Raw genomic sequence first — 56,675 nt, forward strand, 5'->3', positions numbered from 1 at the left:
TGCTGCGCCGCAGCCAGGTGCCACTGATGATGTTCAGCACCGCCGAAACCGCCGCGACGCAGTTGCGTAACGAACTCGGTCGCCAGGGGAGTGCCAGGCGATGAGCGTGCCGCCGAGCCTTGACCAGTTGCAGGAAATGGCCCTGCCCGCACCGGTCAGCTATTGGCCGCAGACCTGGGGCTGGGCCGTGCTGCTCGGGTTGCTGCTGGTCGGCCTGCTGGCCTGGGGCGTGCGCCGCTACTGGCGCTGGCGACAGAACCGCTACCGACGCGAAGCCCTGGCGCGGCTCGAACACTTGTCGCTCCACCTCGAACAACCGGCGGCGTTACGCGAACTGCCCGAACTGCTCAAGCGCGTCGCCCTGTCGATGCCCGGCGTGCCCGCGTCGACGGTCACCCAGCTCAGTGGCGAGCCCTGGCAGGACTTTCTCGCCAGACATGGCGGCCATCCGTTGCCCGCCGATTTCAGCCGGCAACTGGCGGAACTGGCCTATGCCCCGGACAGCCGCCTGCTGGCCCTGGCACCGGAGCAACGGCAACAGTTGCTCGAACAGTGCCGGCACTGGGTGGAGCATCATCATGTGGCAGCTTGATTACCCCTGGTTGTTGCTGCTGGTGTTGCTGCCGGGGGTCGGCTATCGCTACCTGCCCGCCTACCGTGAAGCCCGCAGCGCCGTGCGGGTGCCGTTTTTCGCCGCCATGAGCCAGGCTGTCGGCCAGGTCCCCGACGTTGCCGGCGGCACCCGCAACCGTGGGCAATTGCTGCTCAACGCCGTGATCTGGGTGCTGCTGGTGCTGGCCCTCGCCCGGCCGGTGTGGATCGAGCCGCCCATCGAGCACCAGCAACCGGTGCGCGATCTGATGCTGGCCATCGATATTTCCCAGTCCATGGAAACCCGCGACTTCACCGATGCCGAGGGCCGCCAGGTCGATCGCCTGAGCGCCGTCAAACAGGTGGTGCAAGGCTTTATCCAGCGGCGCCACGACGACCGCCTGGGACTCATCGTGTTCGGCAGCGGCGCCTATCCCCAGGCGCCCCTGACCCTGGACCACGCCAGCCTGGCAATCCTGCTGGCGGACACCGGCATCGGCATGGCCGGGCCCGACACCGCCATCGGCGATGCCATCGGCCTGAGCCTCAAGCTGCTGGAGCAGGCCCATGAACCCGAAAAAGTGCTGATCCTGCTCACCGACGGCAACGACACCAGCAGCGCCATTCCCCCCGAGCGCGCGGCGGCCATGGCCGCCGCCAAGGGCGTGATCATCCACACCATCGGCATCGGCGACCCGGATGCCGACGGCGAAGCCAAGGTCAATCTCGCCAGCCTGCGGCAGATCGCCCGGGTCACCGGCGGGCGCTTCTTCCGCGCCGAAGACCGCACGGCCCTGGACCAGGTCTACAGCACCCTGGACCAGTTGACCCCGCACCAGGTCAAGACCCTCAGCCACCAGCCCAAGCGCGAATTGTTCTGGCTGCCGGTGGCCGCCGCCATCAGCCTGCTGGCGCTCTATCACCTGGCCGCCTGGCTGCGACCACGGTTGCAATCGGCTCGTCGACGGCAGGAGGCCTGATGGATATCGACCTCTCGGCCCTGCATTTCCTTCGTCCCGGCTGGTTGCCGCTGGCGCTGCTCGGCCTGCTGCTGCCGCTGCTCTGGCGGCGCAGCCAGGGCCTGGAGCGGCGCCTGCGCGGGACCATCGCCCCACACCTGCTGCCCCACCTGCTACTGACCCCGAACGACCCGCACCGCCTGCGCCCGGTGCACCTGGCCAGCGCCCTGCTGGTGCTGGGGGCCATCGCCGCCGCAGGGCCGACCTGGGAACAGGACCGGCCGGACTTCCTGGAAAACCGCGCGCCGTTGCTGATCGCCGTCGACCTTTCGCCGTCGATGGACGCTGGCGATATCCCCCCCAGCCGCCTGGAAGCGGTCAAGCACAAGCTGCATGAACTGATCCAGCGCCGCAACGGTGCGAAGACCGCGTTGCTGGCCTATGCCGGCAGCGCCCATCTGGTACTGCCGCCAACGGACGATCCGGCGTTGCTCGACAGCTTTGTCCAGGCCCTGGGCACTGACCTGATCAGCCGTCCGGGGAAAAACGTCGCCGCCGTAATCGATGAGGCCAGGCGCCTGCTGGCCGCCGAGCAGGTGCCGGGCAGCCTGCTGCTGATCACCGATGGCGCCGATACCGCGCAATTGCCGGGGCTGGCCCGGCAACTCAACGGTAGTCTGCTGCAGGTGCTGGTCCTGGCGGTCGGCAGCGAGGACGGCGGCATCCTGCGCGATGCCTCCGGACAACCACGCACCGACAGCAGCGGGCGTCCGCAACTGGGGCGCTTCGACCGCGCCGGATTGCAGCAACTGGCCAAGGCCCTCGACGCCCCCCTGGGCAGCCTGACCCTCGACGACAAAGACCTGGAATGGGTCGAGTTGCACGCCCGGCAGCACTTCCAGGCCGCCAGCGCCGAACAGCAGCAACTGCGCTGGAAGGACGCCGGCTACTGGTTGAGTTGGCCGCTGGTAGTGCTGGCGTTTTTCACCCTGCGCAAGGGTTGGAGCCTGAACTGGAGCGCCGCCGTGCTGCTATGCCTGGCGGCCGGCCTGGCACCGACGCCGGTTCGCGCCGGAGTGCTGGCCGATGCCTTCCTCACCCCCGACCAACAGGGCCGCCTGGCCTTCGAACAGCAGCACTACCCGGCCGCCGCCGCGCATTTCAGCGACCCATACTGGAAAGGCATCGCCGCCTACCAGGCCGCCGACTACGACCTGGCCCTGGCCAGCTTTGCCCGCCTGGACAGCGCCGCCGCATATTTCTACCTGGGCAATATCTACACCCGGCGCTTCAAGTTCGACCAGGCCATCGCCGCCTACACCCAGGCGCTGAAGTTGCAAGCACAGTTCCCCGAAGCCAGCGCCAACCTGGCCCTGGCCATTGCCCTGCAAAAGGATACCGACAGCGCCGCGCAGAACGCCCCCGAGGTCAAGCCCGACCAGGTGCAGTTCGACAAACCCGCCGGCAAGGGTAAGACCCAACAGGTACAGACCCCGCAGGCGGCCAGCGACGAACTCTGGCTGCAGAACCTCAGCACCTCGCCGGCGCGTTTCCTGCGCCAGAAATTCAGCCTGCAGGACCAGCGGGAGGCAAGCCGATGAACCCCCGCTTGCCGGCGATCACCGCCCTGCTCTGCGCCCTGGCCTGGCCCGTCCTGGCCGAGGAACCGCAATTGCGGGTACAGGCCCGACTGCAACCCGACACCACGGCGGTAGTCGGTGAAACCCTGAGCCTGCAGGTCGATGTACTCACCGACACCTGGTTTACCCGTGCCGCGAATCTACCCGCGTTGACACTCGCAGGCGCCCAGGTCGAGCCGCCGGGCAGCGAAGCCGAGCACCTGAACCTGACGCTGGAAGGCAAGCCCTTCTTCGGCCTGCGCTACAGCTACCGGATCACCCCGCAGCAAGCCGGCGAGTTCGTCATTCCGGCGCTGACGGTGCAGGCCACCCCCGGCCAGGCCAGCCACGAACTCAGCGCGCAGATCCCGGCACAGCACTTCAGCGCCCGCCCACCGCCGGGTTTCGGTCCGGGCGAAACGGTACTGGTGGCCCGCGGGCTGCGACTTTCGCAAAAGATCACCTATTCATCCAACCCGCCCACGGTCGGTGACAGCGTCACCCGCGAACTGACCCTGCAAGCCGACGGCACACCGGGCATGGCCTTGCCCGCACCGGTGCTGCAGCAGGTGCCGGGCCTGAGCCGCTACCTGAAGACACCCGCGATCAGCAACCTCGACGATGGCCGCGGCAACCTCGACGGCGGGCAGCGCGTCGACCAGGCCAGCTACCGCATCGAGCATCCGGGCCACTTCCAGCTGCCGGCGGTGCAACTCAAATGGTGGGATAGCACCACCCGGCAGGCACGCACCCTCGAAGTACCGGCGGTGAGTTTCGACGCCATCGCCAATACGCACTATCGCCCGGTGTTTTCGGTCGCCGAAGACGTCCAGGCCCTGGCCCGCCAGGGCCGTATCCATCTGTCACGACACTGGCTGACCTGGGGCCTGGCCGTGCTGGCGCTGGGGTTGCTGGTGCGCCTGGGTCCGCCCCTGGCCCGTCGCGGCGGCCGCGCCTGGCAACGCTGGTGGCACGCCCATCGCTCAACGGGCCTGCGCCCGCTCAATCCTCGTCTGGAGAAGGAGTTCCCATGACCCGTCCATCGCCGCTCTATCGTCGTGGCTGGCTGCTGTCGCTGCTGTTCACGTTGTCGCTCCTGACGTTACAGGTCCTCACGATACAGGCCCAGGCCGCCGCCGATCCGTTGCCGTCATGGCAGGAAGGCCCGGCCAAGGCTGCCATCATCGAGTTTGTCCGGGCCGTCACCGAGCAAGGCTCGAAGGACTTCGTCAAACCCGCCGAACGCATCGCCGTGTTCGACAACGACGGCACCCTCTGGAGCGAACAGCCGGCCTATTTCCAGGTGCTGTTCGCCTTCGATGAAGTACGGCGCCTGGCCCCGCAGCATCCGGAATGGAAGAGCCAGCAACCGTTCAAGGCGGTGCTGGAAAACGATCAGAAGGCCCTGGCCGCCAGCGGCATGGACGGCCTGTTGAAGATCATCGGCGCCACCCACACCGGGATCACCACCGAAGCCTTTATCGACCGTGCCCGGACCTGGCTGGCCCAAGCCCGGCACCCGAAGACCGGCAAGCCCTACACTGAGATGATCTACCAGCCGATGCTGGAAATGCTCGACTACCTGCGCCGGGAAGACTTCAAGACCTACATCGTGTCCGGCGGCGATACCGCGTTCATGCGTGCCTTCGCCGAGACCGTGTACGGCATTCCACCAGAGCAGGTCATCGGCTCCGGCTTCGTCACCCGCTTCCAGCTGGACAACGGCACGCCGTCGATCCTGCGCACCGCCAAGCTGGCCCACAACGACGACGGCCCGGGCAAGCCGGAAAGCATCGACGCGATCATCGGCCGCCGCCCGCTGCTGGCTTTCGGCAACTCCGACGGCGACTTGCAGATGCTGCAATGGACCGCCGCCGGCGGCGGCAAGCGCTTCATGGGCCTGGTGCATCACACCGATGCCAGGCGCGAGTGGGCCTATGACCGGCAATCGAACATAGGGCGCCTGGACAAGGCCCTGGATGAGGCCAACCAACGGGGCTGGACCGTCGTCGACATGGCGAGCGCCTGGCGCAAGGTCTACCCCTTCGAGGCCGCCCCCACCGAGCAAGTGCAGTAAGCGGAAAACGTAACTCAGGAAGGTAGAAACGTTGGTCGTCGCAGGACGGCTCAAGCTAGCGCAAAAGGAGCAAGTCATATGACTGGCATACGCAAGTGGCTTCCCCAGCTCGCCCTGGTGGCGGCTTCAGTGATGGGGCTCTCGGCAGGCGCCGGGGCCGCCGAAAAACCCAACATCCTGGTGATCTTCGGCGACGACATCGGGCAGACCAATATCAGCGCCTACTCCATGGGCGTGGTCGGCTACAAGACGCCGAACATCGACCGGATCGCCAAGGAAGGCATGCTGTTCACCGACTACTACGCGGAGAACAGTTGCACCGCCGGGCGCTCATCCTTCATCACCGGGCAGACACCGCTGCGCACGGGGCTGTCCAAGGTCGGTATCCCCGGCGCGCCGGTGGGTTTGCAGAAGCGCGATATCACCATTGCCCAGGCCCTCAAGTCGCAGGGCTACGCCACCGGCCAGTTCGGCAAGAATCACCTGGGCGACCGCGATGAGTACCTGCCGACCAACCATGGTTTCGACGAGTTCTTCGGCAACCTCTATCACCTCAACGCCGAAGAGGAACCGGAACGCCCCTACTGGCCCAAGGACGACGCGGAGTTCGTCAAGGCCAACTCTCCGCGCGGGGTGATCCACAGTTTCGCCGACGGCAAGATCGAAGACACCGGCGCCCTGAACACCAAGCGCATGGAAACCATCGACGACGAAACCACCGCCGCCGCCCAGGCGTTCATCGAGAAACAGGCCAAGGCGGACAAGCCGTTCTTCGTCTGGATGAACACCACCCGCATGCACGTGTTCACCCACGTGCGCGACTCGATGAAGGGCCAGAGCGGCATGCCCGGCAACGAGTACGCCGACGGCATGCTCGAGCATGATGGCGATGTCGGCAAACTGCTCAAGACCCTCGACGACCTGAAGATCGCCGACAACACCATCGTGGTCTACACCACCGACAACGGGCCGAACCAGTTCTCCTGGCCGGACGCGGCGACCACGCCGTTCCGCAACGAGAAGAACTCCAACTGGGAAGGCGCTTACCGGGTGCCGGCGATCATCCGCTGGCCGGGCAAGATCAAGGCCGGCGAAGTCTCCAACGAAATGTTCTCCGGCATGGACTGGTTCCCCACCTTGCTGGCGGCTGCCGGCGATGCCGGGGTCAAGGACAAGCTGCTCAAGGGCTGGGCACCGGTGACCGGCGGCACCAGCTTCAAGGTGCACCTGGATGGCTACAACCAGCTGCCCTACCTGACCGGCCAGCAACCCAAGGGTGAACGCAAGGAGTTCTACTACTTCAACGACGACGGGGTGCTGGTGTCGATGCGCTTCGACAACTGGAAGGTGGTGTTCTGCGAACAGCGCGAGCCGGGCGGTTTCCGGGTCTGGAGCGAACCGTTCGTGTGCCTGCGGGTGCCGAAGATCCTCAACCTGCGGATGGACCCGTATGAGCGGGCAGACGTGGTGTCCGACCAGTTCTACGACTGGAACACCAAGAACGTCTACCTGGCTGGCGTCGCGGTGACCAAGTCGGCGAAGTTCCTCGAAACCTTTATCGAGTACCCACCCAGCCAGAAACCGGCGAGCTTCAGCATCGACCAGATCCGCGCGGCGGTGGATGCAAAGATCGCCGAGAAGATGAAAGCGCAACCCAAAGAGTAATGGCAGGACCGCCGCCCGCCACCATGGCGGGCGGCCCTATCGAGTACCCCAGCACAAGGCAACCGCACCATGTCCGAGCCTCGCAGCGCCACCCTGTCATCGGCCCAGTCCGCCCCCGTCGCGACGACCTGGCGCCTGCCTGCCCTGCTGCTGTTCGTTTCCGGTGCGGCGGCCCTGGTCTACCAGGTGCTGTGGATCAAGCAACTGTCGCTGGTGGTCGGCGTCGAGGTGTATGCGATCACCACGGGCATCAGCGGCTTTTTCGCCGGGCTGGCACTGGGTGGCCTGTTGTTCGGCCGCTGGGCCGACCGCATGGCGCAGCCGCTGCTGCTGTACGCCGCCCTGGAGTTGTTGGTCGCCGTGCTCGGCATCGCCGCCACTGTCAGCCTCGGCCAGGCCGCCGCGCCGTTCGCCTGGCTTGAGCAGCAACTGGGCCTGGCCGCCTGGCTGTTGCCCTTCAGCCTGGTGGGGATTCCGGCCTTCCTCATGGGCGGCACGCTGCCGGTGCTGATGCGTGCCCTGGCCGCCGATCCGCAACAATTGGGCCGGGCCGGCGCGCGCCTGTATGCCGCCAATACCGCCGGGGCAATTGCCGGCACCCTGCTGGCCGCCTTTGTGTTGATCGCCAGCCTCGGCGTACGCGGCAGCGCCATGGCCGCCGCCCTGCTCAACCTGCTGGCGGCCGCCGGCGCGCTGTGGCTGCTGCGTCGCGAGCGCCCGCTGCCGCCAGCAGTGCCGGAACGGGCCCGGGCCGAACAACCGCCGGCGCGCCTGGCCATGTGGCTGTACGCCGTCGCCGGTGGCGTGGCCCTGGGTTATGAAGTGGTGTGGTCGCAGTCCATCGTACAGTTCATGAGCACCCGCACCTATGCCTTTGCCGTGGTGCTGGCGACCTACCTCGCCGGGCTGGTGCTGGGCAGCAGCCTGATGGCCCGGCGGGTCGACCGCCTGCGCGATCCCTGGGGCGTGTTCGGCTGGCTGATCAGCGCCGCCGGATTGATTGCCCTGCTGGAGATCGCCCTGCTCGGGCGCTGGCTGGTGCTCCTGCAGACCCAGGCCGAAGCCATGGTGCTGGCCCTTGGCGGCACGCCCCTGGCCGGCATGAGCGGCCGCTTTGCCGTGGCCGCGCTGAGCATCGTGTTTGTCCCGACCCTGCTGCTGGGCGCCGCCTTTCCCCTGGCCCTGCGCCTGGGCGTGCAACAACGCCAGGTCGGCCGCGATGTCGGCAAGGTGGTGGCGCTCAATACCCTCGGTGGCATTGCCGGAGTCATGCTCTGCGGGTTCGTGCTGATTCCCTGGCTGGGGCTGGTGCGTACCCTCGGCGTGCTGGCGCTGATCGCCGCCGCGGTCGGCTACCTGGCAGTCAGCCGGGGCCGTGCGTTGCGCAAGGGCAATCGTCAGGGCGTGGTGGTCCTCGGCCTGTTGTCACTGACCGTGGCCTGGCTGACACCCGTGGATCGCCTGGCCGAACTACTGCCCGGAGCCCGCAACGGCCAGTTGGCGTTCTACCAGGAAGGCCGTGGCGGGACCGTCGCCGTGGTCACCCAGGGCAGTGGCCAGCGGCAGTTCCAGCGCCTGTATATCCAGGGCGTGTCGAACACCGGCGACGCCATGCCGTCGCTGCGTTACATGCGCATCCAGGCCCTGCTGCCGCTGCTGATACATCGCGGCGAACCGGACTCGGCCCTGGTGATCGGCTTCGGCACCGGGATCACCGCTGGCGCGCTGTTGCAGTACCCGTCGCTGCACCAGCGCGTCGTCGCCGAACTGCTGCCGACGGTGGTCGCCGCCGCGCCGTTGTTCAAGGGTAACTTCCAGGCCGCGGCCGACCCGAACCTGCAGATCCGCCTGCGCGACGGGCGCCAGGAATTGCTGCGCAACCCGCAACGCTACGACCTGATCACCCTCGAACCCCCACCGCCTTCCGCCGTCGGCGTGGTCAACCTCTACTCCCGGGACTTCTACCAGCTGGCCGCCAGCCGCCTGGAAAAAGACGGCCTGCTGGCCCAGTGGTTGCCGCTGCCGACGCAGAACATCGAGGACTCACAGGCGCTGGTGCGCAGTTTCCTCGACGTGTTTCCCCATGCCACGCTGTGGACCAGCGAGTTCCACGAAATGCTCCTGGTGGGCTCCCTGCAACCGATCGAACTGGACGCGACACGGATCGCCGAACGCTTCGACCGGCCCTCGGTGCGCAGTGCCCTGCAGGACGTGGGCATCAGTTCGGCCAGCGCGCTGCTGGCGACCTGGGTCACCGACCGTAGTGGCCTGGAACGCTTTGCCGGCGAAGTAGCCGCCGTGACCGATGACCGGCCCTCGATCGAATACGCGCCCTGGGTCCGTGCCGGGGAAATCAGCCGGGTGCTTCCAGCCCTGCTCGACCTGCGCCAGCCTATCCCCCTGCAGCATGCGGACAAGCTGTTCACCGATTACCTGCAGGGCTACCAGCAGAACCTGATGCGTTTCTACCGCGCCAGCCTGCACGCCTATGCAGGGGATCGCCAGGCCTGGGCCCGGGAGATGAGCGAGGTGATGCGCGACGAACCGGGCAATCCGTACTACCGCTGGTTCGGCGGACAGGCCCGATAGTCATCCGCGGCCCAGACGGACGCCATCGCCGGCAAGCCGGCTCCCACAGGTTTTCTCGTCTTACACAAACATCAGGTACAACTCGAACAGGGTGGGAGCTGGCTTGCCAGCGATGAGGCCGGGAAGTCTTGCATCGACCTCTCGGACACCATCGCCGGCAAGCCGGCTGTTACCGGCTCTTGAGTTTGAGATACGACTGGTGCATGTCCGAAGCCCAGCCGTCGATCACGTTTTTCACGTCGGAGGGTTGCATCACCTGGCTGTCGTTTTCCAGCGGCTTGCCGGTGCCCTGGCGGACCACTTCGGCGAGCACTGCCTGGTTCTGCCCATCGAGGAACACGGCTTCGGTGCCCAGGGTGGTTTCCTGGTCACGAATCCCCGATGCGGTGCTGACCGCCGCTGCCACCAGCGCCACCGGGATCAGCTCATAGGGCTTGAGGCTCTCGGTCTTGCTGCTCACCGCCGTGATTGCCGCGCGTACCACCACCACGCCGGGGCCCGGACCATTGGCCAGGGGCAGGGATTTGCTCAGCTCACGCTTGAGTGCCTGGTCATAGTAGTGAGTGATGCCCTGCAAGGTCGCCTGGGGAATCTTCACGGTGGGTTGTGGTGCGGGATAGAACTGGGTGGGTTCGATATAGGCACTGGTGTATTTGCCCACGTCGAGCTTGGGATCGATCCAGCGCATCACCTCGACACCCGACGGGCTCTTCTCTTCCTTGAGGCGACTGTAGTCCTTGAGAAACCCCGAGTAGTGATCGGGTTGGGCGGACTGGCTCGAACAGCCGACCACGGCAAGGGAGGCGATACACAGCGCACTGATCATGAATCCTGACTTCATGCCGAAACTCCTTCTGGCTAGCCGGTACCGCTGCCGGCACGGGAAAGGTAGGTATAGCCAAGGAACGCCGCGCCGGCCCGAAAATGTCGATTATTGCGCGCGCAATGTGGGCCATTTCTCAAAGCTCATTTGACAGGAGCCGCCGCGCCGTCAAAGCTGGACCCAGCGTCGATGCTCGCCTGGCGGGTCAATGCAGTTGGACAACGGATGTCTCAATGCCCAAGCAAAAAAAACACACCGCACCCTCCGCTTCCCCTTCGCGCCTGTCCCGCTACCTGCTCCCCGTCACCGCCGCGCTCCTGCTGCTGGTGACCGTGGGCATCTGGTGGTCCCTGCAAGACAGCACGCCCGTACGGGCACTCCCCTCCGCGCGCCCTGCCGGCCCGTCAGCGGTGGCCCGGGCCCCTGCGGCTCCCGTCGCGCAAATGGTCGACGAACAACAATGCCAGGGCTGCCACGCGCCCCAGGCCAAGGACTGGCAAGGTTCCCACCACCAGTTGGCGATGCAGGCGGCAACAGCGGAAACGGTACTGGGCGACTTCGCCGATGTCAGCGTGAACCTGGAACAGCAGCAGACCCGCTTCTTTCGTCGCGACCAGGACTTCTGGGTCAACACCCAGGGCGCCGACGGTGTTGCCGCCGACTTCAAGGTCGCCTATACCTTTGGCATCGCGCCGCTGCAGCAGTACCTGCTGGAAGCCCCCGGCGGCCGCCTGCAAGCCCTCGGCGTCGCCTGGGATACCGAGAAGCACCGCTGGTTCCACCTCTACCCCGGCCAGGGCGTGGACTTCAAGAACCCGCTGCACTGGAGCAAGCCGAGCCAGAACGCCAACTTCATGTGCGTCGAGTGCCATACCACCGGTTACCAGCGCAACTTCGACGCCGCCGGCAACCGCTTCGCCAGCCACTGGAACAGCCTAGGCGTCGGCTGCCAGGCCTGCCATGGCCCGGCGTCGAATCACCTGCAATGGACAGCCGCAAAGAGCGACCTGATCCACAAGGGGTTCGCCGTCGACCTCGCCAGCAAGGACGCCACCGTCGAGATCGAGACCTGCGCCCGCTGCCATGCCCGTCGCGCCCCGCTGGGTGACGGCTATACCGTGGGCAAGCGCTTGATGGACGACTACCTGCCCAGCGTGCTGACCCGCGAACTCTATGCCCTGGATGGCAAGATCAAGGACGAGGTGTTCGAGCACGGCTCGTTCCTGCAGAGCAAGATGTTCGACAAGGGCGTGCGTTGCAGCGACTGCCACAACCCCCACAGCGGCGAACTCAAGGCCACGGGAAATGGCGTGTGCCTGCAATGTCACAACCCCTCGGGCAAGAGTGCCGTCGCCGGTGTCGACGGTCGTGGCCTGCAAGCGAAAGACTACGACTCGCCCGAGCACCATCGGCATCAACCCGGCCAGCCGGGAGCGCAATGCATCGACTGCCATATGCCGGGCAAATTCTATATGGGCAACGACTTTCGTCATGACCACAGCTTCAGTATTCCCAACCCGGAACGGGCCAGGGTCCTCGGCACGCCGGATGCCTGCCTGGGTTGTCACCAGGGCGCGGCGGGCGACAAGGTCACCGCGCAGTTCAAGCTCTGGCACGACAGCTCGCCCCCCGCCGCACCCCGTTACGACGAGAGCCTGCTGTTGATCCGTGACGGTCGCCCCGGCGCGGCCGAAGCCCTCGACCAGCAGTTGCAACGCAGCAACCTGCCGGCGATCCAGCGCGCCACCCTGCTGGCCGAATTGCCGTCCTACCCCAGTGAGCAGGCCTTGAAACTTGCCAGCAAGGATCTGGCCCATGGTGAACCGCAGGTGCGTGAAAGCGCCCTGCGCGCCGTCAGCGCCTTTGTCCCGCCGGCCGAGCGCACGGCCCTGCTGGCACCGCTGCTCGAAGACCCGGTCAAGGCCGTGCGCATCAGCGCCGCGCGCGAACTGCTGGGTGCTTCGGCCACCGGCCTGGGCGCCGCCCAGCCGGCCTGGAACAAGGCCATCAGTGAGTACGAACAGGTGCAGTCGAGCCTCAGGGAACGCGCCGAGGCCAACCTCAACCTGGCGATGCTGTATCAGGCCACCGGCCGCGGCCCCCAGGTCGAGGCACTGCTGCGGACCGCGTTGCTGCGCGATCCGGACTTCCTGCCGGCGCTGGTGACCCTGGTGCAATGGCTGGAAGCCAACGGACACGGCAGCGAGGCCGGGCAACGGCTGGACCAGGCCCTGAAGGAACACCCCGATGCCGCGTTACTGCAACACGCCCGGGGCCTGGCGCTGATCCGCGCCGGCAACACCGCGCAGGCCCTGCCTGCCCTGCGCAAGGCCGCACGCCTGGAACCGCGGAATCCCCAGTACGGTTATGTGCTGGCGGTGGCGCTGCACGACAGCGGCCAGGTCGAGGCCGCCTGCGCCGAACTGGAAACGCTGCTCAAGCACCAGCCGACCCAGCGCAATGCCCGGCTCTCATTGATCCAGTACTACCTGGAAAACGGCCACGAACCCAAGGCCCAGGTCTTGCTCCAGGCCTGGAAACAGCTCAATCCGGGAGATCCTGCGTTGAAATAGCGACGTGAAAGACAGCCTCAGGACGAACTTCCCAAGGCCTTCAACAGCAGCGGATCGCGTGCATAGATATCCGGCGCATAGAGCAAGGCGCCGTCACCGTCGACCTGGACCGTCCAGTAGCCGAGCAGGATCGGCACCGGTGCCGCCAGGCGGAACTCGTGGGTGGTGCCGCTGGCCAGCAGTTCGTCGGTCCTGGCCCGCTCCGCCGGGGTCAACAGCAAGTCGCGCAGGTGCAACGGTTGCTCGACCCGCACGCAGCCCGAGCTGAAGGCCCGGGGCCCCTTGGCGAACAGGGGTTGGCTGGGCGTGTCGTGCAGGTACACCGAGAACGGATTGGGAAAACGCAGGACGATCTTGCCCAGCGGGTTGCGCGGACCGGCTTCCTGGCGCAGGAGGATATTGCCCGGCCGCTCCCAGTCGATGCTGTCCGCCGCCAGCGGATGGCCTTCGCTGTCCAGCACTTGCAGGTTCTGCTGGCTCAGGTACGCCGCCGGGTCCAGGCGGATGGCCGGCAGCTTGTCTTCGCGCAGGATGGTCGGCGGCACAGTCCAGGTCGGGTTCAGGGTCAGGCGGGTGACCCGCGATTTCAACAGCGGCGTCTGCCGCTCGGCCCGGCCGACCTGCAGGCGGGTCTGCCAGATCGGCGCGCCTTCGTGGTAGACGCTCAACTGCGCCGCCGCGACATTCACCAGCACGCCTTCGGGCTCCAGGTCCGGCGCCAGCCAGCGAAAGCGTTCGAGGTTGATGCGCAACTGCTCGCGGCGCAGCGCCGGGCTGATATTCAGCTCGGTCAGGGTGCCCGGTCCGATCACGCCATCGGATTGCAGCGAATGCCGCAGCTGGAATTGCCTGACCGCATCGGCCAGTTCTTCGCCGTAGGTCTTTTCCGGACCGCCGGGCAGGCTTTGCAGGTAGCCTTCGGCCAACAGCCGCTCGGCCAATACCGGCACCCGCGGGTCCTCCATGCCCGGACGCAGCAAGGGGCCGCCGGCCACCATTGGCCAATGCAGCAGTGGCTGCAGGCGCTGTTGCGCGTAGATGCGCCGCAGGCTGAGGTACAGCTCGGCATTCGGCCGCGCCTGAGCGAACCCCCGGGCCATATCCTGCAACCCGGTCGCGGCCAGCGTCAGCAACCGGGCGTCCGCGTCCTGCGCCGCCGGCTGGGAGTGCCAGACCGGCTCGAAACGGGCCTGGGACAGGCGACCGAAATGCAGGTCCTGCAGGACTTGCAGGTACTGCCGGCTGATCTCGATATCGGTGCACAGCGCATTGCCCGCGTCGGTGTCACGGGGCAACGGATAGCGTGCCGGATCGAGGCCGTCATCGGCCAGCAACGGCAGTTGTGCCTGCAACGCCGACAAGCGGTCATTGCCGGACCAGAGCGGCACATTGTCGTGCTGCAGATAGAACGCCTGCAGGCGCAGACGTGCCGGCGCATCCAGTTGCACCGCCAGCGCGGGGCAGTCGGTCGACAACTGTGCCAGCGCCGATTGCAACGGCGTCGACGGCTCGACAGGCAGATCCTCCGCCGTCGCGACCAGCGGTGCAACGAGCAGGCAAATGCTCAAGTAACATGCGTGTTTTTTGAACAAAGGCTTGGCTCCAATCCACGGTCATTCCATGGGCGGTCTATAGTTACGACAGAGGCGACAAGCCCTCAAGGCAGCCCGTGATCGTGCTGTTCCGGGACCGATGGGATGCGCAGGCCTGCACCAACGGCGGAGACGCTCCCTATATGCTGACATCTTGCTACCGACTCTGCCTGAGCATTCTGAGCCTGTTCATTATGACCCTGGCCGCGCCCGGCAGTTCTGCCCTGGCCGCCAGCGCTCCGAAACCGACGCTGTATGGCAGCCTCGCGCACGCCGCGCCGGAACTCAACCCCCTGGTGCTGAAAAGCGCCCTGAACGCCATGCAATGCGCGATCAATCAAGGCCATGGGCAATCCGAACGCCTGGCCGTGATCGACTACTCGCAACCCTCGACGGCGCGGCGCCTGTGGATCTTCGACCTGCGCAAGAGAACCCTGGTGCTGCGTGACCTCGTCGCCCATGGGCAGAAATCCGGGGAAAACTTCGCCACCCGGTTCTCCAACCGGATGGGCAGCTACCAGTCGAGCCTGGGCCTGTTCCGGACCCAGGAAAGCTATGAGGGCACCCACGGTTACTCGTTGCGCATGGACGGCCTGGAGCCGGGCTTCAATGACCTCGCCCGCGACCGTGACATCGTGATTCATGCCGCCGACTACGTCAGCCCGCTGTGGAGCAGGCGCGAAGGTCGCATCGGTCGTAGCCAGGGCTGTCCCGCCGTGCGCCCGCAGGTGGCGCGACAGGTGGTCGACAAGCTCAAGGACGGCCAGTTCATGTTCTCCTGGTATCCCGACCGACGCTGGCTGAAGTCCTCGCCCTACCTCAACTGCAAGCCCCAGCAGATGGCCAGTGCCAGCGGCCCCCAGGGCGGTTGAAGCCGCGAGAGGCCGCAGGCCCTCGGCCCGCCGTTGACACTGCGGCGAACCGCTCCAGGTCGATAATGCCCGGCCCGCCTGAGTCGCCACGACGCTCCCGAGTCACCCCTGCCGGCGGCTTGCCTCACTGGCATCGTGCTGGCGTGCATAAGCGGCGCCGATCAGGTAGAAACAGCCGCCGGCGATGATAAAGCCCGCCAGCATGTAGAACATGAAATGCGGCGCCCACCAGGCCAGGGCAAAACCGCAGAGCACCGGGCCCAGCGCACCGCCCAGGGTGGACAGGTTCTGCGCGCCGTAATACATGCCGCGCAGGTGCTGGGGAGCGATACGGTCGATAAACATGTACTCGGCGGGAAACACGATGATTTCCCCCAGGGTGAACACCGCCATGGCCAGCGACCAGTGCAGCACCGTGCTCGACAGGGCAAACCCGGTCACCCCGAGCAGGAACAGGCTGAAGCCCGCCGTCAGCCACAGGTTCAGGTGCTGTTGGCTGATGCGTTTGCCCACCACGAACTGCAGGCAGATGACCACCACCGCATTCACCGCCACCACCGAACTGATGATGCTGTAGGCGAACTCCGGGGTGCCGGTGGTCACCAGGAACTGTGACAGATAGGCGGTGAACTGGCCGAACACCACGGCGCTGAGCAGGCCGCCCAGGGTGAAGCAGACCAGGCGCTTGTCACGCAGCAGGATCCGGCCCACACCGATAAAGGACACCGGCGCCCGGGCCCGATCGACCGGGCTGAGCTGCCGGTCACCGAAGTTGTAGTAGGTCAGCAATGACACCACGCCCAACAGGGCGGAGACCACAAAGGGCAAGCGCATATCGAGGTGCGCCAGGCCTGCGCCGATAAACGGCCCGACCGCATAGCCGATATTGATCAGCGTGTAGCGCACCGAGAACACGCTGGCCTGTTCCGCTTCCGGCAGCACACGGCCCAGGGTCGCCTTGACCACCACGTCGATCACCGAGTAGGCGAAGTTGAACAGCACCAGGAATATGAAGAACAGCCAGAGCCGGTGGGTCATGCACATGCCGATAAAACCGAGCACGAACAGCGCCGTGAAGCCCAGGATCAGGTGGAAGCTGGAACCCTTGTCCGTCAGGTAGCCGCCATACACGCTGAGCAGCGACCCCGCCACCAGCGCAATGCCGACCACCAGGCCGATCTCGCTGATCCCCAGGGAAAACTGCGAGGACAGGAAGATCACCAGGTAGGGCAGCGTGATGGCCCGTCCCAGGGTCAGGATCAACGAAGAAGCCAACAGCAGATTGACCGAAGTCGGGTAACGCCTGAGTACCGCCAACATCCTGATCCGGCTCCTTGCGGCCCGCGCACTCCGGCACGGACCTGATTTCGATATCGCCCTGGGGCGAAAGCCTCCCAGTATCGCTCAAGGCGCGAAACCCGTCATGCTCCCGGTTCAGTTTGTCGAGACCAGTTTGAGCCCGATAACCCCCGCCAGGATCACGCCGATGCAGAGGATGCGCAGCGGCGCCATCGAGTCGCCCAGCAACGCCATGCCCAGTATCGCGGTGCCTGCCGCGCCGATCCCGGTCCACACCGCATAGGCCGTCCCCACCGGCAACGTGCGCAGCGCCAGCGAGAGCAGGACGACGCTCGACAGGCCGCAGACAACCGTCAGCAGCCCGGGGACCAGGCGGGTAAAACCTTCGGAGCCCTTCATGAAGAAGGCGAAGGCGATTTCGAGAATGCCGGCAATGCCCAACAGTGCCCATGCCATAAATGCCAATTCCTTCGAAGTGGTGGGCGCCAGGCCAGGGACCGGGCGCCACGGGGTGGGTATCAGGCCTTGCCGGCGGCCACGGGAGTCGAACGGAAGGTCACGCCAAAGCGGTTGAAGGCGTTCATCAACCCGATGGCATAGGTCAGGTCGGCGAGTTCCTTGTCGCTGAACTCGGCCGCCGCCGCGGCATAGTCGGCATCCGGCACGCCGCTTTCGGCGACCCGGGTCACGGTTTCCGCCCACGCCAGGGCCACCTGCTCGCGATTGCTGAACAGCGCCCCGGCATCGCGCCATACCGGCACCAGCACCAGTTTCTCGACGGCCACGCCGAGCTTGAGCAGGTCACGGGTGTGCATGTCGATGCAGTAGGCACAACCATTGAGCTGAGACACCCGCAGATAGACCAGATCGATCAGTTCGGCGGAAAAACCACACTTCTGCAGGTACACATAGACGCCTCCAAAAGCCTTGTAGCCTTCGGGCGAAGCGGTAGCGTAGTCGAGACGTTGAGTCATGATGAATCCTTGTATTGGCTGTTTGAAGGGTTCTATCCTGCGACGACTTGGCCCATTGAAAAAGATCCATGATTAGCCTTTAGTTATAGGCCATGAGCCATTCTCTTCCAGAACCATAGCGACCATGACCCGACCGACTCCGCGTTTCTCCCCCCTCGATCCCGATTCGAAGGAGCCCGTCTACCGTCAGCTCTACTGGCGCTTTCGCGGGGCGATCAGTGACGGCCTGCTCAGCCCCGGCGAACGGATTCCCGCCGCGCGGGCGCTGGCCAAGGAGCTGGGCCTGGCCCGTGGCACCATCGACACCGCGTATTCCCTGCTCAGTGCCGAGGGCTACATCCAGTCCCGAGGCCAGGCCGGCACGGTGGTATCACCGGACATCAGGAGCCCGGTACTCAAGCGCCATCCGAACCAGGGACCCAACCCGGTCGAAGGCCTGTCGATCCGGCACAAGGCACCGGTCCTGCCGTTTCAGATGGCCCTGCCGGCCCTGGACGCCTTTCCCCGGAAAATCTGGGCGCAGTTGGGCGCACGCTGCGTGCGTGCCACGCAGATCGCCGACATGGCCAACCCCTCGGTGCTCGGCCTGGAGTCCCTGCGCACGGCCATCGCCAGCTACCTGCAGGTGGCACGGGGCATCGCCTGCCTGCCCTCCCAGGTATTCGTCACCTCGGGCTATCGCAATACCCTGGCGCTGATCGCCCATGCCCTGCTCGAACCGGGAGACCGCGTGCTGGTCGAGGACCCGGGCTATGCGCCGACCCGACAACTGCTGGAGTACCTGCGCATGGAAACGGTCGCGGTCGCGGTCGACCAGGATGGCATGCGGGTCGGCGACGGCATCGAACGCTCGCCCGCTGCCCGCGCGGCGGTGGTCACACCGGCCCACCAGAGCCCGCTGTCCGTATCGCTGTCCCTGCCCCGGCGCCTGGAACTGCTGGAGTGGGCCGGCCGTCAGCAGGCCTGGATTGTCGAAGATGACTACGACGGCGAATACCGCTACGTCAGCCGGCCATTGCCCGCGCTCAAGAGCCTGGATCGCGAGGGTCGGGTGCTGTATGCCGGGACCTTCAGCAAGGTGCTGTTCCCTGGCATCCGGATCGCCTACCTGGTGGTGCCCCCGGCACAAGTGGAACGTTTCGAACAGGTTGGCCAGATGTTTCTCGGCAACTGCCCGGAGCTCACCCAGGCCATCGTCGCCACGTTCATGAGCGAAGGCCACTTCGCCCGGCATATCCAGCGCATGCGCAAACTCTACGCCGAACGCCGGGAAGCGACCGTCAGGGGTTTGAACAAGGCCTTGGGCCAGGAGGTGCGGATCGATGCCCAGCCGGGCGGCATGCACCTGATCCTGCGACTGGCGCCGCAGCAGTGCGACCGGGCGCTGGTGGCCCGCCTGCGACAGGCCGGCATCTACGCCGAAGCCCTGAGCGAATGGAACATCGAGGGGCAAACCGGCCCGGCCCTGCTGCTCGGGTTCGCCAACATCGACTCGCAGGCGCACGCGGAACAGCTGGGCAAACGCATCCTGGAACTGCTGTAGCGCCCACCCGCCAGCGTGCTCATGGCCTATTCGAACAGACGGTTCTTGGATCTTCTTCAGGGGGCCGGGAGCCCCCATCATGGCCATTCTGACAGCCAGCCAGCAAAGGATTCATCCATGAGAGTACTGCACGTGACCTGCAGCCCCAGGGGCCGCGCCTCGGAAAGCCAGCGGCTTTCGCAAACCCTGATCAACGAGCTGATCGAGCATCATCGCGGTCATGACGTCGTGATCACCGAACGGGGTGTCGGCGCACTGGCGCATATCGATGGCGCACATGCACAGGCTTCGAGCAAACGCAGGGAACCTGTCGATACCCTGGGTGCGAGCGGCACCCTGCTGCAATCCGAACAGTTGATCCGCGAGCTGGAAAGTGCCGACTACGTGGTGATCGCCACGCCCATGCATAACCTGACGGTGCCCTCGACGCTGAAGGCCTGGCTCGACCATGTGGTCCAGGTGGACCGGACCTTTCGCATCACCCCCGCCGGCAAGGTCGGCACTCTGCGCGACCGTCCCGTGCTGGTGGCCATCGCCTCCGGCGGCCTCTTCTCCAGCGAAAACGCCCAGCAGCCGGACTTCCTGCGGCCCTACCTGAAAGCCGTACTGGCGACCATCGGCCTGCTCGATGTGACATTCTTCAGTGTCGAGGGCACGGCACAGCACCCGGACGCCCTGGACCTGCGGCGGGAAAAAGCGCAACAGGCCGTGGTGCACCACGTAGTGAATCATCTCGCCAAGCCGCCGGCTCCAGGCCCCTTCGCACAGAAACACGCAACCAGCCATCCGGAAACATAAAGTTTCAATTTTCCCGACCGATACCTCTGCTGTGACCTAATCAATCGAGGGCCAGGCGCCCTCCTATCAGCGGTTCGTACCGGCGGAGATTGTTCAATGCTTGCCCCCATTAACAGGATGCTGGAGAACATAAGCGTCAGAGCCAAGCTCGCCCTGGGCTTTGGGATCGTCATGGTGCTGACCCTGTTGATCGCGACAACCGGCTGGCTGGGTATCAAGTCGCTGAGTGAACGCAGCGACCGGATCCTCGATATCGCCAAGCTCAACGACCTCGCCCGGGACATGCGCAACGGTCACCTCTACTACAGCCTCAACCCGGATGCCGAACGCGCCGCGGCGGTGGTCAAACTGCTGGACAGCCTCGACAGCCACCTGGCCCACAGCCGTTCGGTATTTGTTTCGCCGGTCAGCATTCCCTACCTCGAAACGGCGATCACCACGGTCAAGAGCTACCGCGCCCACTTCAACGATTTCACCCAGGCGGTCCAGGCCCGCGATGCAACTCGCTCGGTGTTTGGCGGTCACGCCGACGACGCCGTGGCCGAACTGAAAAAGCTCATGGAGATCGCCACTTCGCCCATCGGCGACCAGGCCCAGATCGATGACCTGGTGAAAGCGCAGACCGTGGTCCAGCAGGCGCGCTTCCAGTTGCGCGGCTACAGCTACAGCCTCAAGGCCGAGCTGCAACAACCGGCCAAGGACGCGATCGACCAGGCCATCGCCTATATCAAGACCCTCGGCACCCTGCTGCCCGCCGCCGAAGCTGACGGTGTGCAGCGCCTGCAACAGGCCATGGTCGACTATCGCGCGACCGTCGGCCTGTTCAGCGATGCCCAGACCAAGGCCGATAGCGCCCAGGTGCAGCTCAATGGCGATATCAAGAACCTGCTCGCGACGACCCAGGAGTTGTCGCAGGACCAGATCGACCAGCGCCTCGACGATGTCCTGAATGCCCGCAATCTGCTCGGTGGAGCCGTCCTCGCCGCATTGCTGCTGGGGATCATCGCCGCCTGGGTGATCACCCGCCTGATCGTCAGCCCGCTGATGGAAACCCTGCGCCGCGCCGAACGCGTGGCCGGCGGCAACCTGACCGACGATGCCGTGGTCTCGCGCCGCGACGAACTGGGCATGCTGCAACTGAGCATGCAACGCATGACCCTGAACCTGCGCGAACTGATCGGCGGCCTGCGCGATGGCGTGGTGCAGATCGCCAGTGCCGCCGAAGAACTGTCGGCGGTCACCGAGCAGACCCGTGCCGGGGTCAACAGCCAGAAACTGGAAACCGACCAGGTCGCCACCGCCATGAACGAAATGGCCGCGACCGTCCAGGAAGTCGCACGCAACGCCGAACAGGCTTCCAGTGCCGCGGTCAACGCCACCCATGAAGCCCGCGAAGGTGACCAGGTGCTGGCCCAGGCCATGGCGCAGATCGAAAAGCTCGCCGGCGAGGTGAACAACTCCACGGCGGCGATGAACGACCTCAAGCAGGAAAGCGACAAGATCGGCAGCGTCCTCGACGTCATCAAGTCCGTGGCGCAACAGACCAACCTGCTGGCGCTCAACGCCGCCATCGAGGCGGCGCGGGCCGGCGAAGCGGGTCGCGGCTTTGCCGTGGTGGCCGATGAAGTCCGCAGCCTGGCGCAACGCACCCAGACCTCGACCGAGGAAATCGAGCAACTGATCACAGGCCTGCAAGGCGGCACCGACAAGGTCGCCATCAGCCTGGAAAGCAGCCGCACGCTGACCGACAGCAGCGTCGAACTGACCCGCCGTGCCGGCAACTCGCTGAACGGCATCACCCAGTCGGTACTGGCGATCGAATCGATGAACCACCAGATCGCCACGGCTGCCGAACAGCAGAGCGCGGTGGCCGAGGAAATCAATCGCAGCGTGATCAACGTCCGCGACATCTCCGAACAGACCTCGGCGGCCAGTGAAGAAACCGCCTCGTCGAGCATCGAGCTCGCGCGTCTGGGCAACCACCTGCAGATGCTGGTGGGCAAGTTCACCCTGTGACGTCATGACCCCAGGGGTGGCGTGGAATCCCGGCGACGGCCGGGTGATCCACTCACCCTTGTCCTCCAGCCCCCCTGGCCGATCACAACAACGGCAACGAACAGCCTGTGAGCCATTGATGACTCTTCGGCATGAGACTTATGCGCCGCCGACGCTGGTCGCGAACCGTACCACTCCCCGACAATAGGCCTTCGAACACCTGCAGCAGGTGTCAGCCAAGGCTGTCGAGAACAGTGAATGAACAACGAGCAGACGACGGTTTTTCCGGCACCCGCCGCCCCTGACGCCACGGCAGCGCCTCGCTCGCTGGACCCACGCATCTGGCTCCTGGCATTGGGCACCTTTGCCATTGGCACGGATGTGTTCGTGGTCTCCGGCATCCTTTCGCTCATGGCCCGGGACCTTGCCGTTGGCCTGGAAGCAGCGGGCCTCACGGTCACCGCCTACGCCATCACCTATGCCCTTGCCGCCCCCTTGATCGTGCCGCTGGTGGCGACGCTCGACCAGCGCCGGGTAGTCATAACGACACTGGCTCTGTTTGCCCTGGGCAATGCCCTCTGTGCCCTGGCGCCCTCTTACGAACTGCTGATGATGGCGCGGATTGCCTCCGGCCTGGCGGCGGCGTTGTACACCTCGACCGCCTATGCCCTGGCGACCTCACTGGCCCCGGCCAACCGTCGGGGTGCGGCGTTGTCCGCCGTGGCCGTGGGGCTGACCGCCGCCGCCGTGCTGGGCGTGCCGATCGGTGCGGCCATCGGCCAGGCAATTGGCTGGAGAGCGACCTTCTGGCTGGTCGCCGTCATTTCGGCAGGCGCCGTCGCCGCGCTCTCGCTGCGCCCCCGCAACCCTCCAACTCCGCCAGCGCCCGTGCAGCGGCAAGCTTATCGGGCTCGCTTCGCCCCGCTGGTCCAGCCCAGGGTCCTGCTGGCCCTGCTCCCCAGTCTGCTGTGGAACACCGCGAACCTGACCAGCTACACCTATCTGGGGACGACACTTGCCGAGCATCATTCGCCGCAGATCGTCATCGCCCTGTTCTTCACCTACGGCATCGGCGGACTGATCGGCAGCCAGCTCGGCGGCCGCCTGCTCGACCGCTTCGGCGCCACCTTCCCGCTGGCCGCCTGCCTGGCAATTGCCACCCTCAACCAGGCCCTGATGGAAGTGAGCGCCCTGTCCACGCTGACCACCGCCCTGGCACTGATTCTGTGGTCCATCACCGGCTGGGCGACCTTTGCCCCCCAGCAGGCACGACTCATGGCTCTGTCGCCACAGAACGGCGCCCTGCTGATCGCGCTCAACCACTCGGTCATCTACATCGGCTTTGCCGTGGGAGCAGCCCTGGGCGGGGCCGCCATCGCCCAGGGCATCGCCGTGGCTAAGTTGCACTGGATCACCTCGGGGCTGCTGGCGCTGGCCTTGCTCAGCTTTGCCGGCGCAGTCCGGCGGGAAAAAACCTGCTAGCCGATCTGCCCACTACAAGCGCAAGGCCAGGCCGGCGACCAAAGGCCAGCCGCAAGGCATGGGTGACAAGGGAGCATGCAAAGGATTGGAGCCGCAACGGCCCCAACCCCTCGAGGACAGCTACCTGGCACCGGCCAGTGCCGGGGTACGCGGCGGGATCAGGCGCTTGCTGCCGGTGGCCTCGTACGCCGCGGCCAGGCGCAGCAGCGTCGAATCGTCATAGGCACGGCCGGCGAAGGTCAGGCCGACCGGCATGCCGATATCCGCCATGACGCCCATCGGCACGGTGACGGTCGGAACACCCAGGTGCCGGATCGCCAGGTTGCCGTTGGCGACCCAGATGCCGTTGCTCCAGGCGATGTCCGCCGACACCGGATCGACATCGGCATTGGCCGGACCGACATCGGCCACCGTCGGGAACAGCACCGCGTCGAGACCGAGGCGCTCCATCCACTCTTCCAGGTCGATGCGCCGCGTCTCCTCCAGACCGCGCAGGCCATCCGGCACGGTGCTGATCTCGTTCCATGGCGTGATGCCGCGCTCGGCCATCCGCACATACTCGTCCATGCCGGCGGCCAGGTCCCCCTCGCGATTGGGCAGGGTGCCAGGGTCGTGGGGGAAAATCAGCGGACCGTCGACATCCACCAGGCGGTTCAGCTTGGGGTCGCCGTTGGCCTGGAGGAAATCGTCGAAGGCCCAGGCGGTCAGGTCCCACAATTCATGATGCAGGAACTCCTTGGACACCAGGCCGCGGGTAAACACAGTCGGCGCGCCGGGACGATCCCCCTCGCAATTGGACACCAGCGGGAAGTCGACCTCGACCACCTCGGCACCGGCAGCTTCGAGTGCCTGGCGCGCCGCCTGCCAGAGATCGATCACCGAGGCGCGGGTGTTGATCCGCTGCCCGGTCGGGCCACCGATACCGGGAGCTTCGCTGGTGCCCGCCTCGGGGTCGGCGTTGATAAACATGCGCGGCACGCCCAGGCGCTTGCCGGCCAGGGCTTCGGCACCGACGGCGAGCGAGCCATAGGATTCGGGCCGTACCGAGGCCACGCTCGGGATCGGCACCCAGGGCTGCAGGCGCCACAGGTCGCCACGGGTGTCGCTGTCTTCTGCCACCACCACATCGAGAACTTCGAGCAGGTCGGCCATGGTCCGGGCATAGGGCACGACCACATCCATGGTTGGCGTCAGCGGCCAGTTGCCACGTACCGAGATCACCCCGCGCGATGGGGTGTAGGCGCACAGGCCGTTGTTCGAGGCCGGCCCGCGACCGCTTGACCAGGTCTCTTCAGCCAGGCCGAAGGCGGCAAAGCTGGCGGCGGTTGCCGTCCCGGCACCGTTCGACGAACCGGAGGCAAAGGGTGCGGTGAGGTAGTCGGCGTTGTACGGGCTTTCCGCCCGGCCATAGACCCCGCGCTGCATGCCGCCATTGGCCATGGGCGGCATATTGGTCTTGCCCAGGCAGATCGCCCCGGCGGCGCGCAACCGCTCGATGGTGAAGGCATCGCGATAGGCGACCAGATTGGCGAAGGCCGGGCTGCCGGACGCGGCGGTCAGGCCCTTGACCAGGTAACTGTCCTTGGCGGTATAGGGAATGCCGTCGAGCGGCCCCAGGGTCTCGCCCCTGGCCCGACGGGCATCGGACGCCCGGGCCTCTTCGAGCGCGGCGGGATTGCGCACCACCACGGCGTTGAGGGCGGTGGGCGTATCGGCGCCGTCATAGGCATCGATCCGGGCGAGATAGGCCTGGACCAGCTCGACCGCCGTTGTCTGGCCGGACTCGAGCGCCGCGCGCAATTGCGCAATGGAAACCTCGGTTACTTCGATCATGCTGTTACCGTCGATTGCTGATGGGGACGCGGTGATTGGAATGGTCGATATCTTACCCCAGCCTTGGTCGACAGGCGCCACGACCTCAGGCGCTCGTCCCTGGAAGCTCACGAACCACCCCGGCGAGAATCCGTACGCCCTCGTGAATGTCCTGGGTCGTCAGGCCGGCATAGCCCAGGATAAGCCCGGCGGGCCGTCCCTGTGCGGCTGACGCGGGAACGGCGAACAGCGGCGAAAGCGGATAGACACCCACCCCGCGCTCCAGCGCAGTGGCCCGCAATGCGGACTCATCCGCGGCGCGCAGTGCCGGTAACAGCAGCACGCCATGCAGCCCGGCGGCCATGCCGACCAGTTGCCCGCACCCCGCCAGATGCTCTTCAACCGCCTCCAGCAAGGCGCGGCGCCGTCGTTCGTTCTCCCGGCGCAAACGGCGGACATGACGTTCATAAGTGCCACTTTCGATCAGCGCGGCGAGCACGTTCTGTTCCCAGCGTGCCGAGTGTCGATCGGTCAGTCGCTTGGCTTCCCGGAACACCCGGACCAGCTCACGCGGCAGCACCAGATACCCCAACCGCAACTGCGGCGAGAGCGCCTTGGAGAAGGTGCCGACGTAGATGACGCGGGCCTCCGTGTCCATCGATTGCAGCGCGTCGATGGGACGCTGGCCATAACGGAACTCGCCACCGTAATCGTCCTCGATGATCCACGCCCGATGCCGACTCGCCCACGCCAGCAGTTCCAGGCGGCGTGCGATGGGAAGCACCGCGCCCATGGGAAACTGGTGCGACGGCGTCACATAGGCCAGGCGCACGCGGTCGTCTTCCGGCAACGCGCCGGTATCCAGCCCGTTGGCATCGACTGGCGTCGGCAGCACCGTCGCGCCCGTGGCCTCGAAGCAGTAGCGGGCCATGCGATAACCCGGCTCCTCGAAAGCGAAGGTGTCGCCGGGGTTGAGCAGAAGCCGGGCGCATAGATCGAGCCCCTGCTGCGAGCCGTGCACCACCAGAATCTGCTCGGCCTCGCAGGTCAGGCCCCGGGCCCGTCGCAGATAACCTTGCAACGCCCGACGCAGGCGCTCCTCCCCTTCCGGCTGGCCGTAATAGAGAGTCGGCTGGCGCTTGACCAGTTCGGCGCGGTACGCACGCTGCCAGCCCAGGGCCGGAAAATCGCCCGAGGCGACCGAGCCGTACCTGAAATCGATGCGCGCGCCCGGCGAGGCCACGGTGTAGGGCGTCAGCGCGGCAACCCGCTGGCCGTACAGGGAAAGCGCCGGCGGCAATTCTTTGCGCGGCGTGCGGTCTGAACGGACGCCCTCGGACGAGGCAGCGACCACCTGCGCGACCCGTGCCGCCTTCCCCGCCGTGGTCACGACAAAACCCTCGGCGGCCAGTTGCTCGTAGGCAGCCGTCACCGTGGTTCGCGACACCCCGAGTTCGGCCGCCAGGGCCCGTGTCGAGACCAGTTTCGCACCGGCGGCAAGGGTGCCGTCCTCGATCTGCTGGCGCAGCCTGGCGTAGATACGCCGCTCGCTACCGCGGGAGGATGCATTCGGAGAAGAAAACTGGCCCATGGAAAAACCTCGAAACTGGCACTTTTCATTGTGCAGGTCATGGCCGAGATTATGGCCTCCCAGCCAGCCAAAATGAATTCCCCATGTACATTCCCGAACACTTTGCAGAGCGGCGCCCCGAGCACCTGCACAGGATCATCCGCGACAATCCGCTGGGCATCCTCGTGAGCCAGGGCGAAAGCGCCATGGATGCCGACCACCTGCCCTTTGAACTGGACACCGCCCACGGCGCCCACGGCCTGCTGAGCGCCCATGTGGCCCGCGCCAATCCGCTGTGGCAGCGCTGTGACGGCAGGCAGGTCCTGGTGATCTTCCGTGGCGCGCAGGGCTACATCTCGCCCAACGGCTATGTATCCAAGCATGAAACCCATCGCCAGGTCCCGACCTGGAACTACGAGGTGGTGCATGTGCAGGGTGTCCTGCGGGTGATGCCGGAAGAAAAGCTGCTACGTCGCACCCTGGCCCTGCTGACCCGACAGCACGAGGCCGGTGAGAGCAAGCCCTGGAGAATGGGCGACGCACCTCGGGACTATCTGGACGAGATGGTCGCGAAAATCGTCGGCATCGAGATCGAGCCGCTGCGCCTCGAGTGCAAGCGCAAGCTCAACCAGAACAAGGACCACCGCGATCGGCTATCCGTGATCTCGCACCTGCGCGAGCGCGGCCACGAAGCCCTGGTATCGGCCATGCAACAGGAATAGGAAAACAGCACCTTGGAACTCGAACTGACCACCACCACGGTCCTTGTCACCTTCGCCGGCGTCTTCCTGATCTGCTTCATGAAAGGCGCGTTCGGCGGCGGCTTTGCCATCGTCGGCATCCCGCTGCTGTCACTGGTGATGGACCCGATCACCGCCGGCGGCCTGCTCGCCCCGCTGTTCATCGCCATGGACCTGTTCGGCCTGCGCTACTGGAAGCCGTCGACCTGGTCCAAGCCGGACCTGAACCTGCTGGTGCCGGGCCTTGTCGTCGGCATAGGCGTGGGCTACCTGCTCTTTCGCGTGATGGACCACCGCGCGGTCGCCATCGTCATGGCCACGATCACCCTGGTGTTTGTCGGCCTCTGGTTCAAGGCCGGCGCGCAAGTCCGGGTACGCCCGCGCTCCTCGCCCAAGGCAGTGGCGGCCGGCGTCACCTCGGGCATCACCACCATGGTCGCGCACTCCGGCGGACCACCGCTGGCGATGTACCTGCTGCCGCTGGGCCTGAGCAAGCAGGTCTATGCCGGCACCACCAGCATGTTCTTCACCGTCGGCAACCTGCTCAAGGCCGTGCCCTGGCTGCTGCTGGCCAGGCCGACCGGCAATGTGCTGAACCTGGCGCTGATCTGCCTGCTCGCCGTGCCCTGCGGCGTCTGGCTAGGCTGGCGGTTGCACGCCAGGCTGGACCAGCGCCAGATGTACCGCGCGTGCTATGGCCTGCTTGTGGTCACGGCCATGAAACTGCTGTGGGACGGTGTGTCCGGGTACATCGCCTGAGCCTCACGGCTGCGGCTCGCCACCCGGACGACCCCAGGGGTGGAACACCAGGCGCTGCGACAGACCGGCCCGGCCGGCCTTGTCGCCCCAGGCAATCTGCCGGGTCATTTTGCGGCGATGCACTCGACCTCTACCCGTGCGTCGGCGGCCAGGCCGCGCACGGCTACGGCGCTACGGGCAGGGTAAGGTTTGCTGAAGTAAGTGGCGTAGACCTCATTGAACGCTGCCCACTCGGACATATCGGCCAGGAACACCGTGCATTTGATGATGTTGTTCATCTGGTAGCCACTGGCTTTGGTGTCTGCCTTGATGTTTTCCATGACCTGCCTGGTTTCTGCGCGAATACCGCCCGGAACAAGCTCGTGCTGGCCGGGAACGATACCAAGCGCACCGGAAAGAAACAGCAGGTTGCCCACGCGGGAGGCATCCGAGAAGGGGTAACTGCCATTGTTGCCAAAATCGAGGATTTCGACATTTTGTTGCGATTGGGCAACGGCTTCGAAGGCCATCAGCGAGGCGAAAAGAGGCAACAACCACAGTGGCTTTTTCATATTGAACTCCATGGATAAAAAGAAGACTATTGCGACTTACTTGTTTATTGCCTTGAGCAATTGCGGGTAAAACCGTTGAGGGGCTTGCAAGTGCGGTGAATGCCCAAGGTCATCAAACTCCACCAGTGTCGACCGGGGAATACGTTTTGCCACGGACTTGCCCAGTTCGGGATAGTTGGCCAATCGAGCAATGGTCGCCGGCGATGCACCATGGGTAATAGCGGTCCTGTCAGTCAGGCCGATAAACAGTGTTGCAGGAACTTTCAAGTTCTCGAATTCGTAGAATACTGGCTGATTGAAAATCATGTCATAGGTCAGCGCCGCGTGATGCGCAATCAGAGGCAGGCCAGGTCCGCTGAACATCCCCGCTTGCATCTCGACCCAGCGATCAAACTCTGGCCGCCATTCTCCGTTGTAATGTACCCGTTGCTGATAGGCCTTGAGCTCCTGGGCGGAGGTTTCGAGTTCCCCCGCGTAGTAACCATCGACGCCCAGGTAAGGCACGCCAAGGGCTTTCCAGTCTTCAAGGCCCAGTGGATTGACCAGCGCCAGGTGTTCTGTCGCGTCGGGGTACATCAGCGCGTAGCGAGTAGCCAGCATCCCGCCCATGGAGTGGCCGATTACCGTGCTGCGGGTGACGCCCAGGCTTTGTAGTAACGCGTGGGTGTTACTGGCCAACTGTTGAAAGCTGTATTGATAACCTTGGGGCTTGGTTGATTTGCAGAAGCCGATCTGGTCTGGGGCGATGACACGAAAACCCTCTCGGCTCAGGGTCTTGATGGTATCGCTCCAGGTATCGGCACAAAACAACTTTCCGTGCATCAACACCACGGTGCGGTTTTTTGCTGTGCTGCCCTTGGCTGCAGGCACATCGACATAAGCCATCCGAACGCTTTTGCCTTGCGAGCTGAAACTGTAGTGCTTGACCGGATAAGTGTAGGTAAACCCCTCAAGTTCAGTACCATAAGCCGGTTGGTTTTTTGCCTGGACGAGGGAAGGCATGGCACTGATGGCAAATAACGCTCCGGCCAATATCAAACAAGGGGTTCTATTTCTGGTTGGAAAATTATTCATTCGTCGCATCTATCTCGGCAGCGGGCAATAGTGCCAGGAGATGAAATAGGCCGTTTCGAAAGTTATTTCAAAAGCAGATATGTTACGGCGAATAACATTGCTTCACAGCAGGCGGCGGCGTGGCCTCTCCGCCTGAATCTATCAATGTAAGCAGTTGTGATTCGAGCATGGTTGTCGGCGATTCGCCTTCAACGGCCACCAATGAAGTCCCGAGCCACCTTGATGGTTCGCGTCTGTGCTTCCTCGAGCGCTACGCCAGCCTATCCAACTCCACCAACAGTTCTGGCGTAATCAGCAGTTCACTGGCGCTGAGGTTTTCCTGCAGGTGCGCCACCGACGAGGTCCCCGGAATCAGCAGGATGTTGGGCGAGCGTTGCAGCAGCCAGGCCAGTGCCACACGCAAAGGCGAGGCATTCAGGCGTTGCGCCACCCCGGACAGGGTCTCCGATTGCAACGGGTTGAAACCACCCAGGGGGAAGAACGGCACGTAGGCGATACCCTGTCGTGCCAGCTCGGCGATGAGGGCTTCGTCGGCGCGGTGAGATAGGTTGTAGTGGTTCTGCACACACACCACCGGCGCTATGTCCTGTGCCTGCTTCACCTGGGCGGCCGACACGTTGCTCAGGCCGAGATGACGAATCAGGCCCTGGCGTTGCAACTCGGCCAACGTGCTGAAACCTTCTTCGATCGAGGCGTCATCAGGGGCGTGCATCGTTCCCCAGGCGCGATAATTCACTACGTCCAGGACATCGACATTCAGGTTGCGCAAGTTGTCATGCACCGCCCGGGTCAACTCGGCGGGACTGTGCGCCGGGTTCCAGGAAGCGTCTGCCCCCCTCGAGGCGCCGACCTTGGTGACGATGACCATGGCCTCGTCATAGGGATACAGGGCTTCGCGTATCAACTGGTTGGTGACATGGGGGCCGTAGAAATCCGAGGTATCGATATGATTGACCCCTGCCGCCCGAGCGGCACGCAATACCGAGAGCGCCGCCGCGCGATCCCTGGGGGGGCCGAATACCTGTGGGCCGGCGAGCTGCATGGCGCCATAGCCCATGCGGTTGACGGTGCGATCACCGAGTGAAAAGGTTCCTGCCTGGTTGGCGTTGCTCATGTCATCGACCTTGTACAGTGGGGGTGACATTCACTATATGGGTTGACCACTTCGCTGATAATGCGTTGCAATCGGCACGGGCTGTACGGGAATACGAACAATGCCAACCGACATTCAAGATGTGCAGGCCTTTATCGCCGTGGTCAATGCCGGCGGGTTTCGCGAAGGGGCGCGGCTGAGCGGGAAATCCGCTTCGAGCCTCAGTGACGCGGTGCGGCGCATGGAGGCCGGGCTGGGGGTGCGCCTGCTCAACCGCACCACCCGCAGTGTAAAACCCACCGAGGCCGGCGCGCGGCTGATGGAGCGCATCGTCCCGGCACTGGGCGAAGTGGAGTCGGCACTGGATGTCGTCAACGATTACCGGGACCGCCCCTCCGGCACCCTGAAACTCAATGTGCCCTTGAGCGCGGCGCGGCTGGTGCTGCCATCGATCATCGTCCCGTTCCTGCAAACCTACCCTGACATCCGTCTCGAAGTCATCGCCGAAGAAAGCTTCGTTGATGTGCTGGCGGCCGGTTGCGATGCCGGCATTCGCTACGACGAGCGCCTGGAACAGGACATGATCGCCATCCCCATCGGACCACGCTGGCAACGCTGCGCCACCGCGGCGTCACCAGCCTACCTCAACGCCCGCGGTCGCCCGGAACACCCGCGCGACCTGCTGCAACATGCCTGCCTGCGCGGCAAGTTCCCCAGCGGCGCGATGCCCTTGTGGGACTATGAACGCAACGGCGAAACCATCAGCCTCGATCCCTCCGGGCCGTTGGTCGTGCGTATCGGTGGGGCGGTCGACCTGGCGGTGCAAGCGGCGATCGATGGCCTGGGAATCATTCACCTGTTTGAAGACTGGCTGCGTCCACATCTGGAAAGCGGCGCATTGGAGCCGGTACTCGAACCCTGGTGGCAGGACTTCTCCGGCCCCTTTCTCTACTATCCCGGCCGCCGCTACCTGCCCTCGCCGCTCAGGGCCTTCGTCGACTTCATCAAGGCGTCGGCCACTCCCTGGACCCAGCCCCCATCGATGATGAAGAAAAGTCCAACCATTTAAAATAAGGTAGCTCAGTCATGCGGCAATCCCGGCACCTGCTTTCCGACGTTGGCACCTCATTGGCGATGGCCTGCCCCTGCGTCCAGGCGAACGGCCTATCCAGCGAACACAAACCCTTCGGCAAGACCAGCGACGGCACCGCCGTCGAGCAATACATATTGCGCAACAGCCATGGCGTGCAAGCCACGGTCATCACCTACGGAGCGGTATTGCAGTCGCTGAAAGTGCCTGACAAACACGGCAAGCTGGACGACCTGGTACTGGGTTTTGACGACATCCAGGGCTATCAGGGCGGTACGGCGTTCTTCGGTGCCACCATCGGCCGCTTTGGCAATCGCCTGGCCGGCGGCGCCTTCGAACTGGACGGCAAGCGTTACCAGGTGCCGCTCAACGATGGCCCGAACGCGCTGCACGGCGGTGCCCAGGGCTTCGACAAACGCGTATGGAAAGCCAGGCCGGTCAAGGGCGAGGATTCGGTCGGTGTCACCCTGATCTACCTGTCCAAAGACGGTGAAATGGGCTTTCCCGGCAACCTGACAACCGAGGTCACCTACAGCCTCAACGACAAGAACGAACTGCACATCGATTACAAGGCCACCACCGACAAGCCCACGGTGCTGAACCTCACCAACCACAGTTACTTCAACCTTGCCGGTGCCGGAAACGGCGATGTGCTCAAACAGCTTGCCACCTTGCACGCCAGCCACTACACGCCAGTCAACAGCACCCTGATTCCCACCGGCGAACTGGCCCCCGTGGCCGGCACCCCCATGGATTTCCTGAAACCCACGGCCATCGGCGAACACATCAAGGATAATCACGCCCAGCTCAGATTCGCCGAACCGAAACAGGGTGGCTTTGACTTCAACTGGGTCCTGGATACCCGGGGTGACATCAGCAAGCTGGCCGCCGACGTGCACGACCCGCAGTCCGGACGCCGCTTGCAGCTCTACACCACCGAACCCGGTGTGCAGTTCTACACCAGCAATTTCCTCGATGGCTCGGTCAAGGGCAAGGCCGGCAAGACCTACCACCATTGGGGTGCGTTTACCCTGGAGACCCAGCACTTCCCCGATGCGCCCAACCAGCCGGGCTTCGCTTCGACGCGCCTGGACCCGGGCCAGACTTACACGCAGAAGACCGTGCTGAAGTTCTCCGTCGATTGAATATGCAGGGCGGCGCTCAATGGATCGCGGCCTGGACGCCCTGCTGATACTGCCGGGGTGTACAGCCGAACTCGCGACGGAACACGGTGTGCAGGTATTGCGCCGACTTGAAGCCACAGTTCTGGGCGATGTCGGCAATCGCCGAATCGGTATTTTCCAGCCCGTTGGCCGCGGCCGCCAGTTTAAAGCGCAGTATCTCGTCGTGCACGCTGCAGCCCCGCACCTTGCGAAAGTGCGATTCCAACGATGAGCGCGACACCCCGACATACCCCGCCACCTGTGCGGTCTTGATGCCCTGGCAGGCGTACTGGCGGATAAAGAGCAGTGCCTGCATGACATAGGGATTGCCCAGCGGTTGATGCAGGCTCGAAGCCTGCACGTTGATCGCATCCGGGGCGATCAGCGTCTGCGTGCCCGTGGACGGCATACCATGCAGCATCTGGTGCAACAGATGCGCGGCGGTCCGGCCCATGGTTTCGGTGCCTTGAATGACCGAGCTCAGCGGCACCCGGGTCAGACTGCGGGTCAGCGGGTCGTTGTCAATGCCGATCAAGGCCACCTGCTCGGGCACGGCGATCCCGGCAGTCAGGCAGGCTTGCAGCAACTGCCGGGCACGCGCGTCACTGACGGCGATGATACCGATGGGTTTGGGCAGGCTTTGCAACCAGGCGACCTGCTGTTCGACGGCGCTGTCCCAGAGCGGCGCGCTGGTGCCCATGCCGCGAAAGACCTCGCCCTGCAAACCATCGCGCAGCAGCAGCCGGCTGAAGGCTTTTTCCCGTTCCTGCGCCCAGCGATTGGCTTGTGCTTCCGGCAGGCTGAAGCAGGCAAAGCGTGTCAGCCCGGCTTCGATCAGGTGTTCGTACGCCAGCTTCATCAAGGCATGATTATCTGTGGCGACATAGGGAATGCCCTTGGGATAGGCGCGCTTATCCTGATAGGACCCGCCCACCGCCACGACCGGCAGCTTGATCCCGGCCAACGCCTCGCCGATCAGCGGATCGTCGAAGTCGGCAATGATCCCATCGCCCTGCCAGCGTTCGATCCCTTTCAGGCGACAGAGGAAGTCCTCCTCCAGGAACAGGTCCCAGGACGCGCGGGTGCTGCTCAGGTAGTTGCCGATACCACTGATGATGCCGCGATCGTAAATCTTGCTGCCGTTGAACAACAGCGCGATGCGGTGAACGGGCGGGACGGTTTTCATTGTTTTATCGAGCCGGTAAACGCAGAAGCGATCGACACAGACTAGGCGCCGGAACGACGAATCTCAATATACAAAATCGCACCGCGTGTTGGTGATTTTCATAATCAGCGACCACCGGGCCGTTGCTAGTATCGAGACACGCCAAGAACAACAAGGAAATCGCTAATGCCGTACTTCCCGACTGTCGACAAGATTCGCTACGAAGGCCCCGCCAGCGACTCTCCCCTTGCATTCCGCCACTACGAGGCCGACCGGCTGGTCCTCGGCAAACCCATGCGTGAGCACCTGCGCATGGCGGCCTGCTACTGGCACACCTTCGTCTGGCCTGGCGCCGATATGTTCGGTGTCGGCACCTTCCAGCGCCCCTGGCAGCGCAGTGGGGATCCGATGGAACTGGCCATCGGCAAGGCGCAAGCGGCCTTCGAGTTCTTCTCCAAGCTGGGTATCGACTACTACAGTTTCCACGACACCGATGTCGCCCCGGAAGGCGGCTCGCTGAAGGAATACCGCAACCACTTCGCACAGATGGTCGACCACCTGGAACGCCACCAGGAACAGACCGGGATCAAGCTGCTGTGGGGCACCGCCAACTGCTTCAGCAACCCGCGCTTTGCCGCGGGTGCCGCCAGCAACCCGGACCCGGAAGTATTCGCCTGTGCCGCCGCCCAGGTGTTCAGCGCCATGAATGCCACCCAGCGTCTCAAAGGGGCCAACTACGTCCTGTGGGGCGGTCGCGAGGGTTACGAGACGCTGCTCAATACCGACCTGAAACGCGAGCGCGAACAACTGGGCCGCTTCATGCGCATGGTGGTCGAGCACAAGCACAAGATCGGTTTCAAGGGCGACCTGCTGATCGAACCCAAGCCGCAGGAGCCGACCAAGCACCAATACGATTACGACAGCGCCACGGTGTTCGGCTTCCTGCAGCAGTTCGGCCTGGAAAACGAGATCAAGGTCAATATCGAGGCCAACCACGCGACCCTGGCCGGGCACAGCTTCCATCACGAGATCGCCACGGCCGTGTCGTTGGGCATCTTCGGCAGCATCGACGCCAACCGCGGCGATCCGCAGAACGGCTGGGACACCGATCAGTTCCCCAACAGCGTCGAGGAGATGACCCTCGCCACCTACGAAATCCTCAAGGCCGGTGGTTTCACCCATGGCGGGTTCAACTTCGACTCCAAGGTCCGGCGCCAGAGCCTGGACGAAGTCGATCTGTTCCACGGCCACGTCGCCGCCATGGATGTGCTCGCCCTGTCCCTGGAGCGCGCGGCGGCCATGCTGCAGAACGATCCGCTCGAGCACTTCAAGGAACAACGCTACGCCGGCTGGCGGCAGCCGTTCGGACAGGCCGTGCTGGCGGGTGACTTCAGCCTCGCAGCGCTGGCCGAGCATGCCTTCGCCCATGAACTGAACCCGCAGGCCGTCAGCGGCCGGCAGGAAATGCTCGAAGGTGTGGTGAACCGGTTCATCCACCCCTGACGGCAGGCCAGCCCTGGCGTCGCGGTGACATTCTCACGACAAATCCATGCCCGCGGCGCCCGGCAACCCTCTACAGTTCCACCGGCGATTGATTCATCGCCAGGCAGTGTCTTTCCAACAACAATAAAAGGACGCACCATCATGAACACCCTGAAACGCACGCTGCTCGCCAGCGCCCTCGCCCTGCTCTCGCTGCCGGTCATGGCCGATGCCGCCCACCCGAAGATCGGTTTCTCCATCGATGACCTGCGCCTGGAACGCTGGTCGCGAGATCGCGATTACTTCGTCGCGGCGGCGGAGAAAATGGACGCCAAAGTCTTCGTGCAGTCGGCCGATGCCAACGAGCAGAAGCAGATTTCACAGATCGAGAACCTGATCTCCCGTGGCGTCGATGTAATCGTCATCGTGCCGTTCAACGCCACCGTGCTGACCAACGCCGTCGCCGAAGCCAAGAAGGCCGGGATCAAGGTGGTGTCCTATGACCGGCTGATCCTGAACGCCGATATCGACGCCTATATTTCCTTCGACAACGAGAAGGTCGGCGAAATGCAGGCCGGCGGCGTGCTGAAGGCCGCGCCCAAGGGCAACTACTTCCTGCTCGGTGGCGCGCCCACGGACAACAACGCCAAGGTCCTGCGCGAAGGCCAGATGAAGATCCTGCAACCGGTCATCGACAAGGGCGACATCAAGATTGTCGGCCAACAATGGGTCAAGGAATGGAACCCCACCGAAGCCCTGAGCATTGTCGAGAATGCCCTGACCCGCAACGACAACAAGATCGATGCCATCGTTGCCTCCAACGATGCCACCGCCGGCGGCGCGATCCAGGCCCTGGCCGCGCAGAAACTGGCCGGCAAGGTGCCGATCTCGGGTCAGGACGCCGACCTGGCGGCGGTCAAACGGGTCATCGATGGCACCCAGACCATGACCGTCTACAAGCCGCTGAAGCTGATCGCCTCCGAGGCCGCCAAGCTCTCGGTGCAACTGGCGCGCAACGAGAAACCCACCTACAGCTCGCAATACGACAACGGCAGCAAGAAGGTCGATACCATCCTGCTCACCCCGACCCCGTTGACCAGGGACAACATTGACCTGCTGGAAAAGGACGGCTTCTACACCAAGGCGCAGATTGCCGGACAGTGACCCATCCAGCTGTCCAGTGTGAGTATCGCGCCATGTCCGACTACCTGCTGCAAATGAATGGCATCGTCAAGACCTTTGGCGGTGTCAAAGCCCTGAACGGCATCGATCTCAAGGTCAGGCCGGGGGAATGCGTCGGCCTGTGCGGCGAGAACGGTGCCGGCAAGTCGACGTTGATGAAAGTCCTCTCGGCGGTCTATCCCCATGATACCTGGGAGGGTGAGATCCTCTGGGACGGACAGCCGCTCAAGGCCCACTCCATCCGCGAGACCGAAGCCGCCGGGATCGTCATCATTCACCAGGAACTGACCCTGGTCCCCGACCTGTCAGTGGCCGAAAACATCTTCATGGGGCACGAGCTGACGCTGCGCGGCGGGCGCATGAACTACCCGGCGATGATCCATCGTGCCGAAGCGCTGATGCATGAGCTCAAGGTGCCTGACATGAACGTCTCGCTACCGGTTTCGCAATATGGCGGCGGTCACCAGCAACTGGTGGAAATCGCCAAGGCGCTGAACAAGCAGGCGCGCCTGCTGATCCTCGATGAGCCCTCGTCGGCGCTGACCCGATCGGAAATCGAGGTACTGCTGGACATCATCCGCGACCTCAAGCGCAAGGGCGTCGCATGCGTCTACATCTCCCACAAGCTGGATGAGGTGGCGGCCGTGTGCGACACCATCGCGGTGATCCGCGATGGCAAACACATCGCCACCACCGCCATGGCCGACATGGACATCCCGAAGATCATCACCCAGATGGTCGGACGGGAAATGAACACTCTCTACCCCACCGTCCCCCATGACATCGGCGAAGTGATTTTCGAGGCGCGCCATATCACCTGCCATGACGTCGACAATCCCGGGCGCAAGCGGGTCGACGATGTCTCGTTTGTCCTCAGGCGCGGGGAAATCCTCGGCATCGCCGGGTTGGTCGGCGCCGGCCGCACGGAACTGGTGTCGGCACTGTTCGGCGCCTACCCCGGCCGTCACGAAGGCGAAGTCTGGCTGGACGGTCAACCGATAGACACCCGCACGCCCCTCAAATCCATCCGTGCCGGCCTGTGCATGGTCCCCGAAGACCGCAAGCGCCAGGGCATCATTCCGGACCTGGGCGTGGGCCACAACATCACCCTGGCCGTCCTCGACAACTACGCGAAGATGACCCGCATCGACGCCGAGGCCGAACTGGGCAGCATCGACCGGGAAATCTCGCGCATGCACCTCAAGACCGCGAGTCCATTCCTGCCGATCACCAGCCTCTCCGGCGGCAACCAGCAAAAAGCCGTGCTGGCGAAGATGCTGCTGACCCAACCGCGCGTGCTGATTCTCGATGAGCCCACCCGCGGGGTCGATGTCGGTGCCAAGTATGAGATCTACAAATTGATGGGCGCGCTGGCGGCCGAAGGCGTGTCGATCATCATGGTCTCTTCGGAGCTGGCCGAAGTGCTGGGGGTTTCCAACCGTGTACTGGTGATCGGCGAAGGCCAGTTGCGCGGCGACTTCATCAATCACGACCTCACCCAGGAACAGGTGCTCAGCGCCGCCCTCGGCCATCCCGATGACCATAACAATAATGATCGGAAAACCGCGTAGATGAATCAGCTCAAACAACTCTTCACCCGCTACAAGATGCTCGCGCTGGTGATCGCCGTGGCGATCATCTGGTTGTTTTTCAGCTGGCAGACCGACGGCGGGTTCCTGACCCCACGCAACCTCTCCAACCTGCTGCGACAGATGTCCATCACCGGGATTCTCGCCTGCGGCATGGTCCTGGTGATCATCAGTGGCGAGATCGATCTGTCGGTGGGTTCCCTGCTGGGCCTGCTCGGAGGCCTGGCAGCGATTCTCGACGTGATCTTCCATGTACCGCTATGGGCGAACCTGGGCATGGTCATCCTGTGCGGATGGGTGATCGGTCTGGCGAACGGCTGCATGACCGCCTACCTGCGCATCCCGTCGTTCATTGTCGGCCTGGGGGGCATGCTGGCGTTCCGGGGCATTCTGCTGGGGATTACCGGCGGAACCACCATTGCCCCGGTCTCGCCGTCGCTGGTCTACATCGGCCAGGGTTATCTGTCGCACACGGTCGGCACCGGACTCGGCGTGCTGCTGTTCGCCCTGACCCTTTTCCTGACCTGGAAACAGCGCCGCAACCGTGCCCTCCATGGCCTGGCGGCCCACTCATGGGGCCGTGACGTATCGCGCGTGCTGTTGATCGGCGCGGTGCTCGCCGGTTTCGTCCATACCCTGAACAGCTACGACGGTATCCCGGTGCCGGTGCTGCTCCTGCTGATTCTGCTGGGCGTGTTCAGCTACATGACCAGCCAGACCGTGTTCGGACGACGCATTTACTCGGTGGGCAGCAACATGGAGGCCACGCGCCTGTCGGGCATCGATGTCCAGGCCGTGAAGCTGTGGATCTTCGGCATCATGGGAGTGATGTGCGCCCTTGCCGGCGTGGTCAACACCGCGCGCCTGGCCGCGGGCTCACCCTCTGCCGGCAACATGGGCGAGCTCGATGCCATCGCCGCCTGCTTCATCGGTGGCACCTCCATGCGCGGTGGCTCCGGCACGGTTTACGGCGCCCTCCTCGGCGCGCTGGTCATCACCAGCCTGGACAACGGCATGTCGATGCTTGATGTCGACAGCTATTGGCAGATGATTGTCAAAGGCAGCATCCTGGTACTGGCCGTGTGGGTGGATGTCAGCACCCGGACCGGGCGACGCTGATCCAGGTACAACAAGGCCTCCCGCTCAGGGAGGCACCGCTTGCTGCCTGAGCCGATGGGTCGCTGACCCGGGGTCGCCCCGCAGCTCTGCCACTCTGCGATTCCGGTCACTTGCGAAACGACTGCGCCAGAAACTCGGTGATCAGCGATACGACCTGCTGCTGGATCACCTCGCGTGGGCGAGCACCTTCGCCATCCAGGCAAATCATGCCATCGCCTGGCGATGCCTTCTCGATCAACTCCACCGCGCCAGGCTTGCAGACCGACATAAAGCTGAAGTGAGTGGCGTCGCTGATCTCGACGTAGCGCGTCGTCGCCTGGGGCAGGCGCTTGGCCAGGTCGGCGGACTCCAACCGGGCGGGCATATCCTCGGACGGCACGCCCCCGGCGATCACCAGTGTCGGTACAGGCAGCGCCGCCAGGCTTGCATCGGTCATCCCGCGTGACAGCCCCAGGTCCAGCGAGACAATGGCGGTGACGCGCTTATCGCGCAGATCGGCGGCCAGTTGGGCCTTCGATGCCGGAGTGCTCGCCGGATTCATCTGCTGGTAAGCGGAGCAACCGCCCAGTTTCGGGTGGACCTGGCAGTCATGGGCAAAGTGCTCGGGGTCGAAACGTGCCCCGGCGATTTCCAGGGTGGTCCAGCCGCCGAGGGAATGCCCCACCACGGCAATCCGCTGCTTCGCGACCGCACCAAACCGTTTCGGCTGGGCGATGACCGCATCGATGGCACGACTGACGTCAGCAGGCCGCAGCCATAGTTGTGCCGCGGCTTTGGCGCTGCGGTCCTTGCTGGTGGTGCCAGGGTGATTGACCGCCGCCACGATATACCCCTGATGGGCCAGTGCACTGGCGAGCCACACCTGGTTGCCCCAATTACCGCCGAAACCATGGGAGAGCACCACCAGCGGATGCTCCCCGCCAGCCGGTGGCGCGTTGCGCACGCCCGGGGCACCGACAAACACGACAGTGTCAGCGATCAATTGGGGTGTGGCGGTGGTTACGCCGGGGTACCAGACGACCATCTCCAGCGGGCGCTCATTATGCCCGTCCACCAGTGTGGAGGACTGGAAGCCGACAGGTTGATCGTCAGCCCATACGGGCGTCGTGAGGCAGATCAGCAGCAGAGCGCCAAGAGCTGTTTTCAATGTTTTTATCTTCCTTGATGGGATCGACTGATTAGCATCTGGAGTCCGCCAGCAGGCGCCCCCCCTCTCGAACACACAGCATTCGAGCCCCAGCGCAGCGCGCAAGTTGTAGGTCGCAGACTACAGACAAGACCTACACATATTCAAACAAAAAGCAAAAACCGCTCTTATTATTTCAAAACCACAAAAAACCTATCCGTTCGGACAGTTATAAAACCGCGTAAAAACATATTAAATATTCACTTACAAAAGAGGAAAACGCACAACGCCAATTCACTCTTGACATGGACGTACTCGATAGCACAAGGCACTCATTAGTTTCTGATCGGAAGGTTTAAAAATGAAAATCATCTCTATCTCAGCTATGGCCTTTCTGCTTCCAGGCATTGGATTCGCGCAGTCTCCAATACTCGCCTCACTCGAAGCACAAGGTATTCAGGTCAAGATATTAAGCAAAGAACAGCTCAGCAAAATCAGAGGCACCGCCAGGATCACGGACCAGCCCTACCCGAGCGTAACGCAGGGCATAAAGATCTATAACATCCGACTGAAACGCTTTGGAAACGAACATGATTACAGGTCCTACTATTCAGTAGGTAGCGATTGGAGCCCGCACGGAACATATACGCATTCCGAAAGCGGCATTGAATACAACATTGCCGGCGACCGCTGGCTTGCAGATAAATCGGATGCGCCAGGGGGAAACTGGAGTGCAAGCAATGCGGTAGAAGTAGACTTTCACTACCAAGCCCTGAGTAAAAATGGCACCCCACTCAATTTCGGCTGGAGAGAGACTACCTGGAATCGACCCATCTCGACATTCTCCTGGTAATCCGTCTTCTCAGCATAAACCTCAGATCGAAGCACCAACAGTCCCCCTGGAACAAGGAGAGCAATATGAACATCAGCGGCAACACTCCATTGTATGCACACAGTTCGTCACCCACCAAGACAACAAAATATCAAGCGTCAGAAAAAGAGCATTTTTCAATAGAGACTCCCGACAACACCAAGAGCAAGGAAGATAAAGTCAGTATTAGCACCACGGGTGCCGATATGTCAGATGCGATAGACCCACCTCTTCCCATCGGCGCAATGCCGGCCTGGTGGGGTGAGTTCGCAATCCGAGTCATATTCCCATCGGAACGAGGGAGCCCCGAGCTCAAGGCACTTCCCGAAAATGAGAAATTCTCAAACCTTTCGTCAGGAGAAAGCATCGAGTATTTCGCCTTGCTAAAAGCCCATATGAATAATCTGTACGAACGCAACGGGCTGCTCGATGAGAACGCGATCAACAAGGCGCTCAACTCCAGATCAACCAATGAGAAGCTGCAACGAGAATTCTATGAGGGCATAAGGGCAGATCCAAAAATGTCCGAACTGGTCGACAAGCTGGGTATTTCGCTTTCCTGATCGCAGCGGAGTCGCCGTGAAATGGCAGTCGCTCGTCCTGGCGATTGCGACTCGCCTGGCACTCCTGTAGAGGCTGTGCACGCATTCAGGTCTGAATGATGGGTCCGGCAAACCCTCATGTTTGTGTCTATGCTCTAACGCACCGCTAAACCTGAGTTACCCCTGTCGAATCACCCAACAAGGAATGTTGTCATGAACCTGCCCCCATTCGCCAAACGTATTGCCCTTGCCACTGCCTTGTCCTGCTTCAGCCTCGGCGTTCTCGCCGCGGATATCCCGCTGTCGGCCGTGGTACAAGAAGATCAGGTGGTCACCAAAGTGCTGGCTGTCGATGCGGCCAGGCATCAGGTCGTGCTGGAAGGAGCGCAAGGCCATCAGGTGCACGTGCAACTCACCGACCAGGCCAAGGACCTGGGGCACCTCAAGGTTGGCGACCAGGTGAATGTGCAGGTCCTGCATTCGGTGGCGGCCTACCTCGACACCGATATTGAAAAAGGCCTGCCCGGCGCCAGGGAAAGCGTCGGCGATGTGCGCGCCACGCCAGATAATCCCAATCCGGGCGGCGAAGCCTTTCGGCAGGTGCAAGTGCAGTTGAAGATCACCCATATCGACCTGCAGAAGAACCAGGTGACCTTTGAAGGGCCCGCCGGCAAATCGAAGGTCGTCGATGTCCGCAAGCCTGAAGTCCAGCAAAAGCTGAAGGAGCTGAAGATCGGCCAGAGCGTGGTGGTGACGTATACCGACGTCCTGAAAGTGACCAGCCAGCACGAGGGTTGAAGCCTCGTTATCCCGGCCAGCTGATCGCCTGCGTTGCCTAACGCAACAGATACACCGTCAGACCGACCAACGCGCAGGCCATCAGCACCTGGATGACACCGCGCTTGAAGCGGAACAAGGCAATCGCCGCGGCAATGGCGATCAGCGCGCTGGGCCAGTCGAGCGGGCCACTGAAGCCTTTTGGCCACAGCACGTGATAACCGAAGAAACACGCCAGATTGAGAATCACACCGACCACTGCCGCCGTAATGGCGGTCAGTGGCGCGGTGAACTTGAGTTCGTTGTGGGTCGACTCCACAAGTGGACCACCCGCCAGAATGAACAGGAACGACGGCAGGAAGGTGAACCATGTCACCAGGGCGGCGGCCACGGCGCCCGCCAGGAATGCCTGATCCGCGCCGAATACCTGCAGGACATAGGCCCCGACAAAGCCAACGAAAGCCACCACCATGATCAATGGCCCGGGCGTGGTTTCTCCCAGGGCCAGGCCGTCGATCATCTGGGTCGGGGTCAGCCAGCCATAGTGACCGACCGCGCCCTGGTAGACATAGGGCAGCACCGCGTACGCCCCGCCAAAGGTCAGCAGTGCCGCCTTGGTAAAGAACCAGCTCATCTGGGTCAGGGGGCCCTCCCAGCCAAACAGCACAGTCAGAATGCCCATTGGCACTGTCCATAACGCGGCCCCCACCAGGACCAGCCACGCCAACTTGCGCCCGCTGAAACGGGCATGCTCGGGCGGCGGCGTATCGTCATCGATCAGGGCCGGACCAAAGGACTTCCTGGCAGCGCCATGGCCACCCGTGGTGAACTTTTCCGGAGCCAGTCGACCGCCAACATAGCCGAGCACAGACGCCCCCAGCACGATCAGCGGAAAGGGTACGTTGAACGCGAAGATCGCCGTAAAGGAAGCCGCCGCTATCGCCCACAGCCAGTTGTTCTTCAACGCCCGCGAACCGATGCGATGGGCCGCCTGCACCACGATCGCCGTGACCGCGGGCTTGATGCCATAGAAGAGTCCGGCCACCACGGGCACCTCGCCAAAGGCGATGTACAGCCACGACAGGGCAATCAGGATAAACAACGAAGGCAGCACAAACAGGGATCCCGCTATCACCCCGCCCCAGGTCCGATGCATCAGCCAGCCGATGTAGGTTGCCAACTGCTGGGCCTCGGGACCGGGGAGCAACATGCAGTAGTTGAGGGCATGCAGGAACCTGCGCTCGGAGATCCAGCGCCGCCGCTCCACCAGTTCCTGGTGCATGATCGAAATCTGCCCCGCCGGCCCGCCGAAGCTGATGAAACCCAGCTTCAGCCAGAACCAGAACGCCACACGCAGACTGATCGTGTCCGGCCTCGACAGCTCCCCGTCACCCGTGGGTGCCACAACCTTGCTCATTGGGTTGTTCCTCGTTCACCAACCCGGCAAGTAGACCATCAAATAGAGCAGGCGGCACCCTGCATTTGCTTGCTGGTCTTATCAAAACGCAAGACGCTCGGGCACGACATCCAGAATCTTCGCCAGGCGCACCACTGTCACGCCGACCCCGAGGTGGCGCAACGAGGGCTGGACCAGCACGCAGTTGTCGTGCGGCGTCACGATCGGGTCATCGCCATCGTGGGCAATCACCGTGCCGGCCTTTTCGATCACCTCCAGCCCGCGGAAGTCTTCGGCAAAGGTGAACTCCATACTGCGGGCGACCACGGGACGGGTGACTTCGAGGAACTGCTGCGGCAGCAGGTCCTGTGGCTGCACGAACTCGGCGACGTCTTCCTTCAGCACCGTGCCGGTGGTCACCAGAAAGCGTGCAGCGGTGTCCAGCGCCACTGCGCGACTGCGCGCCGAGAAGTGCTGGCCCGTCTCGATCAGCAAGGCATTCCTCGGGCTCGCCGGATCGTTGAACCCCTCATAATCACGCAGGCGGCGGCCATTGGGGTGACCGGCGTCCACCACGACCGTCTGCGGTACGCCCAGCGTCGCCGCAAAATCCAGGCCCTTGCGTTGGGCGCCGCACATCATCACCGGGGGGGCCTCTTCGTGCATCGAGTGAATGTCCAGCAACAGATCGACACTGTCGATCACCGGTTGCAACTGACGGGCACGACGCAGTTCGATGGAGTCCGCCGCGCTCGCCAGCCGGTCTGGCGACCAGACCCGGTTCATGTCTTCGTCCAGGTAGCGGGTCGCATCGATGTCCTGCGGGTCGAAGCGCCGATAAGCCTCGATATTGCCGAAGGCCAGGGTCAGGCGGCCACGCCGTGGGCGCAACGGGTGCTTGAGAAACGCGTCCACCGCGATCGCGCCGCTGACCTCATTGCCATGGGTCAACGCCATGATCATGACGTGCGGACCAGCCACGCCGCTGTCGAAACTGTGCACGTACTCCACGCCATCGGTGCCCTCCCGCCAGCGCCGGATATCGGGGAACTCGACTTCGATCGGGTAAGGCTTCAGGGACGCACGAACTTGTTCAAGGGTCTTCATTTCAGTCTCCAACAGACAATGGCATACGCTGGCCGGGGCCGTTCGGGGCGCGGCGAAATCAGGCGGATAGTGGATAGAAAAAGCGGAAGCGAATCAGTCCGGCTTGCTGTGACGCATGCGCCGTCCGAGGATGATCACGGCGATGACGCTGACCAGTGAGGTCGCCATCACATAGAAACTCGGCGCCAGCTTGCTACCGGTGGCGTCGATCATCCAGGTCACGATCAGCGGAGCGAAGCCGCCGAACAAGGTGACGGAAAAGTTGTAGCTCAAGGCCAGGCCGGTTCCACGAATGCGCGTGGGAAAGATATCCGCCAGCATCGCCGGGATCGGCCCCAGGCACGCCGCGATCAGTACGCCCACCACCGCCTGGACCACCAGCAGCGTGGTGAAGGTGGGGAAATGATTGAGCCAGGCGAACATCGGGTAGGACGACAGGCCGGTGATCAGCAAGGCGATGGTCAGCACTCGGAATCGACCGTAGCGGTCGGACAGGCTGCCAAACACCGGCGCCATGATCATCAGGGTGATGCCGGTCGCCAGTGCGCCGAGAAAGGAAGACGTGGCCGTGATCTGCAGCTGTTTCAGTGCGTAAGTCGGCATGTACAACTTGTGTACGTAGTTGAACGCCGTCGCCCCCGCCACCACGCCAATGGCGAGCAACAGGCTGATATGGCCCTTGATCAGTACGTCACGCAATGGCGTATTGTGCTCGACCCTGGCCGCCAGTTTCTGGAAGTCCGGCGTCTCGTCGATCTGGCTGCGAATGTAGAAGCCCACCGGGCCGATCAACAGGCCGACGCCGAACGCCACGCGCCAGCCCCAGTCGTTGAGTTGCACGTCGCTCAGCAGGTAGCTCAGCAAGGCACTGACACCGGCCGCCAGTACCGTGGCCAGGCCTTGGGTCGACAACTGCCAGCTGGCAAAGAACCCCCGATGACGGGCATCGGCATGCTCGACCATGAAGGCCGTGGCCGCGCCGAACTCGCCTCCCGTGGAGAAGCCCTGGAGCATGCGGGCGACGACGATCAGCAAGGGCGCTGCCAGGCCGATCTGCTGGTACGACGGCGTGAAGGTGATCAAGGCGGTGCCGAGCAGCATGATCAGGATCGACAGCGTCAGCGAGGCCTTGCGCCCTGCCCGATCGGCATACGAGCCCAGCACGATAGCCCCCAGCGGACGCATCAGGAACGAGATGCCGAAGGAACCGACCGCGAGCAGCAGCGATGTGGTTTCGTTATCCGAAGGGAAAAACAGCTTGCCGATGACCACGGCGAAATAGCCATAGATCAGCAGGTCATAGAACTCCAGCGCGTTGCCGAAACTGGCGGCGACGATCTCTCGCCACGGTCCCCGCCGAGGGGTGGCCGATACTGCGCTCACGGTTGAAGAATGAGTGGTCATGAAGGAGGGCTTCCGGGTCTGTTTCACAGTTGGCCATCTGCCCGCGGGCATTGGCCGCCCGACGGACCCGACGGTCGTCATTGTTATGGGTGAAAACAACCGGACAGTGATCGAGGTTCCGTGCCTTCGTGACTGTCCGGCCCGACGCCAAGTTGAATCAGCAACCCCGGTTCGGCAATTGCTGTTTGGGCACAAGCTTGAGCCTGTTCGGCACGCGGCCCTTGCCCTGGGGGTTTGCACAGGCTCCAGAGCGGAGTTTTTTTACGGTGTGCCCGTTAAGGGTGCAAGCCTTGCCAGATCCGCATGACCTGTTCGCTGCGATTGGAGCGCAGGCGATGCAGCGAGATATCGAAACCGATGTGCAGCTCAGGGCCGCCGGCAATCACCAACTGCCCCGCTGCCAGGGCATCCCTGACCACCATTTTCGGCAACCAGGCCAACCCGCTGCCGCGCTTGGCCATTTCCAGGATTGCCTCATAGGAGTCGGCCTGATAAATCATGCGCAGCGCCAAGCGGTGCGGCAGCCTGGCCAGGTGCTGGGCCAGCACCCCACGCAGCGACAGGGTCGGCGAGAAGCCCAGCCAGGCAATGCTCGACGCATCGCTGTCGACACCGATGGAAAACAGCGGCTGTCCCCGGGCGTCGGGGGCGCTGACCGGCAGCAGCACCTCCTGGGCCAGCACCAGTGAGTCGAAACGCTCGTTGTCGATGAGAATACGGGTCAAGGGGCTGGAGAAGATCAACTGCAGGTCCACCTCGCCCGCCGACAGTTTCATGATGGCTTCCTGCGCGCCACCGGTGACCAGCGAAATCGGGAACGCGCCAAAGCGCTCATGCAGCGATTGATACCAGTCAGGAAAGAACATGCTCGCCAGCGTGCGGCCGGTGGCGATGCGCAAGGGTTCGTCGCGGTTCATGCCGATATTCTGGAACTGCGCGCGGGCCGCCAGCAGCAACGCCATCGACTGCGTGGCGGCGTCGAGGAACAGCACGCCCGCCGGGGTCAGGGACAAGGGCTGCTTGCGTTCGATCAGGGGCGCACCCACCCAGTCCTCCAGCGCCCGGATACGACGCCCGAAGGCAGGATGAGTCACGCAGCGGTTTTGCGCCGCCCGCGACAGGCTGCGCGTACGCGCCAGTTCGATGAAGTCTTCGAGCCATTCCAATTGCATCGGGGATGCCTGTAGAAGCGGGCCGTGCCCGCGAAACGGGTAGTCAATATACCGCTTTCAGAGCGGCACGCTGGCCGCTTTGAGCTGGCGTAGCACGAAGCTCGACACCGAGTGCCGCAAGCCGGGAATATGGTAGAGCTTTTCCCGCAGCAGCCGCTCATAGTCGCGCGTGTTCTTCACCGCGATCCGAATAAAATAGTCGTACTCGCCGGATACCAGGTAGGCCTCGATCACCTCGGGAATCCCGGCCAGGGCCTGCTCGAATTTCTCCAGGATTTCGTCGCTATGGTGCTCAAGGGTGAGCATCACGATCAGCCCATCGTTGTAGCCCAGTTCATTGAGGTCGATACGGGCCTCGTAGCCCTGGATGACGCCCGACTCCTCCATGCGCTTGATCCGCTGCCAACAGGGACTGGGCGACAGCCCCACCTGCTTTCCCACCTCCTGCAAGCTCGCCCGGCCATCCTTGCTGAGCACCCGGAGAATCCGTCGATCCATATCATCAAGATTGTTTTTTTGCATTTTCTCAGTTCTGCGAAAGGATTTTTCTCATCCTAGCGCCAAGTGCCGGAATTACAGAAGCACATTCCGCAATCAACAGATCAGAATCTATCTATACCTTCGCGACTATACCGGGTCGCAGCGGGGCTGCCGGTGCGATCCACCAGAGCCCCGCCGAGAAGGCCGCCGTCCCATGAGGAAACGCCATGTGCCAAGTGAAATATGACATGCCCGATGCCCAGACCAGCCTCGAGTTCATCCTCGAGCAAGTCATCTGCGGCGCCGAGGTCATCATTACTCGCTACGGCCTTGAGGTGGCCCGGATTACAGCCGTGCAGGGCCCCCGGAAAAACACCGCCGCGGTGCTGCCCCTCCCGCCTCAAGCCTCCTGGGTGCCCTATGCGTCGTGACAACGAGATGCCCCTACCGGGTGGGTATCCTGTGCCTGGTCCGTCACAACGCCTCGATGGGAAGCACCGGCTTCATCAGGCTTGCCGGGCGCAACTGTCACTCCACGGACAGGGGATCAACAGAGTGTTTTCCCATCGACAGAATCAGGCCGGGCGGAACTCGACTGTCAGATGGCTGATTTCGTGAACCGGCTTGAGACGTTCACGAATGCTGTCGGCGTTCGCGGTGACCTCACCAAGAACGCTGACAATGGCCGCGTGAGCCTGTGGCCCAACCCGCCAGACGTGCAAGTCCGTGATGGTGGCATCCCCCGGTTTCTCCACCCGTTCGCGAATTTCCTCGGCGACGTGGGCATCCGTCTGATCCAGCAAGGTAGCGGCGGTGACCTTCATCAAGGTCCATGCCCAACGTGCGATAACGAGGGCACCGACAATGCCCATGACCGGGTCCAGCCACACCCAGCCGAGGTACCGGCCGGCGAGCAGAGCTGCAATGGCCAGCACCGAAGTCAGCGCGTCGGCGATGACATGGACATAGGCCGATTTCAGGTTGTTGTCGTTCCCGTGATGGGCATGATCATGATCATCATGATCGTGCCCATGACTGTGCCCGTGGCCCAGCAGCAAGGCACTGATGATATTGACGATCAAACCGGCAATCGCGATGAGCGTCGCGGTGCCGAACTGGACGTCCGTTGGCTGCAAGAGGCGCATGACGGATTCAACGCCAATTGCCAGGGAAACCATGCCGAGAATCAGCGCCGAGGCGAACCCGCCCAAGTCTCCAACCTTTCCGGTACCGAAGCTGTAGCGCCGGCTGGAGGCGTGGCGCTTTGCGTACCCGTAAGCCGCCGCCGCGATACCCAATGCACCGGCATGGGTCGCCATGTGAAAGCCATCGGCAAGCAACGCCATCGAGCCGGTGATATAGCCGGCGGCGATCTCGCCAACCATCATCACCACCGTCAGCGCCACGACCCAAAGCGTGCGCCTGGCATTTTCATCGTGCGCGGAGCCCAGGAACATGTGGTCGTGTACGTGGCTGATGTTGAGAGTGGTGTTGCTCATGAGTCAGTACCTGCCCGCTTCACTTGGAATAACGGCGAATGGCTTCAAGCAGCTCTTCGACGCCCTTGTTGCGCTCTTCTTCGCTGAGTGCCGGGTTTGCAACGTGCTCCCGGGCGTGGTCCTCAATGATCTCCTCCATCAAGCCGTTGATGGCTCCACGGGTAGCGGCGACAAGGTGCAGTGTTTTGGCGCAGTCGAGATCTGATTCCAGCGCCCGTTCAACAGCCTGGATTTGTCCGGCGATGCGTTTGACGCGCTTGAGAAGATCATCTTTGTTGGCTGCGACATGACCCATGGGATACCCCCCCTGCCTATATGAGCCCCATGATAGGTATACCCCCTACCCCTATGCAAGAAATATTCGATGAAAAGGCTCGTCCAGCCATCACCGAAGGAAGGTATCGGTGACAGACTCTCCTGTCGTTGGCTCGAAGTCTGGTGGAAGGCCCTGGCCTATTCTTCAAAACTGCGTATCAGCGATGCAAAAAGATTCCCCCGCGGCATCTTGTCCAGCGCAATATCGGCATCCTCAAACCACTTCCGACCTGCCTCCGGATGGGGGCCGCTCAGCACCACTACGCCCTTTTCATAGGTATAACGCGCAGCCGCCACGTCGCCGTTGCGGTAGGTCGCGATGGTTCTTGAGGCCGAGTCGGTTTGGGGAAAATACGGACCGTCCTGGTAGAAGACGTTGTCGGCCTTGCCGTCCCACGTGACCTGCACCGCTACGTCGGTGATGGAGTTCACTTCAAAGCCGGGGCGGCCGGCTTCGGAGTCCAGGTCCTGGGGGATCAGGCCGAGGTTGCTGTTGTCCGCCAGATAGGCGCCCATGCACAAGCCCAGGTAGCGGCCACCGTGGGCGACGTAGTCACGGATGGCAGTGGCGCGGGCATCGCCCAGGCTGTCGAGGGCACCGGGAATGTCCTGGCCTCCTCCGGGTTGAACGTAGAGGTCGTAGCGGGCAAGGGTTTGTGGCGTGATGTCGATCGGTTCGTCGGCGCCGACAAAGTCGATCTGGTAACCGGGGGCGAGACGTTGCAGGGCTTGTTTCACGCTTTCCGAACAGTCATCGCAACCCGCCGGACCACGATAGATCGCCACGTGCGTGACCGGCGCACCGGCCTGCGCCAGGGATGGCAGCGGCGTCATGAACGCAAGAAACGTGGCGGCGATAGCGTGTCGGTTCATGTGGCGGGCTCATCGGAGACTTGAGGTCGGGTGATCCAGTCCTCGCAGCGCAAAGCCTATATCGAATGTCCCGCTCAAGACGTTAATAGTTGTAAGTCCCCTTGTGATCCCAGCCTTTGATATCAACTAGACTGACGCCCAGAGCTGCGACTGCCAGCGCCAGATGAAACGTCATGATTGCTCACACTCCTACGCTTTTCGCCTGTGTCGCTTTAGTCGCGACGATCATGGCGTTCTGCTTGATCCTGGTCGGTCAGTTCAACCAGCGTGACGGACTGCTCACGACAGGCTTTGGCTTGTTGGCACACGCCTTGGCCTACGTCGGCTACACCGTCTACGGCCATGCGCCGCTGTGGTTGACCTACGGCGCCGCCAACACGCTGCTGGCGGTAGCACTGGCCTTTTATGGGGCCAGCGTGTTTCGGATTGTTGAACTTCCCGTCAGTTGGTGGCGGGTGTTCGCGCCAGCGGCATTGATGCTGGTATTGATGGCCAGCCTAATCGACACCCTGGAACCCCGGATGCTCGCCGCCACGCTAGTGTTGATGGTGCAGTGCGCACTGATCATCTACTGGACTCGCCGCCACATCCCCGCCCAAGGTCGCGCACGCATGCTGTTGATCATCGGCTCCAGTATCAGCCTGATCGGGCTGGGAATGCGGGTGGTGGCCGTGCTCGGCGGAGGTGCCGAGCAAATGCGCTACGACGCCAGCAACCTCAAGCAGACCATCTCGGTCAGCATTGGCACGTTCACCGCGATGATGATTTCCCTGGGTTTGGTCCTGTTGTCCAAGGAACGCAGCGAGACCCTGCTTCAACACCTCGCCCTGCGCGATGTGCTGACCGGTATTCTCAACCGCCGAGCGATCCTCGAGCAGTTTTCCACTGAATTGGAGCGCTCGCGCCGGGACGGGTCCTACCTGGCAGTGGCCATGGTCGATATCGATCACTTTAAACAGATCAATGATGAACATGGTCATCTGGCGGGGGATGAAGTGATATGTCACTGCGTCAATCATCTCACCCAGCGAATCCGTCACTCCGACAGCATCGGTCGTTATGGTGGCGAAGAGTTTCTGCTGTTGCTGCCAGACACTGGCCCCGAGGGAGCCGTGGCCGTGCTCGATGAACTACGGACCTCGTTGGCCGAGTCGCCGGCGCACTATGCTGGGTCAACCATCGCGCTGCGCATCAGTATGGGGGTTTGCTGTGTGGTGCCTGACGCAGGCGACACCACCGCCACCCTGCTCGCCAGGGCGGATGCGGCGCTTTACGAGGCCAAGGGTTCGGGGCGCAATACCTTGCGCTTGGCGCCGCCCTGTTTGCCGCAGACGCAAGCGGCTCTCGGTTCAATCTCACTGCATGAAGTGTAGGGATGATTGAGTTTATCGACCGGCCAGATAGTCATCCGTGCTCAGTACCATGGCATAACCAAATTGGAGCGCGGCCATGAAAACGGCGTGCACCAGCGCGGGAGGCACCTTGACCTTGTTGAACTCCAGGTCATGGGTTGCGCAGGCATCGTGAATGACGGTCGTCTCGAACCCGAAATCGTCAGACGCACGGGTAACCGCGTCAACGCACATGTGGCTCATGTTGCCGAGCACGGTGACCCGCTCAACAGGCTGGTCGCCGGCAGTGTCTGGGCGGGAAACTGAAGTTTCTCAATCAGGGATCACCGCGATCACGTCGATTTCCATCAGCCATTGCGGCTGACCCAATGCAGAGACTACTAACCCGGTGGAGATAGGGAACACACCCTTGAGCCATTTTCCGACGGTCAGGTAAACCTCTTCCCGGTAGCGTGGGTCGATCAGGTAAATGGTGATTTTCACAATATCCTGCAGTTGACTGCCGGCTTCTTCAAGCAGTTGCTTGACGTTTTTCATGGCCTGCTCGGCCTGCGCTCCGGCATCACCCAGGCCGATCAAGTTACCGTCGAAGTCGGTGCCCAATTGGCCCCGGACGTAAACCGTGTTACCGGCGCGAACAGCCTGGCAGAGGTCATTGTCCAGCGACTGATTGGGGTAGGTGTCCTTGGTGTTGAACATTCGGATACGCGTGTGAGTCGGCATGATTGACCTGGCTTTATCGACAAGAAAAGTAATGGGGAAGCGCCGCTTCCGCCCCGTGGACTGGATCCGGAAACGGCTTGAAATTACAGCGGCGGCGCGTCGAAATAATCCGCGCGCACAGCGGCACCGATCAGGTTCACGATCAGGCGGCCTGCGGTGATGCAACTGATGTTGTTGACGTCAGTCGTTGGCGTGATTTCGACGATGTCCATGCCGACGACCTTGCCTTTGTTGACCAGGCCATGAATCAGCTTGCGCATTTGCACATAGGTGACGCCTCCTAGTGCAGGACCGGCGACACCGGGCATGATCGACGGGTCGAGGCCGTCGGCATCAATGGTCAGGTAATAGTTGCCGTTGTCGGGAATCCGGTCCAGCACCGACTGCATACCGTTGTCATGCACCTCATAGGCGGTGATCAGGTGTGCGCCATAGTCCACCGCCGCCTGGAAATCCGTCTGCCGGCCACTGCCTTGGGCACGCAGGCCGATCTGGAAGATTTCGCCGATGTGCTCCATCTCCGAGGCACGGCGGATGGGGCTGGACAGGCCGTCGCGCACGCCGTTGATTTCATCACGCCAATCGAGGTGCGCGTCGATGTGAATGAGGGTAATCGGCCCCCGCCCTTCATAAGCCCGCAGAATCGGAATCGGGATGCTGTGATCGCCACCCAGTACAATCGGCATGGCGCCCGCCTCGAGGATCTTGCGTACCGCCTGCTCGGCCCGCACGCCATGGCTGCTCAGGTCGCCCGGGTCGGCGGGCACGTTGCCGCAGTCGACGACCTTCAACGCACGGTTGTCGTAGATCGGGCCTCCTACGTCGAAGTCATAATGGTGCAGCGCACGGCAGATTCGGTCGCTCATGGCACGAATGGCGTCCGGTGCCCGGCTTTGATCATTGGTGATGTGTTCTGCCACGTAGGCCTTGCCGAAGGGCATGCCGATAATCGCGACGTGAGCATCGAGCTGGTCGAGATCGGTGCAGATCGGCGACCACAGAAAACTCTGGTGTTTTTTGGACGGCGGTACGGTCAATGGAAAATCCATGGGTGTCTCCTGAATGGGCAGTGGGAAAGCAGGACGAATACGTGCAATCACGGGCTGGGCGATCAACTTTCCATGGACAGGAAACGTCGCAACTCAGCGGTTTTCGGAATGGTGAACAGGGTCTCGGGGTCGCCGGCTTCATGAACCAGGCCTTGATGCATGAAAATCACCCGGTCGCTGACCCGGCGCGCAAAGGCCATTTCGTGGGTGACCATGATCAGCGTCATGCCCTCTTTGGCGAGTCCTTCGACGACGCTCAGCACCTCGCCGACCAGCTCGGGGTCCAGTGCTGAAGTGATCTCGTCGCAGAGTAATACGTGGGGGTTCATCGCCAGGGAGCGGGCAATCGCAACGCGCTGCTGCTGGCCGCCGGAAAGCTGGTCGGGGAAGGCATCAAAGCGTTCGCCCAGCCCTACACGATCAAGTAATTTGCGGGCCTGTTGTTCGGCGCCGGCACGGGAGACTTTCTGCACCAGGCGCGGGGCGAGCATCACATTCTGCCCGGCGCTCAGGTGCGGAAATAGATTGAAGCCCTGGAAAATCATCCCGACGTTCTGCCGCAACTCGCGCATGGCCTGGCGGTCATCGTGCTGGATCGATTGACCATCGACCACAACGCTGCCTTCCTGGAAGGTTTCAAGCCCGTTCAGGCAGCGCAGCAGCGTGCTCTTGCCGGAACCGCTCTTGCCGATGATGCAGACCACTTCCTTGCGGGCAATCTGCAGGTTGATGCCCTTGAGGACTTCGTTGCTACCAAAGCGTTTGCGCAGGCCGCGAATATCGACCAGGGCAAAGTCATCGCTGAGGTCATGGGTGTGGGAGGAATTCATATCGGCAAGCCCCTATCGGCGAAGTTTCTGTTCAAGTACGCGGCTGTACCACGACAGCGGAAAGCACAGCGCGAAGTACATCAACGCAACCGCGCCATAGATGAGGAAAGGTTGGAAGGTGGCATTGGTGATGATCTGCCCGGCGCGGGTCATTTCGACAAAACCGATGACCGAGGTCAGGGCCGTGGCCTTGACCACCTGCACCATGAAGCCGACGGTGGGCGCAATGCCGGCGCGCATCGCCTGGGGCAGAATCACGTAGCGCATCTGTTCGCTGAAGCTCAGCGCCAGGCTGGCGGAGGCTTCCCACTGGCCGTGGTCGACAGACTCGATGCTGCCCCGCCAGATCTCGGTGAGGTAGGCACTGGCGTAAAGGGTCAGGCACACCGACGCGGCCATCAACGGGGTGGTTCTGACACCGAACATGGCGAGGCCGAAATACACCAGGAACAATTGCAATAGCAGCGGCGTACCCTGGAACAGCTGGACATACAACATCACCAGCCCGCGCACAAGGCGGCTGCCGGTCAGGCGCATGACCACCAACAACGCGCCCACCAGGCCACCGCCGATAAACGCGATCAGCGACAGGCCAATCGTCCAGCGCATGGCCAACAACAGGTTGCGGGCGATATCCCAGGCGGAGAATTCGAACATGGAGTTTTCCCTCAGCGACCGAAGATAAAGCGCGGACCGACCCAATTCAGCAGGCGGCGCAAGGCGATGGCCAGCAGCAGGTACAGGCCCGCTACCACGATGTAGGTTTCGAAATTACGGAACGAGTTGCTGGCGATCTGATTGGCGGCGTAAGTCAGTTCTTCAGTGGAGATCTGGCTGCACACGGCCGACCCGAGCATGATGATGACCATCTGACCAACCAGCGCCGGCCACACCCGCTTGAGCGCCGGAGGCAGGACCACCCTGGAGAAAATCTGCCAGCGGTCCAGCGCCAGGCTTTGCGCCGCCTCGATTTGCCCATCAGGTGTCGCCTCGATCCCCGAACGGGCAATCTCGCTGACATAGGCTGCCAGGTTGATCACGTTGGCCAGGATCGCAGCGGCCAGTGCGGTCATTTTCAGCCCCAGGGCCGGCAGCCCGAAGAAGATGAAGAACAACTGGATGATGAACGGTGTATTGCGGATCAGCTCGACGTACAGCCCCACTGCCCAACGTGCCCAACCAGGGCCTTTGCTACGCACCAGGCCGCAGGCGATGCCCATTGCCGTGCCAAAAATCGCCGACACTAGTGTGAGGAACACCGTCAACAGCAACCCGTTCAGCAACAGTGGCCATTGCGTCAGTACCACAGAAAAATCTAA

Annotated in this window: 52 protein-coding genes and 2 pseudogenes (2 of these 54 cut by a window edge); 28 read left to right on the plus strand and 26 right to left on the minus strand. The window is 63.2% G+C overall.

Annotated elements, in window-relative coordinates; translation table 11 throughout:
• The 8 genes from HX881_RS20170 to HX881_RS20205 all read left to right on the plus strand — a co-directional run.
• On the plus strand, window positions 1–104 hold the 3' end of the coding sequence (locus HX881_RS20170) for a DUF58 domain-containing protein (RefSeq protein ID WP_177086202.1). 829 nt of this gene lie to the left of the window's left edge; 104 of the gene's 933 nt are visible here — the last part of the coding sequence; its start codon lies beyond the left edge, outside the window; its stop codon occupies window positions 102–104.
• Window positions 101–592: a DUF4381 domain-containing protein gene (locus HX881_RS20175; protein WP_177086204.1), complete on the plus strand. Its 492-nt coding sequence runs from the start codon at window positions 101–103 to the stop codon at window positions 590–592. Before HX881_RS20170 ends, HX881_RS20175 begins: the two co-directional genes overlap by 4 nt.
• Window positions 579–1,571: a vWA domain-containing protein gene (locus HX881_RS20180; protein ID WP_177086206.1), complete on the plus strand. Its 993-nt coding sequence runs from the start codon at window positions 579–581 to the stop codon at window positions 1,569–1,571. The genes HX881_RS20175 and HX881_RS20180 overlap by 14 nt, the downstream gene beginning before the upstream one ends.
• On the plus strand, window positions 1,571–3,151 hold the full coding sequence (locus HX881_RS20185; RefSeq protein WP_177086208.1) for a VWA domain-containing protein: 1,581 nt from the start codon (window positions 1,571–1,573) through the stop codon (window positions 3,149–3,151). Before HX881_RS20180 ends, HX881_RS20185 begins: the two co-directional genes overlap by 1 nt.
• Window positions 3,148–4,203, plus strand: a complete 1,056-nt coding sequence (locus tag HX881_RS20190) for a BatD family protein (protein ID WP_177086211.1) — start codon at window positions 3,148–3,150, stop codon at window positions 4,201–4,203. Before HX881_RS20185 ends, HX881_RS20190 begins: the two co-directional genes overlap by 4 nt.
• The gene (locus tag HX881_RS20195) at window positions 4,200–5,246 is read left to right on the plus strand and encodes an HAD family hydrolase (protein WP_017128982.1); all 1,047 of its coding nucleotides are present in this window, start codon (window positions 4,200–4,202) and stop codon (window positions 5,244–5,246) included. Before HX881_RS20190 ends, HX881_RS20195 begins: the two co-directional genes overlap by 4 nt.
• Window positions 5,247–5,324: 78 nt before the next feature.
• Window positions 5,325–6,911 (plus strand): arylsulfatase, encoded by a 1,587-nt coding sequence (locus HX881_RS20200; protein ID WP_017128981.1) that lies wholly within the window; start codon window positions 5,325–5,327, stop codon window positions 6,909–6,911.
• A 69-nt stretch (window positions 6,912–6,980) separates the two neighbouring features.
• Window positions 6,981–9,500, plus strand: a complete 2,520-nt coding sequence (locus HX881_RS20205; RefSeq protein WP_177086213.1) for a fused MFS/spermidine synthase — start codon at window positions 6,981–6,983, stop codon at window positions 9,498–9,500.
• A gap of 169 nt (window positions 9,501–9,669) precedes the next feature.
• Here HX881_RS20205 and HX881_RS20210 read toward each other — a convergent pair whose 3' ends face one another.
• Window positions 9,670–10,341 carry a DUF3313 domain-containing protein gene (locus HX881_RS20210; RefSeq protein WP_017128980.1) on the minus strand — a complete coding sequence of 224 codons (672 nt, stop codon included), beginning with the start codon at window positions 10,339–10,341 and terminating at the stop codon, window positions 9,670–9,672.
• Window positions 10,342–10,556: 215 nt separating this feature from the next.
• Here HX881_RS20210 and HX881_RS20215 point away from each other — a divergent pair, with 215 nt between their 5' ends.
• Complete coding sequence (locus HX881_RS20215; RefSeq protein ID WP_177086215.1) at window positions 10,557–12,896, plus strand: tetratricopeptide repeat protein; 2,340 nt, start codon at window positions 10,557–10,559, stop codon at window positions 12,894–12,896.
• Window positions 12,897–12,913: 17 nt separating this feature from the next.
• Here the strand turns inward: HX881_RS20215 and HX881_RS20220 are convergent, their stop codons facing one another.
• Complete coding sequence (locus HX881_RS20220; RefSeq protein WP_177086217.1) at window positions 12,914–14,488, minus strand: L,D-transpeptidase family protein; 1,575 nt, start codon at window positions 14,486–14,488, stop codon at window positions 12,914–12,916.
• Between the two features lie 143 nt (window positions 14,489–14,631).
• On the opposite strand from HX881_RS20220, the gene HX881_RS20225 reads away from it, so the two are divergent.
• Window positions 14,632–15,360, plus strand: coding sequence for a murein L,D-transpeptidase catalytic domain family protein (locus tag HX881_RS20225; protein WP_425503520.1), 729 nt, complete (start codon window positions 14,632–14,634; stop codon window positions 15,358–15,360).
• A gap of 102 nt (window positions 15,361–15,462) precedes the next feature.
• Here HX881_RS20225 and HX881_RS20230 read toward each other — a convergent pair whose 3' ends face one another.
• The 3 genes from HX881_RS20230 to HX881_RS20240 form a co-directional block, all read right to left on the minus strand.
• Complete coding sequence (locus tag HX881_RS20230) at window positions 15,463–16,680, minus strand: MFS transporter (protein WP_017128975.1); 1,218 nt, start codon at window positions 16,678–16,680, stop codon at window positions 15,463–15,465.
• Window positions 16,681–16,794: 114 nt separating this feature from the next.
• Window positions 16,795–17,115 carry a DMT family transporter gene (locus HX881_RS20235; RefSeq protein WP_177086219.1) on the minus strand — a complete coding sequence of 107 codons (321 nt, stop codon included), beginning with the start codon at window positions 17,113–17,115 and terminating at the stop codon, window positions 16,795–16,797.
• Between the two features lie 62 nt (window positions 17,116–17,177).
• Window positions 17,178–17,633 carry a carboxymuconolactone decarboxylase family protein gene (locus HX881_RS20240; RefSeq protein WP_017128973.1) on the minus strand — a complete coding sequence of 152 codons (456 nt, stop codon included), beginning with the start codon at window positions 17,631–17,633 and terminating at the stop codon, window positions 17,178–17,180.
• Between the two features lie 124 nt (window positions 17,634–17,757).
• Between HX881_RS20240 and pdxR (HX881_RS20245) the strand changes: the two genes are divergently transcribed.
• The 5 genes and pseudogenes from pdxR (HX881_RS20245) (at window position 17,758) to HX881_RS20260 (ending at window position 23,451) form a co-directional block, all read left to right on the plus strand.
• Window positions 17,758–19,176, plus strand: a complete 1,419-nt coding sequence (gene pdxR, locus HX881_RS20245) for a MocR-like pyridoxine biosynthesis transcription factor PdxR (RefSeq protein WP_177086221.1) — start codon at window positions 17,758–17,760, stop codon at window positions 19,174–19,176.
• A gap of 117 nt (window positions 19,177–19,293) precedes the next feature.
• Window positions 19,294–19,974, plus strand: coding sequence for an FMN-dependent NADH-azoreductase (locus HX881_RS20250; protein ID WP_177086223.1), 681 nt, complete (start codon window positions 19,294–19,296; stop codon window positions 19,972–19,974).
• 171 nt (window positions 19,975–20,145) lie between these two features.
• A pseudogene (locus HX881_RS33265) lies at window positions 20,146–21,135 on the plus strand (methyl-accepting chemotaxis protein); the annotation flags it as partial.
• A 150-nt stretch (window positions 21,136–21,285) separates the two neighbouring features.
• Window positions 21,286–21,990 (plus strand): methyl-accepting chemotaxis protein, encoded by a 705-nt coding sequence (locus tag HX881_RS33270; protein ID WP_422765429.1) that lies wholly within the window; start codon window positions 21,286–21,288, stop codon window positions 21,988–21,990.
• A 237-nt stretch (window positions 21,991–22,227) separates the two neighbouring features.
• Window positions 22,228–23,451 carry an MFS transporter gene (locus tag HX881_RS20260; protein WP_177086225.1) on the plus strand — a complete coding sequence of 408 codons (1,224 nt, stop codon included), beginning with the start codon at window positions 22,228–22,230 and terminating at the stop codon, window positions 23,449–23,451.
• A gap of 120 nt (window positions 23,452–23,571) precedes the next feature.
• Here HX881_RS20260 and HX881_RS20265 read toward each other — a convergent pair whose 3' ends face one another.
• Complete coding sequence (locus HX881_RS20265) at window positions 23,572–25,284, minus strand: amidase (protein WP_177086227.1); 1,713 nt, start codon at window positions 25,282–25,284, stop codon at window positions 23,572–23,574.
• Window positions 25,285–25,369: 85 nt separating this feature from the next.
• Entirely contained in the window at window positions 25,370–26,854 is a 1,485-nt protein-coding gene (gene pdxR, locus HX881_RS20270) for a MocR-like pyridoxine biosynthesis transcription factor PdxR (protein WP_177086229.1), read from the minus strand.
• 83 nt (window positions 26,855–26,937) lie between these two features.
• Between pdxR (HX881_RS20270) and HX881_RS20275 the strand changes: the two genes are divergently transcribed.
• Together HX881_RS20275 and HX881_RS20280 are read left to right on the plus strand one after the other, a co-directional pair.
• Window positions 26,938–27,555, plus strand: coding sequence for an FMN-binding negative transcriptional regulator (locus HX881_RS20275; protein ID WP_177086231.1), 618 nt, complete (start codon window positions 26,938–26,940; stop codon window positions 27,553–27,555).
• Between the two features lie 12 nt (window positions 27,556–27,567).
• Window positions 27,568–28,332 carry a sulfite exporter TauE/SafE family protein gene (locus tag HX881_RS20280; protein ID WP_177086233.1) on the plus strand — a complete coding sequence of 255 codons (765 nt, stop codon included), beginning with the start codon at window positions 27,568–27,570 and terminating at the stop codon, window positions 28,330–28,332.
• A 104-nt stretch (window positions 28,333–28,436) separates the two neighbouring features.
• Here the strand turns inward: HX881_RS20280 and HX881_RS20285 are convergent, their stop codons facing one another.
• The 3 genes from HX881_RS20285 to HX881_RS20295 form a co-directional block, all read right to left on the minus strand.
• Window positions 28,437–28,883: a Rid family detoxifying hydrolase gene (locus HX881_RS20285; protein ID WP_177058029.1), complete on the minus strand. Its 447-nt coding sequence runs from the start codon at window positions 28,881–28,883 to the stop codon at window positions 28,437–28,439.
• Window positions 28,884–28,919: 36 nt separating this feature from the next.
• Complete coding sequence (locus HX881_RS20290) at window positions 28,920–29,957, minus strand: alpha/beta fold hydrolase (RefSeq protein ID WP_177086235.1); 1,038 nt, start codon at window positions 29,955–29,957, stop codon at window positions 28,920–28,922.
• Window positions 29,958–30,207: 250 nt separating this feature from the next.
• Complete coding sequence (locus HX881_RS20295) at window positions 30,208–31,071, minus strand: aldo/keto reductase family oxidoreductase (RefSeq protein WP_177086237.1); 864 nt, start codon at window positions 31,069–31,071, stop codon at window positions 30,208–30,210.
• A gap of 100 nt (window positions 31,072–31,171) precedes the next feature.
• On the opposite strand from HX881_RS20295, the gene HX881_RS20300 reads away from it, so the two are divergent.
• On the plus strand, window positions 31,172–32,119 hold the full coding sequence (locus HX881_RS20300; protein WP_177086238.1) for a LysR family transcriptional regulator: 948 nt from the start codon (window positions 31,172–31,174) through the stop codon (window positions 32,117–32,119).
• Window positions 32,120–32,136: 17 nt separating this feature from the next.
• Complete coding sequence (locus HX881_RS20305) at window positions 32,137–33,285, plus strand: aldose epimerase family protein (protein WP_177086239.1); 1,149 nt, start codon at window positions 32,137–32,139, stop codon at window positions 33,283–33,285.
• A 16-nt stretch (window positions 33,286–33,301) separates the two neighbouring features.
• Here HX881_RS20305 and HX881_RS20310 read toward each other — a convergent pair whose 3' ends face one another.
• Window positions 33,302–34,489 (minus strand): XylR family transcriptional regulator, encoded by a 1,188-nt coding sequence (locus tag HX881_RS20310; RefSeq protein ID WP_177086241.1) that lies wholly within the window; start codon window positions 34,487–34,489, stop codon window positions 33,302–33,304.
• A gap of 165 nt (window positions 34,490–34,654) precedes the next feature.
• On the opposite strand from HX881_RS20310, the gene xylA reads away from it, so the two are divergent.
• The 4 genes from xylA to HX881_RS20330 all read left to right on the plus strand — a co-directional run bounded on the left by xylA (window position 34,655) and on the right by HX881_RS20330 (window position 39,840).
• Window positions 34,655–35,971 carry a xylose isomerase gene (xylA, locus tag HX881_RS20315; RefSeq protein WP_017128957.1) on the plus strand — a complete coding sequence of 439 codons (1,317 nt, stop codon included), beginning with the start codon at window positions 34,655–34,657 and terminating at the stop codon, window positions 35,969–35,971.
• A 141-nt stretch (window positions 35,972–36,112) separates the two neighbouring features.
• Window positions 36,113–37,114: a D-xylose ABC transporter substrate-binding protein gene (xylF, locus tag HX881_RS20320; protein ID WP_177086243.1), complete on the plus strand. Its 1,002-nt coding sequence runs from the start codon at window positions 36,113–36,115 to the stop codon at window positions 37,112–37,114.
• Between the two features lie 32 nt (window positions 37,115–37,146).
• On the plus strand, window positions 37,147–38,703 hold the full coding sequence (gene xylG / locus HX881_RS20325) for a D-xylose ABC transporter ATP-binding protein (protein ID WP_177086245.1): 1,557 nt from the start codon (window positions 37,147–37,149) through the stop codon (window positions 38,701–38,703).
• Complete coding sequence (locus tag HX881_RS20330) at window positions 38,704–39,840, plus strand: sugar ABC transporter permease (RefSeq protein ID WP_017128954.1); 1,137 nt, start codon at window positions 38,704–38,706, stop codon at window positions 39,838–39,840.
• A 106-nt stretch (window positions 39,841–39,946) separates the two neighbouring features.
• On the opposite strand, the gene HX881_RS20335 is transcribed toward HX881_RS20330, so the two are convergent.
• A complete protein-coding gene (locus HX881_RS20335; RefSeq protein ID WP_177086247.1) occupies window positions 39,947–40,987 on the minus strand; it encodes an alpha/beta hydrolase family protein in 1,041 nt (346 codons plus the stop codon).
• Window positions 40,988–41,327: 340 nt separating this feature from the next.
• Between HX881_RS20335 and HX881_RS20340 the strand changes: the two genes are divergently transcribed.
• The 3 genes from HX881_RS20340 (at window position 41,328) to HX881_RS20350 (ending at window position 43,177) form a co-directional block, all read left to right on the plus strand.
• Window positions 41,328–41,819, plus strand: a complete 492-nt coding sequence (locus HX881_RS20340; RefSeq protein WP_177086249.1) for a hypothetical protein — start codon at window positions 41,328–41,330, stop codon at window positions 41,817–41,819.
• A 65-nt stretch (window positions 41,820–41,884) separates the two neighbouring features.
• Window positions 41,885–42,400, plus strand: a complete 516-nt coding sequence (locus HX881_RS20345) for a hypothetical protein (protein ID WP_177086250.1) — start codon at window positions 41,885–41,887, stop codon at window positions 42,398–42,400.
• A 192-nt stretch (window positions 42,401–42,592) separates the two neighbouring features.
• Complete coding sequence (locus tag HX881_RS20350) at window positions 42,593–43,177, plus strand: hypothetical protein (RefSeq protein ID WP_177086252.1); 585 nt, start codon at window positions 42,593–42,595, stop codon at window positions 43,175–43,177.
• A gap of 37 nt (window positions 43,178–43,214) precedes the next feature.
• Here HX881_RS20350 and chrA read toward each other — a convergent pair whose 3' ends face one another.
• The 5 genes from chrA to HX881_RS20375 form a co-directional block, all read right to left on the minus strand.
• Complete coding sequence (chrA, locus tag HX881_RS20355; RefSeq protein WP_177086254.1) at window positions 43,215–44,573, minus strand: chromate efflux transporter; 1,359 nt, start codon at window positions 44,571–44,573, stop codon at window positions 43,215–43,217.
• A gap of 81 nt (window positions 44,574–44,654) precedes the next feature.
• Window positions 44,655–45,659 (minus strand): M14 family metallopeptidase, encoded by a 1,005-nt coding sequence (locus HX881_RS20360; RefSeq protein WP_177086256.1) that lies wholly within the window; start codon window positions 45,657–45,659, stop codon window positions 44,655–44,657.
• A 93-nt stretch (window positions 45,660–45,752) separates the two neighbouring features.
• Entirely contained in the window at window positions 45,753–47,063 is a 1,311-nt protein-coding gene (locus tag HX881_RS20365) for an MFS transporter (RefSeq protein ID WP_042936759.1), read from the minus strand.
• Window positions 47,064–47,338: 275 nt separating this feature from the next.
• A complete protein-coding gene (locus HX881_RS20370; RefSeq protein ID WP_177086258.1) occupies window positions 47,339–48,235 on the minus strand; it encodes a LysR family transcriptional regulator in 897 nt (298 codons plus the stop codon).
• Window positions 48,236–48,292: 57 nt separating this feature from the next.
• Window positions 48,293–48,757, minus strand: a complete 465-nt coding sequence (locus tag HX881_RS20375) for an Lrp/AsnC family transcriptional regulator (protein ID WP_042936750.1) — start codon at window positions 48,755–48,757, stop codon at window positions 48,293–48,295.
• Window positions 48,758–48,942: 185 nt separating this feature from the next.
• Between HX881_RS20375 and HX881_RS20380 the strand changes: the two genes are divergently transcribed.
• Window positions 48,943–49,146, plus strand: coding sequence for a type II toxin-antitoxin system Phd/YefM family antitoxin (locus tag HX881_RS20380; protein WP_017128947.1), 204 nt, complete (start codon window positions 48,943–48,945; stop codon window positions 49,144–49,146).
• A 144-nt stretch (window positions 49,147–49,290) separates the two neighbouring features.
• Here HX881_RS20380 and dmeF read toward each other — a convergent pair whose 3' ends face one another.
• The 3 genes from dmeF to HX881_RS20395 all read right to left on the minus strand — a co-directional run bounded on the left by dmeF (window position 49,291) and on the right by HX881_RS20395 (window position 51,402).
• Window positions 49,291–50,214, minus strand: coding sequence for a CDF family Co(II)/Ni(II) efflux transporter DmeF (dmeF, locus tag HX881_RS20385; protein WP_017128946.1), 924 nt, complete (start codon window positions 50,212–50,214; stop codon window positions 49,291–49,293).
• Between the two features lie 19 nt (window positions 50,215–50,233).
• On the minus strand, window positions 50,234–50,509 hold the full coding sequence (locus HX881_RS20390; protein ID WP_017128945.1) for a metal/formaldehyde-sensitive transcriptional repressor: 276 nt from the start codon (window positions 50,507–50,509) through the stop codon (window positions 50,234–50,236).
• Window positions 50,510–50,667: 158 nt separating this feature from the next.
• Window positions 50,668–51,402 (minus strand): BPL-N domain-containing protein, encoded by a 735-nt coding sequence (locus HX881_RS20395; protein ID WP_177086260.1) that lies wholly within the window; start codon window positions 51,400–51,402, stop codon window positions 50,668–50,670.
• Between the two features lie 173 nt (window positions 51,403–51,575).
• Between HX881_RS20395 and HX881_RS20400 the strand changes: the two genes are divergently transcribed.
• On the plus strand, window positions 51,576–52,775 hold the full coding sequence (locus HX881_RS20400) for a GGDEF domain-containing protein (protein ID WP_177086262.1): 1,200 nt from the start codon (window positions 51,576–51,578) through the stop codon (window positions 52,773–52,775).
• A 12-nt stretch (window positions 52,776–52,787) separates the two neighbouring features.
• Here the strand turns inward: HX881_RS20400 and HX881_RS20405 are convergent.
• From HX881_RS20405 to HX881_RS20430, 6 genes and pseudogenes are all read right to left on the minus strand, one after another.
• Window positions 52,788–53,009: pseudogene (locus HX881_RS20405) on the minus strand (cysteine hydrolase); the annotation flags it as partial.
• Between the two features lie 57 nt (window positions 53,010–53,066).
• On the minus strand, window positions 53,067–53,477 hold the full coding sequence (locus HX881_RS20410) for a RidA family protein (RefSeq protein ID WP_042936746.1): 411 nt from the start codon (window positions 53,475–53,477) through the stop codon (window positions 53,067–53,069).
• An 83-nt stretch (window positions 53,478–53,560) separates the two neighbouring features.
• Window positions 53,561–54,514: an agmatinase gene (locus HX881_RS20415; protein ID WP_246356535.1), complete on the minus strand. Its 954-nt coding sequence runs from the start codon at window positions 54,512–54,514 to the stop codon at window positions 53,561–53,563.
• 74 nt (window positions 54,515–54,588) lie between these two features.
• Window positions 54,589–55,356: an amino acid ABC transporter ATP-binding protein gene (locus tag HX881_RS20420; protein WP_246356536.1), complete on the minus strand. Its 768-nt coding sequence runs from the start codon at window positions 55,354–55,356 to the stop codon at window positions 54,589–54,591.
• Between the two features lie 12 nt (window positions 55,357–55,368).
• The gene (locus tag HX881_RS20425; protein ID WP_017128938.1) at window positions 55,369–56,013 is read right to left on the minus strand and encodes an amino acid ABC transporter permease; all 645 of its coding nucleotides are present in this window, start codon (window positions 56,011–56,013) and stop codon (window positions 55,369–55,371) included.
• Window positions 56,014–56,024: 11 nt separating this feature from the next.
• Window positions 56,025–56,675, minus strand: partial view of an amino acid ABC transporter permease gene (locus tag HX881_RS20430; RefSeq protein WP_177086264.1) — the 3' portion only. Its footprint extends 6 nt past the window's final position; the window shows 651 of its 657 coding nt (coding positions 7–657); its start codon lies beyond the right edge, outside the window; its stop codon occupies window positions 56,025–56,027.

It is taken from the genome of Pseudomonas gingeri (genome assembly GCF_013386115.1).
Lineage (GTDB): Bacteria > Pseudomonadota > Gammaproteobacteria > Pseudomonadales > Pseudomonadaceae > Aquipseudomonas > Aquipseudomonas gingeri.

Coding starts and splice junctions, on each gene's coding strand:
- HX881_RS20295 (WP_177086237.1), bottom strand. CDS start 31,071: ATGAGCAACGCCAACCAGGCAGGAACCTTTTCACTCGGTGATCGCACC.
- HX881_RS20200 (WP_017128981.1), top strand. CDS start 5,325: ATGACTGGCATACGCAAGTGGCTTCCCCAGCTCGCCCTGGTGGCGGCT.
- HX881_RS20345 (WP_177086250.1), top strand. CDS start 41,885: ATGAACATCAGCGGCAACACTCCATTGTATGCACACAGTTCGTCACCC.
- HX881_RS20210 (WP_017128980.1), bottom strand. CDS start 10,341: ATGAAGTCAGGATTCATGATCAGTGCGCTGTGTATCGCCTCCCTTGCC.
- HX881_RS20365 (WP_042936759.1), bottom strand. CDS start 47,063: ATGACCACTCATTCTTCAACCGTGAGCGCAGTATCGGCCACCCCTCGG.
- HX881_RS20190 (WP_177086211.1), top strand. CDS start 3,148: ATGAACCCCCGCTTGCCGGCGATCACCGCCCTGCTCTGCGCCCTGGCC.
- HX881_RS20340 (WP_177086249.1), top strand. CDS start 41,328: ATGAAAATCATCTCTATCTCAGCTATGGCCTTTCTGCTTCCAGGCATT.
- HX881_RS20215 (WP_177086215.1), top strand. CDS start 10,557: ATGCCCAAGCAAAAAAAACACACCGCACCCTCCGCTTCCCCTTCGCGC.
- HX881_RS20265 (WP_177086227.1), bottom strand. CDS start 25,284: ATGATCGAAGTAACCGAGGTTTCCATTGCGCAATTGCGCGCGGCGCTC.
- HX881_RS20395 (WP_177086260.1), bottom strand. CDS start 51,402: ATGAACCGACACGCTATCGCCGCCACGTTTCTTGCGTTCATGACGCCG.
- HX881_RS20375 (WP_042936750.1), bottom strand. CDS start 48,757: ATGCAAAAAAACAATCTTGATGATATGGATCGACGGATTCTCCGGGTG.
- HX881_RS20240 (WP_017128973.1), bottom strand. CDS start 17,633: ATGACTCAACGTCTCGACTACGCTACCGCTTCGCCCGAAGGCTACAAG.
- HX881_RS20425 (WP_017128938.1), bottom strand. CDS start 56,013: ATGTTCGAATTCTCCGCCTGGGATATCGCCCGCAACCTGTTGTTGGCC.
- HX881_RS20300 (WP_177086238.1), top strand. CDS start 31,172: ATGCCAACCGACATTCAAGATGTGCAGGCCTTTATCGCCGTGGTCAAT.
- HX881_RS20310 (WP_177086241.1), bottom strand. CDS start 34,489: ATGAAAACCGTCCCGCCCGTTCACCGCATCGCGCTGTTGTTCAACGGC.
- HX881_RS20370 (WP_177086258.1), bottom strand. CDS start 48,235: ATGCAATTGGAATGGCTCGAAGACTTCATCGAACTGGCGCGTACGCGC.
- HX881_RS20275 (WP_177086231.1), top strand. CDS start 26,938: ATGTACATTCCCGAACACTTTGCAGAGCGGCGCCCCGAGCACCTGCAC.
- xylG (WP_177086245.1), top strand. CDS start 37,147: ATGTCCGACTACCTGCTGCAAATGAATGGCATCGTCAAGACCTTTGGC.
- HX881_RS20205 (WP_177086213.1), top strand. CDS start 6,981: ATGTCCGAGCCTCGCAGCGCCACCCTGTCATCGGCCCAGTCCGCCCCC.
- chrA (WP_177086254.1), bottom strand. CDS start 44,573: ATGAGCAAGGTTGTGGCACCCACGGGTGACGGGGAGCTGTCGAGGCCG.
- HX881_RS20305 (WP_177086239.1), top strand. CDS start 32,137: ATGCGGCAATCCCGGCACCTGCTTTCCGACGTTGGCACCTCATTGGCG.
- xylA (WP_017128957.1), top strand. CDS start 34,655: ATGCCGTACTTCCCGACTGTCGACAAGATTCGCTACGAAGGCCCCGCC.
- HX881_RS20350 (WP_177086252.1), top strand. CDS start 42,593: ATGAACCTGCCCCCATTCGCCAAACGTATTGCCCTTGCCACTGCCTTG.
- HX881_RS20250 (WP_177086223.1), top strand. CDS start 19,294: ATGAGAGTACTGCACGTGACCTGCAGCCCCAGGGGCCGCGCCTCGGAA.
- HX881_RS20380 (WP_017128947.1), top strand. CDS start 48,943: ATGTGCCAAGTGAAATATGACATGCCCGATGCCCAGACCAGCCTCGAG.
- HX881_RS20420 (WP_246356536.1), bottom strand. CDS start 55,356: ATGAATTCCTCCCACACCCATGACCTCAGCGATGACTTTGCCCTGGTC.
- dmeF (WP_017128946.1), bottom strand. CDS start 50,214: ATGAGCAACACCACTCTCAACATCAGCCACGTACACGACCACATGTTC.
- HX881_RS20175 (WP_177086204.1), top strand. CDS start 101: ATGAGCGTGCCGCCGAGCCTTGACCAGTTGCAGGAAATGGCCCTGCCC.
- HX881_RS20400 (WP_177086262.1), top strand. CDS start 51,576: ATGATTGCTCACACTCCTACGCTTTTCGCCTGTGTCGCTTTAGTCGCG.
- HX881_RS20195 (WP_017128982.1), top strand. CDS start 4,200: ATGACCCGTCCATCGCCGCTCTATCGTCGTGGCTGGCTGCTGTCGCTG.
- HX881_RS33270 (WP_422765429.1), top strand. CDS start 21,286: ATGGCCGCGACCGTCCAGGAAGTCGCACGCAACGCCGAACAGGCTTCC.
- pdxR (WP_177086229.1), bottom strand. CDS start 26,854: ATGGGCCAGTTTTCTTCTCCGAATGCATCCTCCCGCGGTAGCGAGCGG.
- HX881_RS20390 (WP_017128945.1), bottom strand. CDS start 50,509: ATGGGTCATGTCGCAGCCAACAAAGATGATCTTCTCAAGCGCGTCAAA.
- HX881_RS20410 (WP_042936746.1), bottom strand. CDS start 53,477: ATGCCGACTCACACGCGTATCCGAATGTTCAACACCAAGGACACCTAC.
- HX881_RS20230 (WP_017128975.1), bottom strand. CDS start 16,680: ATGTTGGCGGTACTCAGGCGTTACCCGACTTCGGTCAATCTGCTGTTG.
- HX881_RS20360 (WP_177086256.1), bottom strand. CDS start 45,659: ATGAAGACCCTTGAACAAGTTCGTGCGTCCCTGAAGCCTTACCCGATC.
- HX881_RS20290 (WP_177086235.1), bottom strand. CDS start 29,957: ATGAATAATTTTCCAACCAGAAATAGAACCCCTTGTTTGATATTGGCC.
- xylF (WP_177086243.1), top strand. CDS start 36,113: ATGAACACCCTGAAACGCACGCTGCTCGCCAGCGCCCTCGCCCTGCTC.
- HX881_RS20285 (WP_177058029.1), bottom strand. CDS start 28,883: ATGAAAAAGCCACTGTGGTTGTTGCCTCTTTTCGCCTCGCTGATGGCC.
- HX881_RS20225 (WP_425503520.1), top strand. CDS start 14,632: ATGCTGACATCTTGCTACCGACTCTGCCTGAGCATTCTGAGCCTGTTC.
- HX881_RS20235 (WP_177086219.1), bottom strand. CDS start 17,115: ATGGCATGGGCACTGTTGGGCATTGCCGGCATTCTCGAAATCGCCTTC.
- HX881_RS20185 (WP_177086208.1), top strand. CDS start 1,571: ATGGATATCGACCTCTCGGCCCTGCATTTCCTTCGTCCCGGCTGGTTG.
- HX881_RS20260 (WP_177086225.1), top strand. CDS start 22,228: ATGAACAACGAGCAGACGACGGTTTTTCCGGCACCCGCCGCCCCTGAC.
- HX881_RS20180 (WP_177086206.1), top strand. CDS start 579: ATGTGGCAGCTTGATTACCCCTGGTTGTTGCTGCTGGTGTTGCTGCCG.
- HX881_RS20330 (WP_017128954.1), top strand. CDS start 38,704: ATGAATCAGCTCAAACAACTCTTCACCCGCTACAAGATGCTCGCGCTG.
- pdxR (WP_177086221.1), top strand. CDS start 17,758: ATGACCCGACCGACTCCGCGTTTCTCCCCCCTCGATCCCGATTCGAAG.